Consider the following 57,671-nt stretch of genomic DNA (forward strand, 5'->3'; position numbering starts at 1 on the left):
CATTCCCTTGTAATCTTTCAATTTCACTTAAGGGAATTCTTCTGCGCCCTCCTAGTGTGCGCACGATAGCAATTTTTCCGGCTTCCGGCTCTGTCCCAATTTTGAATAGTTTGAGTTGATACTCCTAATAACTGTTTGGCTTCTTTCATATTTAATAGTTTATCCATAAATTTATTATAAAGTAATATATTTCCGGTTCCAAATAATACCTATTATTATCTAGTATTATTTATTTATATTTAAATGGCTAGCTGCTGATTACCCTGCGGAAATAACAACTTAATAATTCATAAATAATGTTAAAGAATTGTTCACAGCATATTGTGCCGTATTGCGCTAAAATGAAGACAAATAAATATGTGACGTTCTTCACAATATATGCAGGTAGAAAGGAAATTCGGTCATGTCACTATACAAACCCGATCAAATACTAGAAATATCAATTAAAAATGGAATCAAAAAGACGAGTTATCCGTTAGTAACAACCCTTCTATTAGGATTCCAAGCTGGGGCATTTATTTCATTAGGATTCCTGCTATATATACGTGTGACAGCACCTCTATCTGAAGGTATATCCGGACTTAGCGCGCTTTTAGGTGCCTCAGTCTTCCCAATCGGACTGATTCTTACGTTAATTGCAGGCGGAGAACTGCTCACTGGAAATATGATGGTGGTTCCGCTGGCAAGATATTCAAATAAAATTAAAACGAAACAGGTCCTGCAAAACTGGCTTCTTATCACGGTCAGCAATTTTCTCGGTGCCATTTTCGTTGCTTACTTCTTCGGACATATAGTTGGTTTAACAGAAACAGGCGCATACTTAGAGAGTACCATCCATATTGCTGAGCATAAGGTAGATGCTACCTTTCTACAAGCATTTGTCTCAGGTATCGGCTGTAACTGGCTTGTAGCTGCAGCTGTGTGGCTATCCTATGGAAGTGAAGATATGATTGGAAAAATTGCAGGCATTTGGTTTCCAACTATGGCATTTGTCGCGATTGGATTTCAACACGTCGTTGCCAACATGTTTGTCATTCCAGCAGCAATATTTGCTGGACAGCTTACTTGGATGGATTATCTAAATAATTTCATTCCTGTCTTCTTAGGCAATGCCGTTGGCGGAGCCCTCTTTATCGGTATGGCGTATTGGTTTGCTTACAAAAAGTATGAATACACTGTCATTGATGGGGCTAAAAAGACTGGAATCTTAGACAAAAAAATTGGATTATAAATATTTCACAGAAAGAGAGCCGTGGATATCACGGCTCTCTCTTCTTTCATTTATTCAAATAAAGGACTTACTGCTCTTTCATTATGAATCCGGTCAATAGCCTCTGCTAGTAATGGGGCTACAGACAGCATCGTAATTTTATCAATCTTCTTTTCTTCGGTCTGCTCAATCGTGTTCGTGATTACTAATTCTTGAATCGACGATGATTCAATTTTTTGAACAGCAGATTGTGAGAGAACAGCATGTGTACAGCAAGCATAAATTGCCTTTGCCCCATGCTCTACTAATGCATTCGCTGCCAATGTCTGCGTTGTTGCAGTATTAATTAAATCATCAACAATAATCGCATTTTTCCCTTCTACATTCCCAATGATCTCAAGTATTTCGGAAACATTAGGTTCAGGACGTCGTCGATCAATCAGAGCAATTGGGGTATTTAACAGTTTGGCCATTTTCCTTGCTCGCCCGACAGCACCGTTATGTGGTGCAACTACAACCACATCTTCAAGTCCCTTTTTCTCAAAATACTGAGATAGAATCGGAATTCCAATTAAATGATCCACTGGAATATCAAAAAATCCCTGTACCTGCGGTGAGTGAAAATCCATCGTCAGTATTCTGGTAGCACCTGATTTTTCAAGTAGGTTTGCAATTAATTTAGCTGTAATCGGCTCGCGGGATCTAGCTTTTCGATCCTGACGTGCATAGCTATAGTAAGGAATAACCACATTGATCATTTTCGCTGAAGCTCTTTTTAAAGCATCAATCATAATGAGCAGCTCCATGATATGGTCATTATTCGGGTGTGAAGTCGATTGAACGACATATACGTCAGAACCTCGTACACTTTCTTCTATATTCACTTGAATTTCTCCATCACTAAATTGAGTGACCGAGCTCCTCCCAACCTCACAACCTAAATGCTTAGCCATCTCCTTTGCCAAGCTCTGATTTGAATTTAGTGCAAACAATTTAATACCTTTTTTCGATTGATATGACACTTTATGTCCCCCATGCATTATTTATTTACAATTCCTTAACGACTTATTTACTTATTTTACATGAAATACAGTCATTAGAACAATATTTCATTCATGGAACCTTCGAACTTAATCTAGATTTATCAAAATATATATTGGCAAGAACAAAACTCAGAAGGCAATTGAAAGATTTGTTCTTTATACAGGTGCTGAAGCACAAACCCTAGTTGGTTTCTAAAAGATTTGTCCTTCATACAGGGTCTGAAGGACGAATCCTAGTTAGCTTCTAAAAGATTTGTCCTTCATATAGGGATTGAAGGACAAATCCTAGAGGGCTGCTGAAAGATTTGTCCATCATATTGTGTTTTTAAAATAAACCAACATTTTATCGAACAGTATCCTAAATTTTAAAAAAGCTTAGTGTAAACTCTTTTACACTAAGCTTTTTCATATGATTACATTCCAACTTCATCAGGTACATACAAGTCAAATGGAGTTGTGTTGTATGGGAGTATGGATAATCTCTCTTCTATGAGCCGGTAACCTCTGCCATATGGGTCTTGTCGGTTTTCGAGTTGTTCTTTAAGCATGTTGGCATACGGAACTTCTCCCATTTTGGTCATCATGTCTACTTCTACCCATGAGGCAAATCCCTCAAGTTCCTCGATGTGCAGCTGATCCACTTGTAAATTCTCAAATTGCCAAATATGGGTTAATTCATGCGCTAAGGTGGAAAGTGTATGGATTCTTGGTGAGCCGTTTTCAACTAAAACCCTGAGTTTGCCATCACCATCCATGCTGGCTTTACCAGTTAAACGAGAATTACCTGCTTTCGGAATAAAAGGTAAACCGCTCGTCTTGTGAATATCCGCTGCACTTAACACGGATAGCGCTATATCTTCAGGTAAGTTTACTAAATATACATCGCTAAAAAATTGACGAACTTCTCTATAAAGCGGCTCAACTCGTACTACATGATTGATAGCAGACTCATTACAAGTAAAGCACCTTTGTCTGCCATCACTAAGTTGATGGATTTGGGCCGCAGAAACCGTCCTGCCACAGAACACACATTGTGTTTCAGTGCTGGTGATTTTTACGATATCTCCATCTGCCATTCGTCCTAGATATTCTGTTCGAACTTCTCTAATTTTTTTCCTCGTTAACAACGTATCTAAAATCGCCAACGTTTCGTATAAGGCAAGTTCCGTAGGATATTGGCCGTAACCAAAATAGAGATATTCACTTTTCCCGTTACTTTCATTTACTAACCAAAATAAATAGTCATTTAAAAGATCAAAGATTTTTTCCCAATTATGATGAATGGCTTCTAAAATACCCAGATGCACAGGTGAATCTTCAATAATGTATAGCGTGATCTTCCCTTCTTCCTCAGGGTCATCATCGACTTGGAAGGAAGGTGATATCAACTGTAATTTTCTGGACTGGGAATCTGTCTGGTCAAAGAATGATTCACCCAAACGGGCACATGCCTTCACAAAATGGTGTGTATCCGGGAATAAGGATAAAAACAACTCACTCAGTAATAGCGCGAGAGTAAATTCAATTTTTGCGGAACTTTCAATTTTCCCCAGTTTTGGACTTATCTCAATACGTAAAATATGACCGTTCTTATAATGCCTTGTTATCTGTTCATCTTGATGATAAGAATGGACCTTCATCGATTTCAAGTTTAACATTTCACTGAATTCTACATAGCCGCTTGTGTTAATCCTCACATCGGCCTTCAGCGCTCCAATAATGACGTCAAACTGTTCAAAGGAAATATTTTCACTCTCAAAATTGCGTTCTTCTGACATCTGGCTTATTTTATACTCCGTAATAGGACGGTAATATTTCTGCTCAAAAATGTGTTCAAAGGTTACTTCCACGACTCCATGCTCTACATCCACTTTTTGGATTTTATAATGTTCGCCATTAAATGAATGGTATTGGCCGGGCAGGTATTGTTGATAGATGTGACCTTCAAAAATCTCAGAAAGGCATTTGTTGTTATGCTTAATCTGAATGAAACGAAACCCTTTTGGTAAAATTTTTTCCTTAACTGAATACGGGATCCTAAATCGTGTCTTCTTTACAAAATCCTTTTCGGAAGTATCAAAGGTTACTAGTTCCTCTGATTCAATCGTAAATCGGTATGCTAATTTAGGACCAAAGGCGTTAGAGAACAACTCGTGAACACCTTCGACAATCGAGCGGTAAGAATCAATTTTCGCTCTTCTTAAATAGCTCTCTACTTCCTCTTCCATGATATAAAAATGACATAATCGCTCCAACAGACAATAACCAATGCTCCAGAGTGATTGAGATAAGCGAGGCGCTAAAGGGGCAATGGTCCGATTGGAACCCATATAGAAGTCCAACTGATCTGCTAAGTAATCTCGAATTAAATAAGGCGGACTGATGATGTGAACGAAGGAAGACACTTTACCTGTTCCTTTCCACAAATTTAAACGCCCCACTAAATTGTAGTGATTATCACGAATGAGAAGAAGAGTAAAATCATCATTCGGAATCGAAAAGTTACTCTCCTGGATCTGAATCATTTTAACCATTTGGTCCAATGTTTCTAAGTCAAAACCAAGATCAAATAACGGCTTCTTCATATCCATGATTTCTTGAATACTTTCATTAACATTGGTGTTCTGTTGATTAATAAAGTGTATTGGTTCAATATTCGCCTTTAAAGCTGGCATGGATAAGACTACTTCCGCCTCTAAGTGACGATGTGAAATTTTTGGCAGGATCTTATGCTGAAACCATTTTTCACCTTCATTTTTCCAAACCATATAGTGTAAGTTTTGACTTGTGCTGGACGAAGCAACGATATCTCTAGGCTCACATTGCAGAAGTGATCGGACGGTATGTTCTAATCCTTCATACCACTCTGTTAAAATAATATATTGTGGTTTTTTTCCAATTAGCTCCCTCACATTTAGGTTAAAAGCATGAATGATGGTGGAATAGGTTGGAATCAGCTTTTCTGCCTGTAACAACAATACTCCTTCCAATGTTTTTGTTTTTTCTAACTGACGTAAGTAATGCAAAAATCGTTTCTCCTTTAAGTTAACAGGTGAAACAATTAATACATCGGAATTCGTGTTTTGTTCGAGGGCATTTAAGTAGGTGCTGACCTTCCATAACTGGTCCACCCCTGACACTTCTCTAATTCCCGTTGACACCCATTCTACCGCTTCCTCTGCAGCACCTTGGCTGTGGGTAATGATCAATATCTTCTTATTTTTGGCCAGCAAATGATACAAAGCCGGAAAGAAATACGAAGAGAAATCGTTGTAATTGACATCCTCAATCATTACATCATGTTCTTGAATGATTTCTGACATCATTGTCGTATAGCTTTCATCGATGATCATGTTCTTTTTCTTTAATCCTTCACAAATAGAGTGAATAATTAACTGATGTTCCTGGTCTGGCGAGATATTATCATAGGAGAAATGATCTTTTCGATGATGAAAATGCTCATTTTCTCTTACGATCCCAGCAGCCAGCAATCGGTCTTCCCATAATTCCTTGTATTGATGAAATAATTCTTCATAGGTTGTAAGTCTTCTAGAAACGGCATCATTACCAGCAATAAAACCTTCACTATATGGAACCTTTTGACCATTTAAAAACCAAGCAATCTCCATTAATAGAACAAAGGAGATAATCGGATAGGCAGGCAAATACTGAATCATCGAAAGTTCGTATACATTGGCAATAATAAGAAGCACCATAAGAAGTAGCGGGAAAATAGCTGCAAACTTGAAAAAGGCAGATAGATAGGTCCACTCCTTTTTTAGATAGATCTTTCCCCGGCTTTTAAAATAAACGAGCGAAACTGCACCCTGCTCCAATAGCTTCGTTTTCGATCTGTCCATAAGTTCTTGCGGATAAAAAATAGAACCAGCCTTTTTCATTAATTTCACAAAGGGTTTCAATAAGCGCGTATTTCCAAGAGTCGTATAAGGCAAACTTCCGGCAATTTTCCAACACCATTTTACACTCAAAACCGAGAACAAAATCGTTAAATTTATCAACAGTTGGATATTCGATAATAGAAAGGGCATTCTTTCCTTAAGAAATTCTTCATATATACCTGTAATCCACTCATCCAATAGAAGCCAGGATAAACAGATAAACAAAGCCGCTAGCGGAAAGACAAGTTGTTTATAGCGTTGCTCCTGGGAAAAATTGGCCGTATAGAGAAGCGTGATACTGAGACATAAAACCAGAAAACTTCCAAACACTTCAAGGTATGAGTTCATAGTTTATACACCTTATCATCTTGGACTCGAATTTGGTCAAGTTCATTAATAAAAGTTGATTGGTATTGTTCGATGGCACTGCCGAGATACACTTCAATTCTATGTCCGTTTGACCCCTGTACCCCTAGCTGCTGAAACGGAGAATAGATAGGATTCTCGATGATACTTTTTTCAAATTTAATTTCTGGTACTCTAATTTCGTGTTCAGTAGAAATCGGTCCTTTATTCATCTGCAGGATATGAAGCAACCGGTTCGTCCTCTGAACGAATTCGTCTAATTTAACTAGATGGTAGCGGTAAAGAAGATTCTCTTCCTTCTTTTTTTCTCCGAGCAAGGATAATTTATCGAGATATTTACGTAACGAAAAAAGCTTGAATAAATGGTTTAAGTAGTCATTATATTTGTGCTGAGCCTCGACTTGCATTTGATAAATGTTCTCGGTATACTCATAGGTTTGTTCTTGAAACTTCCATATGTGAAAATAGGATATTCGTTGAGTAAAAAAATACCCGCAATAAGTAACAAGAAGCGTGACAACAAAAACAATACCGTAAAAATAGGCTGGTACCTCAGCAGATTCATTTGACCACAGCAAATGCAGGAAAGGAATGAATAGGATGATAAAAGTCAGGATACTCATCATCAGGAACTGACGCTGATTTGGCAGTAACTGCAGAAGAAAATGCATTTGTTTTTTCGCATGTGTCACAAAACTTTTCCATTTAGAAATAGCTTCAGATATTCCTGGGGCTGAATGGATGACATCCCTTTGCACCACACCAATTTTTTGGAGGATGTCCTGTTTATAGTCATTGATTTCAATCGTTTCTTCCTCTTCTAGAAAGTCATTTCTCCTTTTTAATACATTCAATTTCCTTATAGCTTCTCTCGAATTTTCTAGCAGTTCATTTTCGCGGTTAAGGAGAATGGTTTCAGCTATATAAAGCTGATCCTCCCACTGATCATAGAATTGATAGGTAATTTTGGACCTCGCTGACAGTAGTTGATGAACATCTCTTCTCTTTTCAATACTTGCTGCCGAATATGGGGGAAAATCATCGTCTCGAAATCGACTAGTATGAAACTGGTTTTGGAGCAAAAATTGATCCTCTAATTGCCTTTTTGCTGTTACCAAACTCTTAAAATAATGATTAAGTAATGTTTCCAGCCTCTCATTTTCCAATGAAATCTGAATCACACTGGTACTTCCCTTATCCAACCGTTCAATTAGGTTTGGATGTTGGCTGATTGTGAGAAGATAATAGGCCAGTTCCATATAACCTTTCATTCGTTCCCGATGAGAACTTCTAACGATTTCCTGACGAATCAAACGAATATCACCGATTTCACTTTGGATACCCACATGAAACTTCAAACTGCTTGAAATCTCTCTGGAAGGAGTAAAAAACGTTAAAGAAGGGGTTAATGGCAGTGTGCGTATTTGCTTAATCTTTTTCTCAAAATCTTCCATGATGATATCGAGCTGACCCTTGTACATCCATTCATCTTTACTCATCTTCTCTCGACGCAACAACAAAAGATCTTTCTTTTTGTCTATCTTTTTCGCTAGGCAGGTCGTGACCCGCTCACATTTCAGCTCTAAAGCCTCCATGAATTCTGCACCGGGCTGGTCTAAGATAATATCTTGAAGTTGAATGGGTTCCCCCCATTCTTCATCGAGTTGATTAATTTCCTCCTCACAGAAAGCATTACCCACGATTGGCCAATCATTGCTTTTCAGCAGATAGCCATAATGGTCAAGTTCCCAATTGCGTTTTAACCCTTCCTCTATTGGTGCATAATTAGAAGTTCTCTTGATCATGTCAACTAAATGTAAAATGCTTTGAGTCGGATAGAATCCCTTGTCCTTTAAAGGGTCAAGCAGGTCTTTCCTTATTTTCGAGAGATGCGTGGTGAGTCTTAACACCCTATTTAACTCATCATCTAAGTTTAATAGAATAATCAACTGCCAATCCTTAATTCGATGACGGTCCAGATGTTCAATCATTGTTTCAACTAGCGGTAAAAAAAGAGGATTAGAGGTCGGGGCCTCTTCCTCCCAATAAAATGTTAATTCGTTGTTATTCTGCAGCTTATAAAAGAATGGCTCAACTAAATGCCAGTCCTCATATTTTTTGCCGAAATTTATAACAATTGAGTGCATCAAGTATCACTCCTTTTTAAAAGCTATACTAAAACTCGTTCTTGATTTAGAGAGTTAAGTTTATTATTAATATCATTTAACCATTTGTGGTACTCTTCTGAATCCTGTGGTGTTCTTTGTCTGACCTCGGATTCCTTCCAAAGCTGGTAAATCAAATTGGCAGCGCCCCGTTTGGCAGACTCCGTTCTCTTAACCTTTTTGAAGTATTCACAGATCTCCGTTAACAGACATTGTCGTAAACGGTCTGCTCGCTCCATTAAGGAAGGATTGGAAATAAATTCTTGGTCATACGCCAAGACCAAATCTAGGATATTCCCTATTCCAGCTTTTCTTACTTTTGAAATTTCTATGGCTCCAATAAAAAACAAGTGTTCATTGATGTTTCGGTTATTCCTGATTTGAGTTTCTTGTGTTTCTTGGAATCTTTCTAGAATTTCATCATAGATAACAGGATTATGAGGTAATGCTTCATGAAGTAAATAGGTATCTTCTTCTACCTTTTCTCCAAATTTCAATAATAATTTTGTGCCTTGATTTCCACTATATTGATAGACTCTCTTCCCGTCAGAGTTGACTAACTGGAGCCAGCCATAGATTACCCCTAATAATAAAGCACGGTCCGTACGATTGGTTTCAAGCTCAGCGCGTTCCGGATTTAAGTCTGGCATATACGCAGGGAGATGCCAATTTCTGTCCAAATGAGGCGTAATCGTTCGATTTTCATCCTCATTAAGCTTACTCACTAAACGGTGATAAGCCTCATAATAAACACCTGGGGGCTTTCCATTTTTTCCGGCAGAAAATTTGGTAAAGTCACTGACAGATAATCCATAATGGGCACGATAACAAACGATTTCATTCCGCTTAAAGGCATCATCCACAATTTGCTTTTCGTTAAATAACTCATTTTGCAGCTGCTCCGAGAGCAGGTTAAAACTTTCCGTATGGAGTCCCCAATATTTCAAACTTCGATAATCATTTGTAATCGGAACATAAGGTTGTGCTAATTCCTCTATAGCCTTCATTCTCTTATAAAGATACTCATCTGGGTCCAGCCCTAATCGACCAGCCTCAATTTTGAGTGCTTGGGTGATGGTTAAATCTAATTTATCATGGTGTTTACTCGCTAATTCCTTTCGGCAAAAGTTTAAAACATTCTCTTTAAAGAATATTTCCACCTTTGTTTCCTTATAAAACTCCTCAGCCCCTCGATTGTTTTTCCGCTCAATAAAACGGTTGTAGAGACTCTGATAAATACTCTGAGAGATACTGTCTGGCAAAAAACCATGATCAACTGACTGACGAATCCGATCCCACGTTTGCTCGAGCATTTCCTTATTTGCGAGAACATACATTTTCGTTGGATCGCTCACACCATCAAACTTTCTTGCTAATTGATTTATTTCCATCAAGAGCGTTTCTCTTGTTTCAATTAAATGATCAAAGAATCTTTGCCAATCCTCAATCATTTCCTTGATAGATTGATTAAGTGCTGAGTAGACTAGTTCTAACAACATGGAATATTTATAGCGATTAAGGGTACCTAGTTGATGAGTTGCCTTTTCCGTATACTCATCAATAAAATCTTTATATTGATTTCGAAATACACTGGAAATAAAGCTCTGTTTTAACGCTTTATCCACACGTCGAACCGCGTCATCTACGTCACCATCGCTGCGATCTAAATCATAAATATATTGATAGCGGTCAATCTGTTCTTTAAATCTGCGATTCTCCTCTTTTAATTGGGAAATCTTCTTTATAAGCTTATTGTGAATACTGTAAAGAAGATATCGCACCCCAACTGGATGTATCGGTGAATCTTTTTTTAGAATCCATGTATTCAGTTGGTACCTGTTTCCATTCCCGCCATTTGGCGCATGATAATCTGAGTCAATAATCTGATAGACAATAAAATGACTATATTCATTAATTTTTTTATGAATTTCTTTGGCATAGTCTTCTAGGGCGGATTCCATTCGATTAATTTCTTGTTTTGCTCGATCTTTTATTTTAAGTTTTCCTTCATCAAGTACACAATGATCTTCATAATCCTCTTTTAATTCCACATCATCTCTCAGCACTTTTTTGGCATACTCCTCTACCTCAGCCAAGAAAATATCGGCCTTCGAAGCGCCTTTTTTACCTTTATCCTCAATTTCATGAACCTGGAATTCAAGCTGACGGAAAAACGGGTTCGGTTTTTCTTGGTCATTCACAATCTGCTCAAAGTACTTAACATAAAGCTCTCTTATCTTTGGTTTTTCATTATTAATTCCATTTCTTAGGTCATCGTCATGCCGCTTCTTTTCATCATTAAATAACTTATCTAATCGAAGCCAAGAGTCATCTAATCCACTAACTGACCATTTTAAACCACAATAGTCAACAATCTCTTCATAAGGATAGGTTAAGGAGGCAACACCCGCACCGCAGTACCGTGCTTGACCGTTTGATTCGACCAAACTTCTTATTTGGTTATCCTCTTGTGAAAAGCTTCTTACTGAAATCGGGCTAAAGAGTTGGAGATACACAGAACGTGCAACCTGGTCCATATACTCTGAAACATTTGTTAAATGCTGTCCTTTTGTGTTTTCGTAATCAAAAAGAAAACAAAAATCATAAGGAAGATGTTTATCTGTAATCGCATGTGCGGTTCTTCCCTCTAAATCAATTTGATTTGGTCGATATTCGAGTTCAATCGTCACATTTTGTTTGTGATTACCCGAGGCGCTCAAGCTTATCGCGTTAAGTTCTTTTAAGCTGGCGTATCCATTCCCCTGGACGGCTTCCCACTCCGTTTGGTCAACCGTATTACTTCTTACTAAAATATCAGGAAGTAAAAAAACGCCGCGAATGAGTACACTTTCCGAGTTTAACTTACGCTCTAGCATTTCACGCAGATAGAGGGCGATTTGAAGAAAAATCCCTGATCCGGTACCGCCCACTAAGGAACTAATAATAATGACTCGGACATTATACGATTGGGCATGGCTGTCGACAGGGAAAATTCGTTCAATCCCATCCCACATGGCATTTAATTTCCCTTGTGACATCGCTGAACGAAAAGCAAGTCTTGATACCGCCCGAACTTGGCCGGCTCCATCTGTCATCGTTTTCCGTTTGATCTGGGGATTATTCGGAAACCATTTTAGAACCTCTTTATTCGCCTGAAGATATTCATTAACTGAATGGCTTGTGCTTGTTTGGGTAGCACTATTTCTTAGGTGCTCTAATTTTGAAATACTATTGGCATCCGTATCAAACGCATGAATAGCGACTCTTCCCCGCTGCTCGGGGGGAACACGGCCATATACCATATTGGCAATATTACTCCCTATTCCGCCTAAACCGATTAATATAGTTGGAACATTAAAGCTCATTTGGTTACCACCTCTTAAAGTACTTTTAATGGGATTTAAATATATAAACTGAATGGTCATTACTTCTCTCAATTTGAATCTCATCGTTATGATAGATTGGTATATCTGCCTTTTTACTTCTTCCCTCAAGCTTTTCATGTCTCACAATGAGGTTAGGGTCCTGGGATTCTTTCACGAGTAAAACACGGTCCTTTTTTCGATCTGCCTTAAATGTTAAATCGCCAATCGACTTTTTTTCCGCCAAATAGGGAACAAGCCATCTTTTAATCCAATTGGTATGGAAGTTTTCTGTCATCCCGCGAGCATCCCGGAGCCTCTCTCTTTTCCTGCTATGCTTGTATTCTAATGAAATCCGGTTTTTGTCAAACCTTGGTTTTATGATGATTCCAATGATATATACAAGCAGAGCCAGCCAAAGTAATGCTTTTACCGCATCCTTTCCATATTTTTTCAGTGGTGAGATATCTTCAATGGTTAATGTAAACGTCTCTTTGGCGACTTCATTAGGATACTGACCGGGAAGGGTAACATGAAGCGGCACGTCACCTGCCGATGTTCGAAAAATCGGCGATAAACCCTTAGGGTAGATAAAAATTTGATTCCCTTTTTGTTCTTTTTCAATTTTTAGCTGACTCGAGGTTTCTATTTTTAGTTTATTGAAAACCTTTTTAAGCTCTTCCGAAGTCATTTCCTCTCCATTCACCATGGGAGTAATCACAAAGGGAGCTGCTTCGTTTAACTTGTCTAACGGTGTACTCCAGGTATCAGTATTGGCCACAAGGCTCAACTTTCGCGCTGGGTTAACTTGAAGACTCGATTCCTTTACTTTTTGATAGAATCCTTTAATATTAACTTTTACGTTAACAGGAATTTCTTGCTTTTGTGGTAACGTGAAATCCCCGATGAATTTATTAACCTTAGAATCATATTTAAGGGAGAGCTTCACTCCATCCATTTCAGCTTCTACTTCAAACAAACTTTTCACATCTATATCACTTAAATCGATTTCTTCATCATTACTCTCACTTTTCAATAGAGTCGCTTCAAGCCTCATCTTACTGCCTGCAAAGAAAACTTCACGATCACTAGTCAGTTTCCCATCACCATTGTTCTTTTTAAAGTCCACTCTAAAATCAATCGCCGGTTCTGCTAAAATCTTGATCGATTTCTGTTGTTCCTCGAATAGCGGCTTATCAAAAACTATTTTGTATGTGCCTCTTTCGATAACACCGTCACCCTTCACGTTTTTGAAATGCGTGAATGTTCCTTGAATGGGTGGATGTAATTTTGCTGGGTCATCGGGGGTAATAACTTTGTATGGACCCTCCATTCCTTGTTCAAGCCGTTGGTTGTTCATATAAAATTCTTTAAAGGAAGCATTCTCTTCAGCCGACTGTTCAATGAGAGTAATTCTCCTTAACGGGAATGGAGACTCTAAGACTAATTGGTTCCCGTCCCAAACAGGATGTAAATCAAACTTCTCCTGTTCACTTGGATCTCGATTGGTCATGAGAGCTGCGACCTCATTAATCCGTTGAATGATATCTTGCTCACCATTGCTCACTAACACATTCCCAGCTGAACTTTCTGTCCATTGTCTTTTAAAATCAGCCATGATTTCTAACTCATCACTGCTCAAATAGGACTCAATGGGAATCAAGGTGCTGTGAAAACTAGCACCAGTTTGATCCATTTTCTCTTTTAGCTCTCTCAAGCTTTCAAAAAGGCCCCTCTTGTTCTCTTCAATTTGTGCAGTGGTTAGTTTTTGTTCAAGATGGTTCAGTTCATTAAAAATTCCATCCGTCAGAACGATTAGCCAGAAATCAGAGTTTTTATTGCTATCAACAGCTTTTTTCAATTCATTTATCGCTGTATGCAAAGATTCTAGTGGAGTACTTCTTTTCCCCGTCCATGCTCGAATCTGATCAATTTCGTGCTGACGGAGTCTTTCATCTAATTCAATCGGCTCCGGTACAGTTGGTGAACTCATCGAAACAACCCTTAACTGGTCCTGTTTTTCTAAGAGTGCAACAAAGCTTTGAAGAGCGTAATTCGCATATTTCCAATTATCAATAGGAACATTTCCAGACTGTTCCCACATACTGCCTGAATCATCATACACAAGAGCGACTATTTTATTTTTAGGAATATTGGAATCACTTTTCGCTTCCACCGCTGAAGCTAAAATGAAAAAGGAAAAAATAAACAGAACTTGCATGATAACAAGATGTTTATACTTACCTATCATTCTTTGAACTCCTTTCACTAACGAGCGCACACGGTAAAATAACCCCTATTGAATAATTACTCCTATCCTATTCAAAACATTTATAACGCATGACCCAATTGTAAAAGTTTAGCAAAAAACTGTACATATCATGGGATCTCTATTCAAAATCTAGTCTCACGATGAACAAAAAAAACTCCCATTCAATTGAGTGGGAGTTTAGATATTTTAACAACTGTTACGACAAGTATTTTTTGTGGTTGAATTCTTGTGTATCGTGATCACAATCCTTAACAAACGGACATAGATTGCATTCATGTACGTTGCTCGTCTTAAAGTAGTTAGAAGGGTCCTCAATGGAATATTTCATGACTTGTAAATAGTTAAGACCTTCCTGTAAATCTTCAGGGGTTGGTATGAAGACATGCCTCTTTCCGTCGAGCAGCGTAACGACTTCTACTCGCTTCGGGGTTCTTTTCAATACTTTTTCAGAAAAAACGATCGACAAATGATAGTAAAGCGTTAACATTTCTGGCGTAGCGTCGACTAAGTACTTTTTTATCACAAAGGAGGAATCAGACCACTCTGCAACATCAAAGGTTAATGATAAGTCCACTTCCAGTTCCTCGATATATGTATTTAGTTTTTCAAACAAAAATAAGGGTGGTGTTTTCTTCGATTCGGCTGTGATATTTTCCATTAGATAATCTGTTATCTTCGCGATGACCAAATAATACTGAATCCTGGATTCAAATATTCGGGGAGAAACCTTACTCCAATATTCATCAATCAACCTTAACACTTTTCCTGAATGACGGTGTTCGGCTGGAAGCTTGTAAAAGGAATACACAACTTTATTCACGACATGTTGGACGACTTGCCTCCAGTTTATCGACTTTTTTCTCTTCTCAATAAACTCAAAATAAAATTTATATGGACAGGCGATGAAGTCTTTTAAGTTCTCTTCAGTTATCGATTGTATTTGATTCATTTCCATCCCCCGCAAAAAATCTATTTGATTTGATAATAATTGATAATGATTATCAATGTCAATCGTTTTTGTAAATTCAGATACTAAATTAATTGAATTATTAAATTTTTGGCAAGAATTTGTTCGAGGCACATATATTTTTGGCAGGCTGATATCGAAGGAGGAAGTGAAAAATGATGACATCTGAGGGTATGCGCTTACGAAAAATCCAGAGGCTCGCTCATGAAATAATGGATGAGGTAAATTTGAGGGAAGTCCAAATTCCGCCTGAACTCCTAACAATGGTAATCGATAACCTATCCCGTGCTGTTGGTGACTTAACAGACCCTTCCGGAAAATACTCTTTAAGTTATTTAGAAGAAAAAGTCGGAAATGCTCATTCTCTATTAGTAAAAAGGAAATAATGAATTTACTAGTTTGCAGCAGAAATATACCTTTATTAGAGCCCACTAAACGAACCGTTGCAGTGGGTTCTTTTTTTTTAAAACTCAATGATAGCTAAAACAAAATATTACATAATAGATAAAATAGTCCTCCTGTCTTATGACAAGGGGACTATTTACGTTGTAAAATGTTGCTCTAAAGAAAGAGCAACCCGATTAATAATAACATCTTACAGAAATGTAAGTGATGTACTAATTTCCCTTATATGGTTCTGATCTGCCCAAAGGATAAAGTAATTGTATTCCGTTCCTTCTATTACTACCGATGTAGGATACTGGACAATTAATGCTGCTTGATTTCTCATTTCCGCAGGCTGGTCCTGAGACGGATAAATGAAGCAGGATGATTGATTTTGGATTTGTGTGTGTTGAATGGTTGGTTGGGTGCCATATGGGTTGAGTTGGTGGAAGGCTTCATTTTGACAAACCACTTCAATCGGGTGGTCAGAGGCTATGGCTGCAATTTGAAAGAAACCATCCTCTCCTTCGTATCTTTCATCGTTCACTCGGTTCCAATGGGATGGATATTGGAAACGAACCTTATAGGCTGAATTGGAGTATGTTTTTTTGAGAAAAGGGATTGGTAATGGTGACCATTGCAATGCGGTAATTGAGCCGCCTTCTACAAGTTGGATCGGAACAGGATGAGTTAAATCCACCGCCCAGATTTCACTGGAACTGCCTTGCTGTTTACATCCAGAAAGATAGGCAATTTTCCTGCTATCTGGTGACCAGGTCACTGGGGTCGCAAAGCAATCGGAAATCGCCCTCGTAACTTCGTTCATTCCTTGTCTTCCAGCCGTCCTAATCAGCGAGAAATATCCAATGTTTTCGAAAGCAGTTGCACTATAGGCAATACTTGAAGAATCCGGTGACCAGGTTGGGAAATAATTTTTCGCTAATGGACCTCCTTTTACTTCTACCACGTTTCCAGTCGCAAGGTTTACAATGTAAATAATGGAAATACTAGCACCTGGGGTCGTATATAAAGCATAGGTACCGTCAGCAGATAGTCGAACATCATTAAGTCGTCCACCTGTATTTCGAGTGATTTGGACTTTCCCCGTTCCATTAGTTTTGATGCGAAAAAGCTGGCTTACTCCCTTGGTATCTGCTGCCTGAAAGAGTAATTCAGTCCCGCTTGGAAACCATTGTGCGTCTGTTGCACCATTACTATTTAGGTTTCGAGCACGATGTGTGTTGACATTGTATAGCACCAACCCATTTGGTTTTGTATAAACAATCTCTTGGCTATTCGGAGACCAATCTAGAAAAACACCCAATCCATCAGAAAACTGGTCAATTCGCGCAATACTTTTATCAACTATATTAAGAATGGTGAGGATTCCACTTTTTCCAACAAAGGCGATCTTTGTGCTGTCTGGTGACCAAAATGGAGTCGAATAAGATTCTGCTAATCCATTAGTGATCTGTTCATTTACACCATTACTAGGATTATAAATCCAAATATCATAACTGCCACTTCGATTGGAGGTATAAGCAAGTAAACCTCTGTCACCAGGAGGAGCGTATGGAATGATGAGTTGCATCCCTGGTGAAATAACGATAGATGACAAGTTATTAACCTTCATAATTAACTCGAAGTTGCTTCTTCCCCCTGTTATTACGTTAAAATGGCTTGCGATTTGGAATAGTGTGTCTCCCTGCTGGACCACATAGTAAGGAACACCGGGCGGTACCTTCAACAATTGACCAGTTTGGATTACATAAGGGTGCTGAAGCTGATTTGATTGTATAATAACGGAAGCTGGAACCCCAAAGGTTTGTGAAATTTGATAAACACTATCTCCTGGTTTCACACGAATGACATCCACTCCAGGAGGGACGGAAAGCTGCTGCCCGACAAAAATCGTGTTTGGCGAGGACAGATTATTCGCTGCAATCAGCGATTCTACCGGTAACTCCCAGCGTCTCGCAATCTGATAAAGGGTATCCCCATGACGGACTGTGTAAAATAACTGCATGAACATACCTCCAATCTATTTAAGTATCATTTTATGTTTTGGTTGGCTGTATCAAAGGATGGTATGATTTGTTCTACTTGCTGAGCACCATATAATTTGGATAATCACCCTCCTGCCTATTCTATTCAACTTTGGATGTAAAGTTTCGTCTATAGAAATTTTTCAATTCCTCTAAATTAATTTGCTAGTAACAAAATAAAACCAGGAAAGATGAATTCACATCCCCCCTGATTTTTATAGTTGAATATATTTTGGACCCACGGAAAAAACGAACTATATCACAAATGTTTTTTTATTTGTGCCAGAACTTCTGATGCGAGTTCATTTGTATCTTTATAGTTTTTTGAATTAATCGGTTCCGAATAATGCACTGATACTATCGGATTGGTATGTTTCTCATTTTTCTCAGACAATTTGTATGAATCCTTGATGGAAACAGGAATCACCTTAACTCCTGATTTAATAGCAATTCTTAAACTTCCAGATTTAAAATCACCAACTTGAGGTCCCCTACTTCTCGTTCCTTCTGGGAAAATGGCCATTGGCAGACCTATTTTTAAATTTTCAATCGCTTGATTGATGGCCTTTAAGGAACTACGAGCGTTATTCCTATCGATAAACACGCAGCCACGCTCTTTCATCCAAAAACCCAATAAAGGAATCTTCTCCATTTCCTTTTTAGCCACAAACGCCATCGTTTGAGGAGCTGTTGAATATAATAGAGGAATATCCATATTACTTTGATGGTTCCCGACATATAATACTGCTTCATCTAACGGAACATTTTCTATTCCAGTTACGGTTATTTCAGCACCTGAAATTTCAACTAATTTTTTTGTGCATTTTAAAACTAACTTATTAATTAGCTCTAATTTTTCCTTGTTTTTACCGGCTTTATTTAGTCTATTAATCGTAAATGTTTTATTTGCTTTACTTAGTATATAACCCCACAAATATCCCTGAAATAATAAAGTACGCATATTTCTCCTCGTTTCACCTTAATAGTAACCAATACATTATCACCACTCTATTGTATGATAATGGTTATCTTTTTTAATTGATTTATATCAAGGTTTATTATTATTCCAACGAGAAATTTGTAGTTTAAATACCCCGGGTTTAACTTCTTTTATTAAAGGACAATCCTTTTTCAATTGGTACATTGAGAGTGGTTACCATGTTGTTAACGGCACTAAACAAAGCTTTTACAGAGGATGTCATAATATCAGCGTCAATCCCGCAGCCCCAATATTCAGTACCATCGATAGAAGTAATACCCACATAAGAAACAGCGTTTGATCGGGAACCACTTTCTAGCGCATGCTCCTTATAAACTAAATCTTTAAATTGGATGTCAAGCTGGCTTTGAAGAATGTTGCTGATGGCGTCAAGTCTCCCATTCCCGTCACCAGTAAATTCATGCACTTCGTTTTCTATACTGATTGATACAATCGTTTCGTAATGATTGCCTTGAGTAGGGCGGTAATTGATAAACGTGAGCGGAGCACTAATATTCACATATTCATGAGTGAAAATTTCATAAATTTCATCTGGCTTAATTTCCTTGTGCATTCGATCAGATTCATCTTTCACCTTATATCCAAAGTTCTCACGCATTTTTGCAGGCATATCAAGCCCATAATGCTGCTCAAGGATATAGCCAATACCCCCTTTACCAGATTGGCTGTTAATTCGGATGATATCTCCTTCATACTCTCTGCCAATATCCATTGGATCAATTAATAGATAAGGTACGGTCCAGTATTGACGTTCTTCTTCCTCACGCCATTTCATCCCCTTGGAAATTGCATCCTGATGGGAACCTGAGAATGCAGTAAAGACGAGGTCGCCGCCATATGGATGTCTTTCGTGAACTTTCATTCTTGTTAATTTTTCACACTTCTTGATAATTTCCCGGATATTTTCAAAATTAAGCTGAGGATCAACCCCATGTGAATACATGTTTAATGCAAGCGTGACGATATCTACATTACCAGTTCTTTCCCCATTTCCAAACAGTGTACCTTCGACCCTCTGCGCTCCGGCAAGCATTCCCAGCTCTGCATCAGCAACTCCGGTTCCCCTATCATTGTGTGGGTGTAAAGAAAGGATGACGTTGTCCCGGTAATTTAGATGATCTCCCATAAATTCAATTTGGCTTGCGTAAACATGTGGCATGGACATTGACACTGTAGCTGGAAGATTAATAATCACCCTGTTCTCAGCAGAAGGCTGCCAAATATCAAGTACCGAGTTACAAACCTCCAGTGCAAACTCCATTTCTGTACCCGTAAAGCTTTCTGGAGAATACTGGAACTGGAAGGTCCCTTCTGTCTCAGCTGCATATTTTTTAAGCAATCTAGCACCTGTTACGGCAATATCGATAATTTCTTCATTCGATTTTTTAAATACCTGCTCACGCTGTGCTACTGAAGTAGAATTATATAAGTGCACCACCGCTTTGTTCACACCTTTAAGTGCTTCAAAAGTCTTTTTAATAATCGCTTCTCTAGACTGTGTTAACACTTGGACCGTAACATCCTCTGGAATCAAATCCTGTTCAATCAATGTACGTAAAAACTGAAATTCTGTTTCGGAAGCAGCAGGAAAGCCCACTTCTATTTCCTTGAAACCTACTTCCAAAAGCAGCTGAAAATATTCCAATTTCTCTTCAAGACTCATAGGGACAACTAATGCTTGATTTCCATCCCGCAGATCCACACTGCACCAAGTAGGAGCCTCCGTTATGTATTCCTTCTCTGTCCATTTCAAACTTTTAACTGGGGGCATAAAATATCCTCGGGAATACTTTTCAATATTTCTCATTCAAAACAACCACCTTTTCAGATAATTTTATAAACATAAAAAAGCCTATCATCTCATAAGAGACGATAGGCTTTGCCTTCGTGGTACCACTCTTTTTGGCTCGTTTAGAAACAAACGAACCCACTTTAAGACTTAATGACGGCGGTCAACCGTTAAGACCTACATATCAGCCCTACCACTCCTGGGCGAGTTGGGGAATTTATTGACTGTCTTTCACCAGCCGACAGCTCTCTGGGCAATAAATATTCCTTATTACTCCCAATCATCGTGTTTTCATCATTTGAATTTTATTATTTTCTCTATCTTACAGTAAATTCAGATAATTTCCAAGACATATTGTTCAATTTTTGAAAATTATCGAAACCATTTTTTTAAGAACCTTTACCTATTTAAGAAAAAATTAATACTTAGTTTAGAATCCTTTTATATTTCTCTATTAGACTAGTGTTTGTAGAACAAATCATTCATTTTATAAAAGGAGTAATTTTAAATGACGCATGCACACTTAACATCACTTGTCTTGTCGCTAATTTTTCTAATCATCATTGCTGTTCTTCAAAACAAAGGTAAAAATATTAAAATATGGCATATGGTTTTGCGAGCTACCTACATTCTCGTAATCGTCACAGGTTGTATTCTCTTCTTTTCAGCTTATTCCATTCCGCTATCTTACTATTTAAAGGCAATACTCGGTATAGTAATGATTGGTCTATTCGAAATGGTGATTGTCCGGAATCAAAAGGGAAAGAAAACAGACCTAATATGGATTGCATTTTCTATCGTCTTTGTTATCCTCTTTGTTCTAGGATTTACACTCCCACAGGGATTTGATCTATTAAAATAATAAAAAGGAGTGGTTCACGGTTCTTGACACCGACGAAACACTCCTTATATTTTTATCCACAATATTAAATGCCAGTGCTTTTTTCATAAACCTTGATCTGCCCGCCACTTGGTCCATACGCAAATCCATTATGTAACCAACCATATTTTTCATAAAAATTTTCTAGATCCGTCGTCAAATAAAGCTTCTTATACCCTTTTCTAGCAGACTCGCTCAAACCGTGTTCCAAAAGCTTCGCGCCGATTTCTCGGCCCCGGTATTCTTTATCGACGAATAGGCATGCAAGCCACGGACATAAATCCTGGCGGCTATTAATATCATTTCTCAAAATAGCATACGTGCCAATAATATTTCCATTATCTACTGCGACATAGAATCTTGGAAGGTCTTCTGAAGTTTCAGCAGAATGAAGAATACAATCCTCGTAAAACTTATAATTATCTTCAGTTCCCCAAACGTTCCAAAAGACCTCAATGCCTTCCTTCAAAAATTCATTCTCCTTTTGAAGCTCAACCATTTTCATATATATATCCCCCTTGTACCTTTCTTGCATTGTGCGAGTCACGAATTATGTCATTCATTATAATGCATTTAACATGATTTTTTCTTCGGTTTTTTCCTCTTTGATCATAATGGCTCCTGCCACTCCCATCAAAGAAAACAGAACAGGAATGATAAATCCATAATGATATCCAATATTGATAGAATCTTGAGGAAAAAAATCTAGTACTTTTCCGAAAACAATCGGCAGCAAAACAGCACTTATAAATCCACCCATATTGGAGAATCCTGTCACAACCCCAACCTCTTCAATAGGAAAGGATTTCCGCACCACTGCAAATGTCAATGCACTTGCACCATTTCCAAAACCTATGAGGAAAAACAAAATGACTACTAGTATAAATGAAGGGTTCACACCTGATAGAACCAATCCTCCCCAACTTAAAAAGGTAACGATGTGAACAAAGGTATAAACTTTTTTCATTGTCCCTAGTCTGCTTGTTATCCAGCTAATTAAAGGGCCGCCAAGAATGGCTCCAAAGAGACCATACATCATTAGCTGGCTCGCTTCTGAACGGGATAAATCTAGTACATGGATTCCATACGGTACTCCCCATGAACCGATAAATCCTACATACGCCCCAACTAGCCCAAAGTGACATAGAAACGTTGCCCAAGCTTGACGTGCGGCAATCGTTCGGCGAAGAATCACCCAAACACTTTCTTTATTTTTGGCACTTTTCCTTTTCATTTCGATATCATCTTTAAAGATTCTTTTAGGTTTCAATACAAGCACTGTATATAGAAAATAAGATAATAATACTAAAATGATACCTATCGTGAGAAAAGGTGTTCTCCAACCTGCAAATGAAATCCACACAGAAAAGGGAACAGTAGCCATTAATGAGCCTAGGCTCGAAAAAAGCGAGATCACACCCAATAATTTTACAAATTCGTTGGCTTTAAACCACTGGCTCAAAATGATAACCAGATTGACAAAAATCATCGAATCTCCTATACCAACCAAAAACCGAGAGAAAATCAATATATATTCATTTGGTGAAAAATTGTAAATAATGCAGCCTATTCCAGTAAGAATCGTGCCCAAAATAAGAAATCGATTGGGACCATACCTATCCGATAATAAGCCGACCGGAATTTGAAATCCTGCATAAGCAAAAAATTGAAAACTACTCATAAGACCTATAACAGCCGCTGAAACATGAAAATCATTCATCAATTGGTCAGTAATAAGTCCTGGAGCAGTTCTTTGGCTTATTATGATAAAGTAAGCCAATAAGACGGTACTAAACACGACCCATCTATAACTGCTTTCCTGTTTGTTCATTTTAAAAATCCTCTTCCGTATGTATTTTGATGTTACTAACATTATAAACTAAAGAATATTGTACTAGTGAACATCTGCCTATACTTGAAGGTTATTTATTGATTGATAAATGAGGCTAATCGTGCCCTTGGGTCGTTAAAATAGGAAGATGAGGGAACAATACTGTGAGAACCGTTCCCTTGAACTGACAAATATCAATAATGAGGGAACGATACTGAGAGAATCGTTCCCTTAAACTGATAATAACCAATGATGAGGGAACGATGCAATTAGATTTTGTTCTGATCCACAGTGATGACCACATTTCCCTTCTTGTGTCCCTCCCCAACATATTGGTGAGCTTCAACAATTTCATCAAACGGATAGATTCGGTCTATAACGACTTTTAGCTTCCTTGACTCCACTAGTTCTTTAAGGAAGTTTAGTGCTTCTGGCGTTTCAGGTGAATTTCGACTCAATATTAATTTCTTCCTGGTTGTCAATTGAGTCCATAGCATTCTAGCACTTGGCAGCGGTTCAGTGACATTAATATAGGTACCGTCTTTTTTTAACAGTTTCATACAATCTGTAAAGGAACTCTTGTTTACGGCTTCAAAGATGACATCATACGTTTCACCGTTACTAGAAAAATCTTCTGTCGTGTAATCTATTACCTTATCAGCGCCCAGTGATTTTACCAATTCTACATTCGTCGTACTGCAAACCCCTGTAACTTCAGCTTCAAAATACTTGGCAAGCTGTATGGCATAACTTCCTACACTGCCTGAAGCACCATAGACCAGCACCTTTTGACCTTTCTGAATGTTAGCTTTTCTAAGAAAAAATAAAGCTGTACGTGCTCCAATTGGAATGGCCGCAGCTTCCTCGTACGTGATATTGGAGGGTTTAATACTTACAGGACCATCTTCCGGCAGACACTTATACTCAACATACGCACCAAACCCCGCTAGAGATGCTGCAAAAACCTCATCACCTTCCTTAAATCTTTTGACATTCTTCCCAACTGACTCGACTACTCCAGCTAACTCCATCCCCAATATCTCTTTTTTCGGTTGTTTGAACCCAAGTGATATTCGTGCCGGCAGCCAGAAAGCGGGAGGAACGGTAAAGCTCCGTGACCTAATATCTGCTACAGTTACAGTTGTCGCTTTTACTTTTACCAATATTTCATTTTCTTTGGGAATAGGTTTTTCTATCTCTTTCAGTTGAAGAACGTCTGGGGGACCATACTTTGAATAAACAATGGCTTTCATTCATCACCCTCCTACTCGGTATAGATTATTAATATCAGTATCTACTATTTATTAGAACAACAGTTTGAGAAGATTTGATAAAGAAATAAAAAAGCAAACAGTTTACAAGTTGTGAATAAAACTTGCAAACTGTCTGCTTTTTGATTAAAACGCTTATTATTTTTTGCATCTAATGAACTAACTGTAAACCAGTTCTTTTTCTGTTAGGCCGAGCGACTGCTCAGTCGATGAATGAATTTCGCTTAGTAACGCTGGATTTTTCATTAGTGATACGCCATAAGAAGGAATCATTTCTTTGATTTTCGCTTCCCACTCACTGATATGCTGCGGGAAGCATTTTTTTAGTATTTCAAGCATTACCTGCACGGCAGTAGAAGCACCCGGAGAAGCTCCTAGTAATGCTGCAATCGATCCATCGGAAGCAGTTATGACTTCAGTACCAAACTGAAGAGTTCCTTTGCCTGCTTCAGTATCTTTAATAACCTGTACACGCTGGCCCGCTACTACTAAATCCCAATCCTCACTATTAGCACTTGGGATAAATTCACGTAACTCTTCCATGCGCTGTTCTTTTGATAACATCACTTGCTGGATCAGGTATTTGGTCAAAGGCATTTCTTTTGCACCTGCAGCTAGCATCGTTAAAACATTATTCGGCTTTATGGAGGTTACTAAATCGAGCATAGAACCTTTTTTCAAGAATTTTGGCGAGAAGCCGGCAAATGGTCCAAATAACAAAGATTTCTGATTTTCGATAAATCTTGTGTCTAGATGAGGCACAGACATTGGCGGAGCGCCGACCTTTGCTTTTCCGTATACTTTTGCGTGATGCTGCTCTACAACATCAGGATTATTACATACCATAAATATTCCGCTTACAGGGAAACCGCCAATATTTTTCCCTTCAGGAATACCGGATTTTTGCAGTAAATGCAGGCTTCCTCCTCCGCCCCCGATAAAGACGAATTTTGCAGTATGGCGTTTGACAGTACCGCTAAACTGATTTTGTACTTTCAGTTCCCATAAGCCATCGCTAGTGCGTTTGATATCATTAACACTATGATTATAATTTACATCTACATTTTTACTCTCTAAATGGTTAAACAACATGCGCGTTAACGCCCCAAAGTTAACATCCGTTCCAGAGTCAATTTTTGTTGCCGCAATAGGTTCATTCCATGCACGGCCTTCCATAATTAGCGGAATCCAGTCCATCAGTTTTTCCGGATCTTCAGAAAACTCCATCCCTTGGAAAAGTGGATTTTTTGTGAGCGCTTCAAAACGTTTCTTTAAAAAACTCACATTTTGTTCCCCTAGTACCAAACTCATATGAGGCAATTGTCTGATAAATTCCTGCGGATTTTCTATCAGCCCGCTGTTTACTAGATAAGACCAAAACTGCATGGAAACCTGGAACTGTTCATTAATACGTATCGCTTTACTAATATCTACAGATCCATCAGGTTTTTCGGTGGTGTAGTTAAGCTCGCACAGTGCCGCATGCCCCGTACCCGCATTATTCCATTCGTTAGAGCTTTCCTCTCCCGCGTTTTCAAGCTTCTCAAACACTTTTATATCCCAATCTGGTACTAATTCTTTTAAGATCGTCCCCAAAGTGGCACTCATGATTCCGGCGCCAATTAATATGACGTCTGTTTTAGTTTCCCCGTTGCTCATTTTTATCAACCTTTTCACTAAAATTTGCAGAAAAAATATAAGCGTCACACCAAGGTAGGAGCGACCGAGTCACACACCTTTTCTGTCTCTATTACTACCATATACATTATTTATATATTAATTATATACTATTATATGATAATTATAAATTATTTAAAAGATTTTAAAAAGGAAGAAATCCTCAACACGTTCTAGGTACACGCAAAAACCAAAGCCTTAACCCAGCTTTTGCAATGGTTAAGGCTTTGGTCTCCCTATTATTTCTGCTGTTTTTTACCACTTTCGAGGACCTCTTCTTCTTCATCGATGATGGAAGTGGCTGTTCGTCTGAATTCGGATAATGTTTTTCCAAACGCTGACCCAATTTCAGGAAGCTTTTTAGGCCCAAAGATGATTAAAGCGATGATCAAGATGATAATTAACCCTGGGATGCCTATATTCGATAGCATATTTTCCTCCTTATAGCCTTTATGCTAAAATCCCACCTTTTTGCTTATAGGATAGAATCCCTTCAGCCGCTCGATAAGATAATGCCCCAACTGTGCCGGTAGGATTATAGCCGCTATTATGCGCGAACGCTGTAGCTCCAACAACAAAGACATTCTCAGCATCCCACATTTGCAAATAATTATTTACGGCAGATGTGGCTGGGTCTGCTCCCATAATGATACCGCCTGTGTTATGGGTCGATTGATAGGTGGTAATATCATACGGACCCAGTTCGTCCAAAGTATCAATATGGTCTGCACCCATTTCTTTCATAATTTCTACACAACGTTCAGATAAAAACTTGGCTAACTGGCGATCTTGCTCTTCAAAATCATAGGTGATCCGAACTAACGGATCGCCAAATTCATCCTTGTATGTAGGATCAAGGTCAAGAAAATGATGCTTAAATGGCATGCTTGCGCCTTGTCCGCCAACGGATAGAACACGATTGGCATATTTGACCGAATTTGCTTTAAACTCTTTACCCCATGTCGGAGTACCTCGTGGAACCTTATTATTTGAAATCGGACGAAAACCGGTTTGAGAAATGGCAATTGAGCCTCCATGAATAAAATTAAGATTGGAGTGATCAAAGTTATCGCCATTATAATCATCCAACGTCATGCCAAGTGCACCTGCGCCAGCAAAAGTATTAAATTCTTCCTTTTCAAAGAAGCCAGTCGCATTTCCTTTTTGAACTTGATAGGCGTAATTTTTCCCGATCACCCCTGCCCCTGTTGTTGGGTCATATGGACGGCCAATACCCGATTGTAACAATAACCGAACATTATTAAAAACATAACTTGTTAACACAACAATATCGGCGGGCTGTTCAATCTCTTCTCCCGTTGTCGTATCCACATACATGACTCCGGTTGCTTTGTTCCCAGTTTTCAACACGCGTCTCACATTGGAGTGCGTGCGAATTTCAAATTTCCCTGTCTTTTTGGCAACTGGAATTACGGTCACAACAGGATCCGCTTTTGCTCCATATTCACAGCCAAATCTTTCACAATAGGCACAATATTGACAGGCTGCACGCGCTACCCCATCCGGATTTGTATAAGCTTCGGAAAGATTTCCGGAAGGCCGATTATAGGGATGGAGTTTTAAGTTGGTTGCTGCCTTTCTAAATTTCTCAAGTGCTGGTGTTGTTTTCATCGGCGGTGTTGGATACGGACTGGACCTTTTCCCGGCAAGAGGGTTTTCTTCCCCTGAAATCCCCGCCATTTTTTCAAATTTATCAAAATAAGGCTCCATTTCATCATAGGTAATGCCCCAATCTTGAATGGTCATATCCTTAGGAATCTTTTTTTCACCATATCGTTCTATGGTTTTGCTGCGAATTTCAAAATCGTAAGGAAAGAAGCGGTATGTTTGCCCGTTCCAATGAACGCCCGCACCCCCTAGGCCATCACCCAATATAAAGGAACCATATTGCCGCATTGGCAGAGCCCTGAGTTTTTCATTTCCTCTGAACGTAATCGTCTCCTTCGAAAGATTCTGCATCAGGTCGTACCTTAAGGCATAACGAAGTTCATCGTGTACCATAAAATAATCCTCAGTTTTTCGTTCTTTCCCTCTTTCCAATCCGACACAATTCAAGCCTTGTTTCGTCAGTTCGGCCGCGATAATCCCGCCAGCCCATCCAACGCCAACGATAACAACATCAACTTTTGGTAATTTCTTTGCCACTTCATTCACCTCATTCATATTCGATTTCGTACAATATCCCTATGTACTATTAATGTCCTAGGTGGTCCTTTAAACTTTTTGGAGGTATCACCTTAAATTCTTTATCAATGATTTCATAGTAGGTCATTTGACTGCCTGGATAATTCCGCATTTTCCAGCCATCCATGTTTCGATTTCCGCTGTACAATGGATCACTATAGGCACCCTCTAACGTACTGCTCCTCAGCATATTAAAAAAGCCGCTTGGAGAAATCGTGGTAAGGGTAACCTTGTCCTCTGCAAAATCGGTTAAAACATCGTCTTGCTCTTCTTCACTTAGTTCTACAAAATTCTTTTTATACTTGGTTAGACTGTGATTTTGCAATTCTCGTAAACCAATATCGAATAATTCACGTCGTCTAAGCCGACCTTGATAACCTTGGACTTTCTCACCTTTGAAGAAGGGCGGTTGCATGTATTCCCTTGCATTGAAGCCCCAGTCACCGCTCAATTGATGATCGATAAAATAGGGAACACCTAAATCTTTCGCTCCTGGACCATTATCATCGGAAGGAAAAATACGCTCCGTTGCGGCTTCTACCATTCTGAATTGCTCTTGAGTAAAATACATCAATGCCTGAGTATAGTTTTCAGCCACCTGCGGGTTTTTAACATCTAGATTATTCGTTGTTTTGTCTTTAAATGGAAGTAAACTGCCTAATGCACCGCCTACAGCCAATCCGCCAACCGCAATACCAGAACTCTTGAGGAATTTTCGGCGTGACAGCGATTCTTTCTTTTCCTGTTGGTTGGAGTTATCTGCCATAAAATCCACCTCCTACATTTTAAGGATAGATTTCCCCAAAAAAATCCATTCATACATAAAAGTATGTTGGGCATAATAACGCAAAATCTATTATTTAGAGGTGGAAAATAATGAAAAAAATTTGGAAAAATGCGGCCTTTGTTTGTGCAGCCTTATTCCTTACTGCATGCTCAGGTCAACAGAATATGATGGATGAATCCGTTAAAGCAGAAGAAGGTCAGCATGAAACGCATAGTGCTCATCAAACAAGCGTCTATGATAAAAGTGTTTCAACCAGAAATATGAATGATGGCTTAATTATTCCTAGTGAAAACGGGGAAAAAAGGCAGACAACAGATGAACATGGGGGAACCTCTCATGGGGCGGGAACAGATGTATACAGCATGATTGGAAGTTCAGGTTTGAATGATGGCGGGATTTCATCTCATCTTGAATCAAGATTGGGCGGTGAAGGTATCACTGGGATTAAGGTGTTTGTTTTAGATGACACGGTCATTCTTGCAAGAGCAACCCCAGAGGTGACTTCCAATCAATATGATTCTATGCAGGAGCATGTCCTCAATGGTGTAGATGGAATGTCTAGAAAAGACCAAAACAAAAAAGATACTGCTAATATGAACAATACAGCTGCTCAAGATGTGGATGATAACCTGGATAAAGCAAAAAGTTATATGACCAAGGTCTTCAATGGTAATGTCCAAACACTAACGGTAACAAATCCGCAAGCAGTTGTCCTAATTGAAAAGATTAAAAACAATTTAAAAGCGGACTCCGTTCCATATGATACCGTTTCACAAGATATTATCACACTCGTAAAAATGACGAGGGAAAAATAAGAGGTTGGGAAAAGTGCTAAAATGACTGCGTTTTTCTAAGTTTGTATTATTAAAAAGGCTGTGTTATTATTCATTGTTGATTTTCGTGTAGGGTTGATCATTCATAGGCGGAGAATTTCCGGCTATTGTAGATAAAGGAACCTAAAGAAGCCGATATAAGCGGAAATATTCCGGTTAACTGCTTTAAATAAGACAAAATCCAATGATCTGGATACCATAAGCGGAAAAACTCCGCTTATTATGAAGGAAATAGGGGGATTTCCCAATTTAAACGGAAATTCTCCACTTATTTTCCAAACACAGTAAAATCAGCATTCAGCTTTAACACTGCCATTAAATAAAAACGAGTGTTTCACGGTTTTCTTGACTCCGATGAAACACTCGTTTAATAAACCTCATTCTTCCTTTTCCAACCCTACTCCTGACTGCTACGATAATTCAAACCCCGCTTGATAATATAGCTAATCGGTTCTTCGATAGTCGTGATGATTTTAACGTTTGGAGTGATTTGTTGAATTCTTTCTAGGACTTGTTCTTTTATATAGGCATTGTAGTGAAAAACGCCGCCTTGCAAAATTAATTCAAAATCGTCGTGCTCGGTACCAACTTTTACAATTGCTGTTTTTAGTAGGATTATCAATTCATTCACTGCATAATCTAAAATTCGTTTACTAACTGCATCACCTAATCGATAGGCTTCATCCACTACAGCGGCAAGGGCTCCAACATCGTCAACAGAATAGGAATCACTATAAGTCCAATTATATAAATCATCAATTTTATCGAAACTAAATTTATCCAATATAAGCCGAGACAAAAGCGTTTCTTCTCCACGTCCATCCTGCATTTTCAGGACAGACTGAATAGCTTGTTTTCCAATCCAATAGCCGCTTCCTTCATCACCGACTCGGTGTCCCCATCCGCCAGATCTAACAATTCGTTTGTTCCCATCATGAGCGTACACAATTGAGCCTGTTCCGGCAATTAAGAGGATGCCAGCTTTATCTTGGGTAGCTCCTAATAGGGCGGATAGGCAATCATTTTCTACTACTAAACTTCTAATCTCGATAAACAATTCATTAACTGCACTCTGTACCACACCTTCTACGACTTTTTCATCCTTTGCCGTGTCAATTCCAGCTAGTGCAAATACTGCTTTTTCGACATCTACCAAACCGCCAGCATCATGAAAGGCGGCAAGAATGGCTTCAATTAACGCCCCTTTGGCAGCTTCCACCCCTACTACCTGATAATTAGAAGCCCCTGCTTTACCTTCGCCAAGGACGTTTCCGTCTTCATTCACAAGGACAGCCAATGTTTTCGTCCCGCCTCCATCGACCGCAAGCAGTTTGATGGGGTTCTTATTCATGCGCTCCAGTCCATTTCGTAATAATCTCCTTTACCTTTCTTGCAGACGAGGTAAGGTGATCTTGTCTTTCATTTAACCAATTTGCTAACTCTTTCTGTTCCTGTAATCGAACTTTGATTGTTTTTTCCATCCTGCTTGGGCTTGGTCCGCCTTGTAGGTCACGGATTTGAACAAAGTATTCAGGGCTTAAGCATTGTAGTAATTCTTCTTCCGTTAAAACAGATTCCTTGCCTGCCACTTTTTTTGATTGCTCATTCAAAAGTTCCAGGGTTAATGATTCTAATGAAGTTTTTCCATTTTTCATTAATTCCTTCACTGTTGAACTTACAACATGGTGAGCCTGACGGAAGGATAGATGATCTTTTCTGACAATGGTATCGGCCAATTCAGTCACGTTCGCAAAGCTTTCTTTTGCTCTTTTCAGAAGGGTTTCTTTATTGACTTCCATCGTGAGTAAAACTGACGTTAATAAATCATAAATGCCGCCAAGTCTTTCAATTGCCTTCCAGATATACGGCTGCATATCATCTTCTGTGTCAACAATATCTCCAAATGGAGTATTATGGACCATGAGTAAGACTGTTTGGCAATCTCCTGCTACACTAGATAAAAGAGCTCTCATATGTTCGATCGAAACAGGATTTCTTTTTTGCGGCATTATGGAACTAATTTGTACATATGGTGCGGAAAGAAGAAATGCACCATACTCCTGTGTCCCCCATAATAAGAAGTCTTGCATGGATCTTCCTAAATTTAGTGCGGATAACTGAACAGCAGTCGCTGTCTCGGCTATATAATCCGCACCTGCAACCGCATCCCAGGCATTATCAATCATGTCCTCGAAGCCAAGGAGTTCTTTCATACGTTCCCGATTAATCGGAAACCCCGAAGTTGTTAAGGCTGCTGCTCCCATACTGCTGCGATTCACCGTTTTATAGGCTGCTTGAAGTCGATAGATATCACGTGTAAGCATATCGGTCATCGCATTTAAATAATGACTCAATGTGGTTGGCTGCGCCTGTTGAGTATGCGTATATCCAATCATCACCGTATCTTTATGCTCGTCGGTCAATTCGATAAGGCCCTCACGAAGGTTTAACGCCTTTTCTACCAATAATAAAAGTTTATTCCGTAATGTCATACGGTAAATGGCAATCCCCATATCATTTCGGCTTCTTGCTATATGAAGGTTACCAGCAATATCCCCTGCATCTTCGATTAAAGAATGCTCCACTTCAAAAAATAAATCCTCAAACTCACCAGTGTAGCTTCTTCTTTTGACATCTTCCATATCTAAGTTAGAAACTGCTTTCGCAATTTTTTCTGATTCTTCTTTTCCAACAAGCCCTTGTTCTACAAGCATGATTAAATGGGCATGATGAATTTCCACCATTGAGTCAATAAATTGTTGCTTTGCTTCATCATAGGCTGGTTCAAGTACCATGGATGTATAGGTTTTAGAAGGAAAAGTTGTCCCTTCTTTTTTTAAGACTTGCTCACGAAGTGAGATTTTCACATTGGTCCATCCCTTCTGTCTCTTATTATTCAAGCCATTTTTTGATTAAATCATTCATATTTGCTGTTGCTTTATCAACAATTTTCTTCCCTTTTTCATAGGAGATTTGTTGAATAAGCCCTGTATAACCATCCCAAGCTTTTGGAGTGCCCTCAACAAGAATGTATGGGTAGGAGGAAAGTGGCGGCACCTCTTTAAACTCTTCATCCTCAACGATTACATGTACCAAATCTGGCCGAAACGCTTTAACTGCAGACATTTCATATGGTCCTCCATGTCCTCTTCCTTTTGTACCTTCAAAGCCAATTTCTTCTGCAGCATCGATCGCAACCATTTGCCACCAGTTCACTAATAAGAAGCTTGCATCCGGATGCTTGACTGTTACATATTCCGCTACTGTTCGAGAAACACCCATATTGCCATCATGGGCATTTAATAAAATTATTTTCTTAATGCCTTGTTCAATAATACCCATCGTAATATCAATCAAGTATTCGTGAATAATGCTTGGTCGAATCGGAATGGTCCCTTTATATTTGTTGGTTTTTCCAGGACAGGCTGTATAAGGAACCGTTGGGAACACGGCACCCCCTAAGCTCGGATCAATCAAATTCGCAAAACCTTCTGCTAAAACAATATCCGTACCTAAAGGAGAATGTGGACCGTGATACTCAAAGCTCCCTAATGGAACAACAGCAAATGTTGCCTGCGCAAGCGATTGTAGGTCTCTTCCATGAACATCACATGCTTTCAATGAGATCCCCCCCCTTTTAAATGGCTGATCCTGCTTTTCCATCTGTTATTTTTTGCGAAACAAAAAGTACTATAATAATCAGAATGATTTGCAGCACACCGTATGCGCAAGCTGTTCCGAATTGGAAGGCGTACATTTTTTGGAAAATCGCAACAGATAACGGCATAGTTGAGGTACTATAAATTAAGATGGAGGCAACAAATTCCCCTATCCCTTGAACCAAAGCCAGCAAGGTTCCTGCGAGAATACCCGAGAAGGCCATTGGAACAACCACTCTTCTAAACGTGTACCACCAATTTGCACCTAAGCTTCGTGCCGCTTCCTCTATAGATTCATCCATTTGCATCAATGCTGCGGAGGTCGAACGGAAAATAAGTGGTAAATGCCGGACAAAATACGCTAATGGTAAAATCCAAAAAGTACCAATTAAGACTTGATTAAAGCTGAATACACTAGGTTCACTAAATGCAGCAATTAAGTTAACCGCTACAACGGTACCAGGAAGTGCCCATGGAACCATGATTAAAATATCCAGTAAGGCTTTTCCTTTAAACCTCGTACGTACCATGGCATAGGCAGCCGCCACACCGAACAAAATATTTCCGGCTGTTGCCACAAAACTCATCTGTAAACTGTTCCATATTGGACGCCATGTTCGCTCATCCGTAAATAAATCAATATAGTGCTGCAATGTATAAGCAGTTGGAATCACTTGAACCGTCCATTCCCCGTCTACGGAAAAAGAAATCAGGACAAGAACAAGGATTGGAAGCATTAATATAATGACTCCTATAAATGAAAGAAACATAGACATGTATTTTGCAAATTTGGATCGTAATTCGGTACGATGAACACTGATTCCCTTACTTTGATTTTGATAGTTTCGACGTCCTTGGTACCATCTCATCATAATTAAGAAGGAAATCGAAACAATCGAAAGAATAGTAGATTGTGTTGCTGCCATATCAAGACTTCCATTTGTACGAGATAAGTAGATTTGCATCGTCATCGTTCGCTCAACACCAAACATCAACGGTGCTGTGTATGACGCCATTGAAATCATAAACACAAGTAAGGAAGATGCGATTAACGCCGGAGTTAACATAGGCAGGATAACCTTTAACCAAATGCGAATTCTTCCTGACCCAAGGCTTGTTGCTGCTTCTTCCAAGGAAGGATCGAGACCTTTAATCGCTGCTGCTGCAGTTAGATAAAAGTACGTGTACATGGTGAACGTATGAACAACGATTACACCCATAACACCTTTTAATGAGAACGGTACTTTTTCGAGATCAAATAATACCTGAAATGCCCTTGGGATAATACCGCTTTCTCCATAGAGAAAGGTAAAAGATAACACACCTACAAGCGGAGGCAATGCCATCGGTACCAGAATTAGGACGGACAGCAGTTTTCTTCCTGGAAACTCGTATCGTTCCATTAAAAAAGCCATGGTGACACCAACAATAGCACAGGTAATCACACTGATGACCGAAATATATACACTTGTCCAAAGCGCTTCAAGGTTGGCAGTACTGGTTAAACCAAAAAAGCGTTGGTAATTTTCGAGAGTTCCTTCTTCTTCACCGACTACACTTTGAAGAAAGGTTTGGTAAAATGGATAAATAACATACGCTAAAAGGACTAAAAACAGTGGTGAAATTAAAACATAGACAAAATATTTTGAACGTGTCAGCCGAGACCACCAGTTATCGTGCACGGCCGTACTTTGATTTGCACTCATTCTTTCACATCCTATTCGCCAATTAAGTAGATCCCTTTTTCAGGTACGTGAAGGGTAATAGAATCACCGCGCTTAAGGATTTCATTTCCTTTATTGATAATCATGACCTTCATGATGTTAGAGCCTACTTTAACAACATAATTGATACTTACCCCGGTAAATTCCACAAATTGAACTGTGCCTGTCACCTGATTAGGACCGGTTCCCTCATACACCGTTTCAGGACGAATCGAAACTTTAATAGATTCTCCTACCTTTAGCTTTTTTCCATTTGCAGATTGTGTCATACTTCCTTGAACGAAGATGTCGTCATCCAATTTCACCTTGACGGCATCAGCTTTGACTTCAACGACTTCAGCTTCAAGGATATTTGATTCTCCAATAAAGGAAGCAACAAAATGATTTGTAGGTAGGTTATAAATTTCTTGCGGTGTGCCAATTTGTTGTACGACTCCTTCCTTCATAACCATAATTCGATCGGACATCGTCATGGCTTCTGTCTGATCGTGGGTAACATATATAGTCGTCACACCTAGTTCAACTTGAAGTCTTTTAATCTCTAATCTCGTTTCCTCACGCAATTTCGCATCTAAGTTGGACAGCGGTTCATCCAGAAGGAGAATATCTGGTTCAATGACTAAAGCACGAGCTAAGGCAACACGCTGCTGTTGACCACCTGAAAGCTCATTGATTTTACGAGTTCCATATTTTTCTAGATGAACAAGCTTTTGAGCACGTTCGACTTTTTCTTTTATAACCGCTTTTGACATTTTACGAACTTCAAGACCGAATGCAATATTTTCAAAGACAGTCATATGAGGAAAAAGGGCATAGTTTTGAAAGACCATTCCAATATTTCGTTTATTAGGTTGTAAAGTAGTGACATCCTTGTTATCAAAAAGGATCTTCCCTTTTGACGGATAATAGAATCCCGCAATCATCCGTAATGTCGTTGTTTTTCCACATCCTGACGGACCTAAAAAGGTAAAAAACTCTCCAGGTTTCACATCGATATCAACGTTTTCTACTCCAATGGCGGTTCCAAACATTTTACTAACGTGGTCAAGCCTTACACTTTTCAACACAAACACCTCGCTGTTCTTAAAAATAAGCCAAAAAGAAAAGCCTTTATTAGGGCTTATTCTTTTACAAAGTAAGAAGGTATTTTATGCCTTCCAACCTTGTAAAAGAGGGTGAAAAAACTCCTTCACCCCTTTTATGGTAATCTATTAATTTTTACCTTTAATATTTTCATCCCAATGCTGCATCCACTCTGCTTCTTTTTCAGCCATTACTTCCCAGTCAAGGTCTAATGCCTTAAAGTCAAGCTCTTGATACCAATCAGGCATTGAAGCCTTGTCTATATCTGTACGAGTAGGAATTTGGAATAAATCTTTAGCTAATGTTGTACGAGTTTCTGGATCAAACAAGAATTCATAGAATAATTTTGCGTTTTCCAGGTTTTTTGCATCTTTAACAAGACCAACAGCATCTACTAAAATTGGTGCTCCACTTTCTGGATACACGAAATCAAATGGTTGGTTGTGCTGATTTTTTTGAATAAGAATATCTTGTAGATTCCAAAGAGAAATCGAACCTTCTTGACGTGCAAGCTTTAAGTATAGGTTTGTTGGGTCTTGCGCATATTCTTTTGTATTGGCGTCAAGCTTTTTAAGCCACTCATAACCCTTTTCAGGAGTATCTGCACCTTGTGCATGAATCATCGCAGAATAGATAGTTCTCATTGTTCCAGATGCTAACACACCACGGATGATGATTTGGTCTTTCCACTTCGAATCAAGTAGGTCATCCCAATCTTGTGGAGCCTCGTCTTTCTTAAGCATGTCGGAGTTGTACATAATTACTTCTGGCAGAAGCATTTCACCATACCAACGACCTTCAGAATCCTTATGTTCTGGCAAAATACTTGCATCAAAGCTTGGCTTAAACGCTTCTAACAAATCTTCATTTGCTGCTGTCATAAATGCAGATTGAGTTCCACCCCACCAAAAGTCAGCTTGAGGATTCGCCTTTTCACCACGAACACGTTCAAGGACTTGTTGTGCTCCCATGGTTAATACATCAACCTGAACATCAGGGTATTTTTCATTGAACATTTCAACCACTTTGTCTACAATCGTTTGGTCACGAGCGGTATAAATAACAAGGTTACCACTAGGTTCAACTGTTTCTTCTTTTTTCCCATCATCATTATTTTTCACAGGTTTTTCCCCGCCTGAGGAACTGTTCGAACATGCTGAAACGAAAAGCATCAGTACAGCTAGCAAGAACACCAATAAATTTTTCTTCTTAAACATACTACTCCCCCTATAAATGAAATTTTATTTATTCTTAAAGCAGGCGAACATTACCCACTAAGAACCAAAGTAAAAACATCCATCTCATAAATTTCCTATAACACCTATTTCAAAATACTATCGTATTCTCGCAGGAACAAAGAAACAGCTCCTAAAACTCCTGCATTTTCCCATAATTGTGAACGATAGATTTCTACTGAACTAGGCAGGTATTGATGAACAATTTTTTGTAATCTTGGAAGAATGAAATCAGCGGATTTCATCACTCCTCCGTCAAGAATAATAACCTCTGGATTTAATAGAGTAGCAGCATTGATCATTCCATAGGCTAAATGTTCGATTGCGTCTTCCACAACAGAAAGAGCGGTAACATCTCCTGTTTTCGCTAACGAGAAAGCCTGCTCACCCGTCAACTCCGTTTCTGCAGCTTCTGCATATAAAGGATGACTCTTGTTTTGCTGGACAAGCTGTGTAAATTTTCTCCCAATTGCTTTTCCACCAGCAACACTTTCAAGATATCCATATCGATGGAAAATAGGTTTAAACTCATTTTTCATATCATTTTTATCTGTAACCATATATCCTAGCTCCCCTGACGCATAAGAAGATCCTCGATATAGCTGATTATGAATAATAATTCCACTGCCAATCCCTGTCCCCACGGATATAAACAGTACATTCTCTTTATTTTTAGCCCTGCCTAGCCATTGTTCTCCAAGAACGGCTACATTGACATCATTATCAACATATATAGGGAAGGAAAAGAATCGTTCAGCTTCTGTCAAAAACGGATAACGAACCCACCTTAAGCTTGGAGCTTCAACAACAACCCCTGTTTTCGTTTCTGTAATACCTGGTACTCCTACTCCCATGCCGAGAATCAAACTTTTATCCAACTGATTACTTAGAATCATCACGTGTACTTCTTTTTGAATTTGTTTAAATAACCCATTTTCTAAATGTTTCCTAGTATGAAAGCTGCTTGCACAAATAATCGTTCCCCCAAGATCAGAAATGACGGTTTTTACTTTGGTGCCACCGATATCCACCCCGATGACATAGGCAGCCTTTTCATTAAAATAAAGATGAATAGGTCTCCTGCCACCCTGTGAAGAGGATTCTCCTATGCCTCTTTCATGAACCCATTTCTCTCTTACTAATTCATCGACCAGTAGGGAAACGGTTGGCTTACTAAATAGAACCTTTTCCGCGATTTCAGCTCTAGAAATAGGTTGATGATTTTTTATACATTGCAAAACAATCTTTTTATTATTCATCCGTATTTCTGCATTAGATAGTTTCTTATTCATAAACATCACGGCCTTAATTCTTTTTGTTAGTTAGTAAGTTTAACTAATTCAACTACACTATACCTTAATTTGGAAACGTCTACAATACACAATTTCAAAAATTTTGATAATTAAGATTAATTAGGTAGAAATGGTGTAAAACCTAATAACTTAAAGCTGTATGAATAATGGTACCTAATACTTTTTAACCCCTCCCATAGGCCTATCACCAAATATTAGATAGTCATTTGGTAATATTTACAATATTCAGAAAGGTAATATAATCATAGTTGTAATTGCTTTTGTCTCATTAGTTAGTAATCCTAACTAACTAAAATACATAAATGAAAGGAGAATTGGATAGATTAATTCAGTTAATAATGAAAGGGGTTTCAAAAATTGAGAAAACTTTTCTGTTTATTAATGTCCATTCTATTACTTGCTTCCCTACTACCTCCAATTAGTCTTGCACAAGAACAAAGTGAAGCTGATGTTGAGCTTTGGAATGTTGTTAAACCTCTAGATACTACCATTACTTTCTTAAACACAGGAGCACATCCAGACGATGAACGAAGTGATTTACTTGCCTATTTATCCCGTGGATTAGGTGTTAAAACAGCTAGTTTAATTGCTAACCGTGGTGAAGGTGGTCAAAATGCCATTGGAAATGAGTTAGGGAATGCCCTTGGAATTATTCGCTCCAATGAAATGATTGAAGCAGCCAAGATAAATGGTGTTAAAGCCTATCATTTAAGTGAAACAACATCTGATGCGATCTATGATTTTGGTTTTTCAAAATCACCTGATGAAACTCTTGAAAAATGGGGAGAAGAAGTTACGTACGAACGCCTAATCAAATTTATTAGAACCTATCAACCGGATATTGTAATGCCTTCTTTCGAAAATGTTGACAGCCAACACGGACACCATCGATTGATGGCTGTTTTATCAGAAAAAGCATTTAAAGATGCTGCTGATCCAAATGTTTACCCTGAACAATTGGAAAATGGCTTAGAGCCTTGGCAAATCAAAAAATTTTATTTACCTGCTAATGCTGGAACTGCCACAACATCAATTGAAATTGGTGACTTAGATCCTATTTACGGAATGAGTTACCCACAACTTGGTGAAGCATCTAGGTATCTGCACAAGAGCCAAGGAATGGGAAATGATATTCCAGTAGCACCTAGACAATCACATCTTAAATTAATTGAATCAGCCGTACAAACAGATTCCGATGATCTTTTTGCTGGAGTTCCTTATGACTTCAACGCATGGGCAGATATTATTCCTGCTTCGAACATAAGCGAGCAGTTGGATACATTACAAGACCAATTAGAAGGCATTATTAAGCTGTATCCAAACCGTGAATCAATTTTACCTGAGTCACAAAAGGCGTTAGGGGCTGTACAAAAATTAATAGCTAGCACAAACTCAGCGAAATTGGATGCTAGTGTTAAGAATGACTTGCTCCACAAGCTCGAACTAAAAGCAGAACAACTGCAACAGGTAAGTTTCGTTTCTTCCAGCCTTGCTGTTGATATCGAAATCGGTTCCTATGTATTGACTCAAGGTGAAAAAACTCAAGTGGCTGTTAAGGTTACAAATGAAGGAAAGGAGAAAATCCAACACATCGAAGCAGCTTTACTTACTCCTGAAAATTGGAAACATGAAGGTGTAAATCAAGTAAAGCATCTGAAGCCAGGTGAATCAAAGACTGTTACCTTTAATGTCACCGTTCCTTCTGATGCAGAATATTACCAACCCTATGGCGAGGCTGTCATCAAGACGCAACTAACATTTAAGGAAAACGGTGTGAAAACAACTTCTGTCATCGATTTAGACAATACAGTGAGTGTACTTCCTGAATTAGGTGTTACACCTGACCCAGTGAATATTACTGTTAACACGGCGGATGTACAAGATGAAATTCCGGTCACCGTTAAAGTGAAAAATTACGAAAATGGTTCTAAAAACGCTACGATTTCTTTAAATCTTCCTGAAGACTGGGCTAGTCAACCAACAGCAGCAGAAGTTAACTTTTCAGAAAGATATGAAGAGAAAGAAGTATCGTTCACGTTAGTTCCACCTGCTGAAGTTGCGGATGGTAATTTCACAATCGCAGCGATTGCAGAAGCAGATAGTAAGACATTTGATACTACCGTACAAGAAATTAAATATGACCACATTAATGACTCTTACTTAATGTATCCATCTAACATAAATGGTGTGGCATTTGAGTTATTAAAACCAGATAATCTGAAGGTTGGTTATATTGACAGCGGCTTTGATACGATTGCGGATTCATTACAAAATGCTGGTTTTGATATTACGAAGATTACACCTGAAGATCTAGCAGCTAGTGATCTTTCACAATATGATACAATCGTTGCTGGAATCAGGTCAACACTGGGAAGACCAGATGTATTGCAAAATAACGCACGTTTGCTAGAATATGTGGAAAACGGCGGACATTTAGTTATGCAGTATGTTACTTCTGGGGATCCATGGAATAAAGGTGCATTCACACCTCCATATCCATTAGAAATAGGATCACCTTCCATTCGTGTCCGTGTAACAGATGAAAATGCTACGGTTACCGTTACTCAACCTGAACATGAACTCTTTAACCAGCCAAATAAGATTAACGATACTGACTGGGATGGATGGGTACAAGAAAGAGCTCTCTACTTCCCAACAGCATGGGATGCTAACTATCAAACATTTGTCTCCATGGCAGACCCTGGTGAAGCTCCATTCAACAGCGGGATTTTAATGGCTGAATACGGTGAAGGAACTTTCCTATACACCAACCTTGTATTCTACCGTCAAATCAATGCCCAAGTTCCAGGAGGATATCGAATTTTCACAAACTTAATCAGTTATGGATTAAATAACTAAGATCATTTAACGAGAGGTCTTTACCAAAACTATGTGAAAGCAATAGTATTGGTGGACCTCTTCCTTCAATAAAACTTTAAATTTAAAAAATGACGTGCGCAATTTACGTCATTTTCTTTATTCCTATCAATGGATAAAGGTGGATAATTTGATACTAAGTGTAGAGAAAAATAACTTTATTTCATTTTTTCAAGGGGGATTGGAAACATCTTTAACAAAAATAAAATCCAAATAGCAGATAATATCCAAGCAAATAGAGGTTTTTTATGATGTATGAAAAACATTGGAAACATGACGATATTAAATATTACGGACCATGTCATACTCCAGCCATTATGATGTCTTATTAAGTATAAATAATGAAGATTTATGTATTCCAATATGGAATAAAGAAACACCCAGAATGAAATCCACAATCCTTGCTTCCATCTTACATTTGGAAAACGGCCTAGAAAAAGAAATATCGTTGATGGATACCCAATAAAAATAATCATTAGGTTAATGATGGTATGATTTCGTAGGATATTTTCCAAAAACATGGTTTCTTTATATGTCCACATCCAGTGATTATAAAAGATAAAATTTTTCAAAAGGTCCCCAATCATGAAAAATAAGATGGTTGGATAATAATCACGCCAATTTCTCCAATCCCCCCATTTTAATGCTGCAAATAGGAAAAGTGCGACATATAGTAAGAGCATTCTTTACACTCCATTTTTTTAACTATAGTTTCCCCTATTTTTCCAACAAATTACCCTTCTTTTAAATTTTAGCTTGACTCTTTGTAAAAATGCCTTCTCCTTATACAATTTCCATATTCTCAAATATTTCCTTCTTATATTCACGGCTTAAGAAATGTGCATTTTTATGGAGTGGATTTTTTTTACCACCTTTTAGTATTCCTACAAAACGTAAGTCTACCTTCCCCTCCAAATTTTCTAGTAAGTCCTTTATTTCTTTCATATAAGGCTTTACTACTGGTTCAAAAACTGACTTTTCTAAATCAATATGTATTCCCTTCGCAAATGGCTCTTGGTCGGTAATAATAGTGGCCTTCTTAATATTTTTTCTTTTAATCATTCGTAAGGCATCTAGCAGTTCTAGGTATTCACAAATAGTAGTTTTAGTCGTCTTGATATTTCTAACATTTGAGTAACCCGTTACAATTGTTCCATTTCCAACTAGTACCATTCCAGTCCCCACAGTATTATTCTCAAAATTATAGGAACCATCCACGATAAAAATGGGATTAGTAGTTTTTAGATTTTGGAGAAATTCTTTATTTATCGACGTTATTAAATTTACATTGATTCTCGGTTGCGGCTTAGCAACTTCATTTTTTTTCTTATGTGTTACAATGTGACCTTTGAAATTGTTAGAAACAAGATCACCTTTTCGAAAGTAATTCAATATATCTTGGATATGGAAAAAGTCCTTGTCTCCTACTGTGACATACGGCATTCCTTTTTTACATAGTGATCTTAAGTTAACGTAGGAGATACGCAATGTCGCTAATGCTATCTCTCCAGGCACGTATTCTTTAATCGTTCTTCCCTGTTTATCACGGAATTTCCTTTCCAAACGTTCTTGTGAGGGTTTGTAGGTCTCTAACCATTTCAATACTTCTTTTTCTAGAAAACGATATTCTTGACCGATCAAATAGTGTGGCATGCCTTCCTTCAGGTATTCAGCCATTTGAGCTTTCGTAACTTTCAGAGATTTAATCATTTCATCCCTTAACAGTAAAACCGGTGTGGATGTGGAATTCTGTTTTTGTTTCGTAGTGACTATGATACTCACCCTCTATGTTTTTATGGTTTATTATTTCATCTAGATTTATTGGAATATAATAAAATTCGACAAATACTATTATTTCCCCTTCACTGTAGTCAAAACTATATTTACCTTTGGATAAACAAAATTAGGCTACCTTTTCAAAGTCTTCTGAAAAGGTAGCCTAATGAGTTATGTATCATATCTTCAGTCTAACTGTTTATCGTTTTTGACAAAAGATCGATTGCCAGCCTTCTTGTTCGTTCTCTTCAAAATAAAGAACCTTCCAATCTCCAAATTCTGCTAACAACTCATTTGACTTTAGTTTATATTGATTGGAAACTCCTTGTTCCTCTGTGTAAGGTGATTGATAGTAGGTTTCCATAAAGAAATATCCCCCATCTTTTAAAACGTTCTTTACAATTGGAAACAGTGAGCGATCTAGGTAATAGGACATTACAATAAAGTCAAAGGGGTTATTCGGCCAATTTAACGTATCCAAATCTGTTAGATCTGTTACTCGAGGCTGCACACTTAGATTATCTTTGGCAGCCTGTTCTAGGACATAATTGATCGCAACGTCTGAAATATCAATTGCTTCGACTTGATTGTTCATTCCTGCAAGAAACAAACTGTTCCCACCAAGACCACAAGCTATATCCAAGGCCGTCCCGCCTTCTTTAAAATAAGAAGCCAGCTTCTTTAATCGTGGGTTTGGTTGAGGTTCCTTTAGCTGAGTTAATCGATCCATATGTTTCAGATTCCATTTGTCTTTTGTGTTCATTTTAAGCTCCTTTTTTTATTTGTTTATTATATTAAGAATATTTTCACTGTTTTTCCAACTATATAACTTTTTACTATATTTTTCTAGTATTTAATAAAAAAAGAAAAGCAACCTTAATAGATTGCTTCAAAAGTAATTGTCTTATCTTTATTCTTCCGATTACAATATAACATCTAATTCTTAATTAACTATTCATTGTTCCATGTGTCTATTAACTTAGTTGCGTTTTTAGCTAACTCTTCCTTTGCTCCCCCAGTAATCAAGTTGCTTAAACCACTATTATCTAGATGTCTAATAAAAGTTTCCATTTGCTGAATGGCTTGCGGAATTCTTCCATTCCCATAGTGATATTCTGCATTTTTCAGGTGATTTCCCAACTGCGTTGTCAATGGTTGCTGGACATTCTCTTTGCTACCATACTCCGCTAGTAGATTTCTTAAATACGGAATATCTACAATCACTTCAGGAATTAAGACACCAGTATTCATTTTAAAATAGTCAACATCCATATTTGCAGTTGCTGGGGTGTCTGCGCCCATTTTAATCAAATTCCCATTGGATTGGACAACGGAATCTCCAGTCCAAACGTATTCACCGTCCACATATAAATCAAAGGTGGAGTTTTCGTTTACCACCACTCGATACACATGATACTCCGTTGTATCCAATCTAAATGTTTGTGTTGGGTTAGTAATCTTATTTTGAACACTTCCTGTTTCTCCATCATTCGTTAAGAAAACAGACATGAGTTGACCGTTTACTCGAACTCCAACTTCATTTCCTGTACTTTGTGCATTTACTTTCGCACGGAATTCAAATGTATAGGCCCCTTGAGGAACAAAGAAATTGTTCTTCGTTACATAACGGAAGGCAGAAGATCCTTCATTTAATGTTTCTACAATTGTTACGTACCCTTCACCTTGGGTAACTTCGCCCGTTGCATCACTTGTCCGTGAGCCTTTAGTGATTCCCCACTCCTTTGTAAAATCCCTAAAGCTTTCATCTACAATATTCCATACAAATCCTTCTCTTACTTCAAGAATTAACTTATTAGAAGCCACGGTTACATCATTAAGTGTAGCTTCTACCCACACTTCAACCGTTCCCTCAGCAAGAGTTTGCACATTCCCATCTTTTACTGTCGCAATATTTGGGTTCGAGCTAAAATAGTTAATGGTAACTTCATTTAAGTCTACTGGTTTTCCATTTTTACGAGTTGCGGTCATTTCTAAATGCGTTGAGGTACCTTTTTGCAGGGTTGTATTTTGTATATTTATATCCACCGTCTTCAACTTTTCCAACTCTTCAGGTGGAACAGACTTTGCTAAAGCAATTTTGGTACTTCCACGTTGCCCAACTTCATAATACATGTATACGGTATCGCCTTCTTGAAGAAACGAACGTGAAGCAACCCTGCCATAATCAGGATCTTCACCTGTTGCTTTATTGAATGCTCCGTGATGTATGGCTAAATCAAAATTCTCTCCGACTTCAACGATATATTGATGCCCATCACCGGCGTGGACGGTGATATAATGCCTTCCTTCCCAAGGGAAATAGTAAGCACCTGATAAATTCCCTTTATGGTCAAAGTTATCCGTTTTAATTGGCGAAATAATCGGTGTTCTTTGTGTTTCCCACTCTTTCCCATCATTGGACCAGGCTAGATAAATTCTTCTATTTCCATTGTTGTTTCCCATTAACAGCATGATATATTTATTCCCTTTTTCAGGGATGGTATATTTAAAAACTCTCGCGTATGACGTTTCACTGACATCGTCAAAATCAGCTGTTGTTACCACAGCTTTTTCATAATCAAAATGAATACCATCCTCAGAAGTAGCTAATCTAGTTGTATTATTTTCACCATGAAAATACATATAAAGTTTATTTTCTTCTTCAATCCAAATTGGGTGTGCTGATGCTACATGTGAAACAGAATAATGAGGTGGGTTATTACGGTTGATAACTGGGTTTGCTTCATATTCAATCCATGGACCTTCTGGCGAATCTGCATAAGCTAATGAAATCCCACCTGGGCTGTCATGCGGACCATAATACATATAATACTTTCCTAATGGATTCTCGAAGTAATCTGATGCTTTTATAACAGTAGGAAAATCAAATTCATTGGTTGGTTGGATTATAGTTCATACCCAAGGGATCAATCACTACCTTTTGATATTCAAATACCGGAAAGGTTGCTGGTGCGACATGGATGGAGTTTTTGAATAGAGAGATTGATTGATTTAGTTTTACGACCATTTCATTTATTTGAGATTGTTCAGCACTTTCGTTACGAAGTAAGGCTTCTGCTTCTATGATGGCTGCTTGCAATGTATCAACCGCTGATTGGAGACATTGACCAACGTTTTCCCCCACAATAGCCTCTTCCACTGATGTTTTTGCTTTTGCAATAGCTGCTTCCAAATCAGAGGTTTCAAGAATCGTTTCTTGACCCTCTGGAACTAAGATACCATTTGCCATTTTGAAATAGTCGATATTGATATCTGCACTTGCGATAGACTCGGCTCCGATTTTGATTAATTTTCCGCCCGATTCAGTACCTGCCTGACTACTCATCTGATATTGACCATTAACGTAAACATCAAAGCTATAATCGTTATTGACAACGACTCTGTATATGTTGTATTCACTGGTATCTAACGTATGTGTCTGGGTAGGATTCGCGACTCTATCTCTAATCGTTCCCGCTTCACTATCATAGGTAAGAACACTCCCACTAATTTATTGTTTAACCTTACTCCTACCTCATTTCCAGTACTAGGATTATTCACTTTTGCCTTAAACTCAAAGGTAAAAGCACCTTCAGGAATGGCAAAGTCATTTTTAATAAGAAAATGCCAGGCAAAGTTCGAAGCTTCTAGACTTTCTTTTATGGTTACAATTCCATCTCCCTGGACGATATTGCCTGTGTCAGCATTTGTACTTGAGCCCTTGGATATACTCCAGCCGCTTTTGTAATCTGCAAATCCCTCATCCACAATATCCCATGTTTCTGGTACCGCTTCAGCAAGTGTAATCGTCTGAGTTGAAGCACTTAATAGCAATACAAAAATTAAAAGACACCTCATCACAGGTAATGCTTTGAGATTTTTCAATCACATAACCTCCATTTTTGATAGACTAGTAAAGCTTTTTAAATAGTAGAAGGCAGAATTACTTCTGCCTTCTACTATTTACATTATTTAAGTTCCAACTCAGGTTCCAGCTCTGCCTCAAAAATTCTTGGCCATGGCAGGTTTACATGAACACTTTCTAATGCTGAGATTGTTTTGTAAAATTCTTTATTTCCTCTTGAACCCATGTACACTTCTTTTTCATCAAAATATTGGTACCACTTTTCGGTTTCGGCTGTTAATCTTTCTTTTACAAAGCTGTTAACTAAATCGTATTTATTGCCTAAGTCCCACTCACTTGCACCAATTTGTCCGATATAGCCTCTCGCCGCCGGATGGACAACATTTTTATAACCTTGATCTTTTGCAAAACGATGGAGTAAAAATTCATAATGAATCAAGATCAGAAGATATTACAGAGTTCGTCTTTAGTGACTGGTCTTGCGGAAAGGGTAGATTTAACAAAAATTCTAGCCTATAGCGGCTGGAATACAGCTGGAAATGCACTCGGCATTACCGTGGGTCATGCAGCAGCTCGTGCAGCGTTTTTAGCGCAAGAGGCAGGATTTGGTGTGCCTTTATATGAACAGGCGGCTGAACGTTCCACTCTGAGATGGCGTGTTTAATAGAAGATGAATATCTGCCTCTTCTTCGTTATCAACAAGCCTTCCTCCAGCAGAAACGATATGCTTTTGTACATTGTAATCGAAGGTTGTATCTTCAAAAGGAGCAATCCAGTCCTTGCCATGAACGCCTCCATATTCAACAAAGAATGCTGGAGATGTTTTATATAGTTGGTTGACAAATCGTGATACCAATACCACTCCCACTTCATCGGCACCTAGGAAGACAGCAACTTGATCTTCGACATCTAATTGATTCACCTTTTCAAGAAGGAGTTCTCTTTCCGCACGATGAAGTCCGTGAGGAGCTGCGTCATCTTGTGCAAGGATTAAATGGTCGATATAACCTTCATCAACCCAGTCAATCATCAAGTTATTAACAGTGTGGTTTCTGGCTCTGGCTTTCTTGTAATCTTCTAAAACAGCTGCAGGGATAATCGACTCTAATTCCGCTAGTCTTTCTTTCCCTGGCAACCCTAGATTTACTACCTTGTCATATAAAATGGCCCACTCGCTAATTTGTGAATAATATTTTAAGTATTCATCACTTATCGCAGTGACGGCTAATCTTTAAATCGTATCAAAAATGTATACAGGTTTTTCAGGATACAATTTTTTCAATTCTTTAATTACCTGGATATCCTTGGTTGCTTCTTCCAGTGATTTGACTCCTATACGTGAGGCTACTAAACCGCCATAGGCCAGCATACTGGTTGAAATAACAAACCCATCAGCTTGATCACCATTCTCTACTTGCCATTTACTAATTTCATCTCCGTTTCCTGGCTGCGTAAATTTACCTGTCATTTCTTTTGGCGGTGGAATCACTTCTATACCTGCAGAAGCACCCACCTTCTGTGGAAAGTAAACATTGGCTGGTCTATCATCTAAGGGAACTAGTAAGAGTGTTGATTGTTCTTGTTTAATTTCTTCGGCTGAAATCATCGCGACAGAACTAAATAATAGTAGTACTGCAAGACTTACGGTAAAGAGTTTTCTCCAACGTTTCATGTGTTTCCTCCTTAAAAATATACTTAGATCACTACGCCATTCTCTATTAAAATGGATTGCAGCTTGTTAATATCTAAATCTTTTGGTGCCACGTTATCTATAATAGAACGTGCGGCGGCTGTTCCTGCTGCTTGCCCTGTTGCCATGGCGCTAGGCGTGAGTCTTGTTGTAGCTAAGGCCTCATGAGTGGTTGAAATACATCTTCCTGCTACTAATAGGTTTTCAATACCTTTTGGAACGAGACAGCGGTAGGGAATGCCATAGCATCCGTCTCCCTCGATGTCATTTGCTTGAACGCCTTTGCCGGTAGGGTCATGGATATCAACGGGATAGCCACTGAGTGCGATTGTATCATCGAATTTTTTTCCGGAGATAACATCCTCAATCGTGAGTGCATACTGCCCATCAATCCTTCTTGTTTCACGAATACCAATTTGCGATCCAACAGCTGAGATCGAAGCCTTTGCAAAACCAGGAATTGTCTGCTGCAAAAATTTGGCCATCATCAATACTTGCTTCCTGCCTTCTTTTTCTGCTTTTGTTAAGTCAAAAACATTCGTTCCATCAAGTCCTTGAACTCGGGTGCAATTGACGAGAACCTCATCTTCTTCAGGACCGGCAAAAAAGAGAACTTGATCCCGATTAATCGGTACTCCTGATTCCTTCCATTCCTTATAAAATCCCTGTACGCCTGTGATTGGGATTTCATCCAATTCAGCAATTGGTGTTTTTTTATAAAAATTACTTGGATTTGCCTTCATGGCTTCCTTTACTTTCGAAAGGTCTACGCCTCTCATCCGAAACTTCATCGTCATGGGCTGTGTTTTACTATCCCCTTCACGCCCTTTTAAACAAGGAGCACCTGATAAGTAAGCAAGATCTGCATCCCCTGTTGTATCAACAAATTGCTTCGCAGCAACTCGTATCGGACCAGATTTTGTTGTTAGATTAAGAGAAGTAATTTTATTTCCTTCTACCTCAACCTTATCTACAAAACTATGAACAAGGACTTCTACCCCTGCTTCATCTAGCATTTCTAATGCTAACAGTTTATATTTTTCAGGATGGTACGGGGTAAGTGTATTCGTAAACCCTACGGTATCGCGCAAATGACCAGGTGATCCATCTCTATCCATTAACCTCTGAACGATTTCCTGTGCAATGCCCTTGATAACTTGTTTTCCTGATTCTGTGTGGAAGGTCATCCATGGATAGACAAGTGCTACTGTTGACATTCCGCCTAAAAAACCATACCTTTCAATCAGAAGTGTTTTTGCTCCTGTTCTACCTGATGCAATCGCCGCATTGATCCCGGCAGGACCTCCTCCTGCTACGACGACATCATACTCTAGTTCTCTATTCAAAATAGTCACATCCTTTTTTGTATTTGAAACAGAACATTACTTGCCGCCAGTCATGGCTACCCCTTCAATAAATTGCTTTTGGGCAAAGAAGAAGACAATTAACAATGGAACGGTCGCCATCACCGATGCGCTCATAAGGAGCTCCCATTTGGTACCCACCTCATCGGTAAATAACGCCAATGCAAGAGGTAAGGTCATAAGTTCTTTTGAGTTAATATAAATTAGCGGTTCATAAAACTCATTCCAGCTTGTTAAAAAGGTGAAAATCGTGAGTGTTGCAACAGCTGGTTTTGCTAAAGGAAGCATGATATTCCAATAAATTCGGAAATATGAGCAGCCATCTAATTTCGCAGCCTCTTCTAGCTCCTTTGGTACTAATAAGAAAAATTGTCTCATTACAAATACGCCAAATACTCCCGCCGGACCTAAAATCGGAATCGCAATTAACGGAACATGAGTATTGATTAACCCTAAATCTCTCATGAATAAAAATAACGGGATGGTGATAACCTCAACCGGGATCATCATGGTGCTTAACAAACATAGAAAAAGAAAGCTGCTTCCCTTAAATTTTAGCTTTGCAAAGGCATAACCCGCTAACGATCCCAAAAAGATGGTTCCTGCTGTTACTAAAATCGCAATATATAAGCTATTAAAATAAAAAAGATGAAAGGGCGTGGATTCTAACACCTGTAAATAGTTTTCCCATTTAAAAGGGTTAGGAATTAACTGAAAAATAAATATTTTCGTTGAATCCTTGAAGGAAGTATTGATCATCCATAAAAATGGGACAATCATGATTAGAGATATAAGTGATAGCACTCCGTAAAATAATACTTTAGTAAAGATTCCGTTTTTCTTTTTATTCTTCATGAAAAACCCACCTTTTTCTTGCACTCCATTGAATGATGGTAAAAAATAAAATAATTACAAATAAAACAAGTGCTATCGCCGATGCATAACCAAAATCAAATAGTTTAAATGCATTTTCCCAAATATAGTAAACTAATACTTTGGTATGATTTCCAGGACCACCGTTTGTCATCACATAGATTTGCCCAAACACCTTCATGGAACCGATTACAGTTAAAATCAAGGTTAAAAACACAGTAGGTGTAATCATCGGTAATGTCACATGCCAAAATTGTTTTGCCTTATTGGCACCATCTAAATATGAAGCTTCATAGAGATTTTTATCTACTTGCTGAAGGGCTGCTAAGAATAAGACCATATTTAAACCAACATTTTTCAAGGCACTAACGACAATAACGGCTCCCATTGCTAGGTCGGGATCATAGAGCCATGCGGGTCCGTCAATTCCAATCGCAGCAAGGACTTGGTTAATGAAACCTTCCTCTGTACCAAACATATATTTCCAGATAATCGACCATACAACAATAGAAGTCATGACTGGAATAAATATCGCTGTTCGAAATAAGCCGATTCCAGGCAAATTTCTCTGTAGGAGCAAAGCCAATAAAAGGGCAATTAGGATATTAATTGGCACCAGTCCTGCTGCGAAAATGAGGGTGTTTTTCAATACCACCCAAAAATTCGAATCATTTACTAAGCGCTGATAGTTTTCCGTCCCAATGAAATTTGGATCACCGAGAAGCTGCCAATCAGTTAAACTCATATATATGGAATATACCAGCGGAAAAAACATAATCAACAGAAAGCCAATCACCATTGGACTAACAAATAAATAGCCATAAAACGATTCACTTCCGATGAATTTCTTTCGCCTTTTAAACCCCTTCGTGGGCAGGCGTTTTGCTGTTTGAACATTTGAATCCAACTCTCCCTACCCCCTTTACAATGAATCGATTGCATTTCTAAATGATCTAATCGCCGTTTGAATAGTTTCTTCGGTATGACCAATCACAATAGCCCCGAGCATAACTGCTTTTACCCCTGCCTTAGCTAGTATTGGAATATCAGAAGGCACTAGCTTTCTTTGCGAAGGAACAAGAACAGGTATATCAACATTCTGGACAAGTGTATTATAGGCAAGTACATCCTTAAAGGTCAGTGGTGTTCCATACTCTTCTCCTGGAATAATCGATGCTTCTAAAGCAGAAACACCAAGGTGTTTTACATTGCCGATGGCATTTAAATCATACTCACTCGAAATCGCAAATGTTTTCTCAATTTTGTCTAGCACAAGCATCCAGCTTGGTTTATCATGAGCATAAATCGAATAAAAATTGAATCCTAGGGCGATTAGCTGCTCCATTTCACCTTGACTTATATCTCCAAATGACCCACCCGGAACGATTCCAAGTGGTCCAGAAAATTCATCCCTAATACTACGAAATATTTCATCATAGGATTCCACTGAATTAAACACATTTCCTGATGCCCGATGATTGACATTCACATGCAACTTAACTGCATCTACCCCTGCATGAATGGCAGCCTTTGCTAAATCGAATCGATTTTCTGGTAAACTCACAATTAATGTCATTTTATTATCTGTAAGCATTTGTTTTAATGCTGCTGTCATCGTCTTTCACCCCTATAAAAGGTATGCGGTTAAGCCTATTCAGGTTTAACCGCATCTTTTTGATTACTTCATGATTGGATTGATTTTTTCTTCCATACCTTTTAAGATGTCTTCAGGTTTTTTCAATTGACCAAATAATTCATCGAATCCGAATTGAATCGCTGTATCAATTTTTTGCCATTCCACATGACCTGCTTGTAAGCGGGCATTATCCATTTCATCAATAACCGCACGTTTAATACTTTCTGCCGGTGGGTTATTTGGCTGATTGACAAATGCCTCAGAACTTAACACTGATTCACGTGGTGGAACAAAGAATGTAGATGTTTGCGTGATTCCCTCTTGGCTTGTAAAGAATTTAAGAAGTTCTTTTGCTTCTTCCGGGTGTTTTGAATCTTTAAACAATCCATATCCTGCTTGACCAAGCATTGGAAATCTTCCTTCTGTTCCTTCTGGAAGTGGGGCAATGTCCCACTCAAAATCTTTTACATTACGGGCGGCTGATACATAGCTATAAACATCGAAGAACATCCCAATTTTTCCGGAATCAAAGCTTATTTGTTCACCTGCTTTTGGATGGGATGAATCTTTAAACATCATGCGATCGAGCATATTTAATGTTTCAACACCTTGTGGGCTATTCCAAGTAAATTTGCTTTGGTCTTTATTAAACAAGTCCCCGCCATTAGCCCAAGTATGGGATAGTAAGGCAATCCACGTATTCCAATCACGGAAGAAGTTCGCACCATAGACACCATTAGATGAGATGGCCTTTGCTGACTTTTCAAACTGCTCCCAATTCCATGTTCCCGCTGCTACATGTTCATTTGGTGTTTTTTCACCAGCATTTACAAACAAGTTCTTGTTATAGAACATAACCATTGGCGGAGTGGAGAATGGGATGCCGTATAATTTACTATCCTGCTCGAATAAATCGAGTGTGGATGGGAAAAAGTCATCCATGTTATAGTCCTTATCCTCTTTAAAGGTAGACACATCGGCTAACAGTCCATTTTCCATAAATTGAGGTGCCATCCGCTCTGCAACCCAACCTACATCCGGCAGCTCTCTACCAGCTGCTAAAACAGTAATTTTTTGCTGATAATCTGGAAATGGTACGCTTTCCATCTTCACCTTGATATTCGGATGTGTTTCGTTAAATTTTGCGATTAATTTGTTGTACACTTCTTGATGTGCTTCATTTCCCCACATCATAAAGGTCAACTCAACTTCCTCATCCTCTTTTGAGCCATTTTCCTTCGAACCCGTTTCAGTGTTGTTACTACACGCAACTGTAAACGCTACCAATAAAAGCGTTAAAAAAATGAGTCCTATCTTTCTCTTCATTTGTCATACCTCCCTTTGTCTTACATTTTAAAGATAAATCCCTACAAAAAATATCCCTTCAAAAAGAGATATAGTTCGTTAATCATAGATTTTTAAAATATTTATGAAAAATTCCGAAATTGAACAGGTGTGGTCCCAACCTCCTGCTTAAAGACAGTCATAAAATGCTTGGGGCTTTTGTAACCTGAAAGCTGTGCCACCTCATATACCTTTAAACTAGTCCCTTTTAATAATTGCTTCGCCCGTTTTAACCGTTCTTCCGTTATATACTCCGTAAAGGTTTGATTAAGCTCCGATTTAAATAATTGTCCTACATATTGTGGATTCAAACTGACATGGTCTGCAATGTGTTTTAAGGTAATTTCATGACTTAGGTTGTCATTTATGTACTGCAGGACTTTATGAAATTGTTTAGAGGTTTCTAATTTCTCTTCAACATCATCCTTTAATAGTTTTGATAAAGTCTCTGATAACTCGACTCTATTAATGGGTTTTAATAGATAATCAGTAATACGGTAACGCATAGCAGTCCGTGCATATTCAAAATCGCTATGCCCGCTTAATATTAAAATAGGTACATCTTCCGAAACCTGCCTTACCTTTGAAATAAAAGCAAGTCCACCCATGCCGCTCATTCGAATATCGGTAATAATCAAATGAGGTATTCTTTGGTGAAAAAGGTTCAGCCCTTCCTCACCACTTTTTGCTTCCGAAACTTGAAAGCCGCCAATCACTTGCTCAAGTAATATTCTTAGCCCTTGTCTAATAATGGCTTCATCCTCAACCACTAATATTTCTTTCACGAACCTCTTCCCCCATTCTTTGAATTGGCATTGTCAGCGTCACTGAAAACCCATGCAATTTACTGCCATCAATGAGAATTCCAAATTGTTTTCCATATAGTAGCTGTAAACGTTCATGGACATTTGATAAAGCAATCCCATTATGTTTATCAGAAGCTATTGTATGTTGATTCTCTATTAATTTCTTAAGTTTTGTTAATTCTAATTCCGTAATACCCTTTCCATTATCGCTAATGGTTATTTTTAAAAACTGTCTCTCTCTATATGCCTTAATAAAAATGTGCCCGCCTTGTTGAAAATTCCCATGAACAATGGCATTCTCAACAAATGGTTGCAATACGAGTTTTGGCAGTAATACTTTATTTAGAATTGGGTCAATGTCTTCACTATACTGGAGATTTTCACCCATCCTCACCTTTTGAATCGCCACATATGAACGAATAAAGGATAACTCATCATCTAAAGTTATAATTTTGGATGAATTATCGATGGTATACCTCATTAGTTTTCCTAGTGAGGAGACCATATCAGATACCTCTAGATTTCCCTTTGTAATGGCGAGCATATTGATAGATTCTAAAGTGTTATAGAGAAAATGCGGGTTCATTTGACTTTGTAATGCTCTAATTTCAGCCTCCTTTTCTCGCAAACTGGTTTTGTAAACCTCCGAGACAAGGCGATCAATTTCATTAATCATATGATTAAATCCTTTTCCTAGTTCACCAATCTCATCATTGGAATTGATCGTTACCCTTTGTGCAAAGTTCCCTTTTTCGACCTTGCCCATCGCTTTCCTTAAAGTGTGAATCGATCCAACCAGTGGCTTAGAGAGCCAAAATCCTAATAAGAAAGAGATTAGTATTCCTCCAATGACAACTAAAATGATTACTTGCCGAAGATGATTCACTTCACTAAATACACTAGAACGTGGCGTAAGCATAATCGTTTTCACACCTGAGTAGCTTGACTGATGATAGACCATCATATATTCCGTTCCATTAATCGGTATGTTTGTGTAGTTATTAACCTTGATGTTTTTCAGCTCTGTTAGAAAGGAGGATTCAATTAGTTTATCCTCCTTATTTGGGTAAATGAACTGGTTGTTCTTATCCAGGATAAAAATATCACTTTTCGCATTTGAATTACTGACGATTTCATTGATTAATTCTTGCTTTAAATCAATTTTAATAATACCTAGTGATTCATGGCTGGATGGGTCGCGAATGAGTCTTGCCACAGAAAACACGGAAGTGTCTTTATTTAAATAATAATTTGGTTTATGTAAAGGCAGCAGGACCCACTTCCCGTCTGCCTGCTTAATCTCTTTTATCCAGTCATTATCGGTTTCGAAAACTTTTAGCAAGACGGTATTCGAATCTAAATTACTAAAGATTGTACCGTCATTTGCCATGATATGTATGCCTCTAATTTCATTCCGCATATGGATGAGACTTGAAATATATCTCCACATTGGGACTCTTTCAGCTGCGGGAGGAAAAGATGTCCTATCGCTAGGTGTTTGATGTGATTTCAATATATCCAATACCTCTTGGTCATAAAATGGTGACAAGGAAATAATCTGCATTTCCTTTAAATAACGATTTAAATGCTGGTTAATTTGATTAGCCAATTGAATCTGATATTCTTCTGTTTTGTTCTGACTCGATTTCGCAAATTGATAATAGGTAATACTTCCTAGAATCGAAGCAGTAAGCAGAATTAGAAGAGAGAAAACCAAAATTAATTTAACCCGGTATGGGAGGGAAAACAGATAATTTTTAATGGCTTTATTTATTTTCCTCATATTCATGAATTTCCCCTTATTAAATGTCTTAACTATAGCTTTCTACTTTTACTTTCAGAAATCCTTTTCTGAATTTTGGAATAAATTTAGCTTAAATTAATGAATACCTATTCACTTTGTGTTAAAATTTGACAAAGGGATGGCATGAGGAGGTTTAAATTTATGTTATTAAAGAAGACTTTTAACCACGAGACGATACAGGGTGTTCAAGCAGCAAACGGGACGGTCGCATTTCAAGGGGTAAAATTAAATGTTCATTGTTTTGTAGTAGATGGGGTTCTCATTGATACGGGTTCCGCATCATTGGAAAAGGAGTTTAAACCATTTTTTAAGCAACAAGATATCGATCAAGTGGTCATCACACATTTTCATGAAGATCATACTGGGTGTGCAGCTTTTTTACAAAAAGAGTTGCAGCTGCCAATTTATATGAATGATATAAAGCTGGATTATTGTAAAAAGAAACCCGATTATCCATTGTATCGAAAGATTTTCTGGGGAAAGCGCAGACCTTTTCTGGCTATAAGCATTGGCAAAACTTTTTCATCCCGCAATGCAATATGGGACGTGATAGATACACCTGGTCATGCTATAGATCATTTAGCCTTTTTAAATCGTGAAACAGGCCAACTATTTACTGGGGATTTGTATGTCCAG

At 38.3% G+C, this 57,671-nt stretch carries 44 protein-coding genes, 1 pseudogene and 1 other annotated feature (1 of these 46 running past the window's edge); of the genes and pseudogenes, 7 read left to right on the plus strand and 38 right to left on the minus strand.

Going from position 1 to position 57,671, the window contains the following annotated elements; genetic code table 11:
- Positions 1–403 precede the first annotated feature (403 nt).
- The gene (locus tag MLOOGBEN_RS18520) at positions 404–1,231 is read left to right on the plus strand and encodes a formate/nitrite transporter family protein (protein ID WP_179159764.1); all 828 of its coding nucleotides are present in this window, start codon (positions 404–406) and stop codon (positions 1,229–1,231) included.
- A 50-nt stretch (positions 1,232–1,281) separates the two neighbouring features.
- On the opposite strand, the gene MLOOGBEN_RS18525 is transcribed toward MLOOGBEN_RS18520, so the two are convergent.
- From MLOOGBEN_RS18525 to MLOOGBEN_RS18550, 6 genes are all read right to left on the minus strand, one after another.
- The gene (locus MLOOGBEN_RS18525) at positions 1,282–2,250 is read right to left on the minus strand and encodes a ribose-phosphate diphosphokinase (protein ID WP_179159765.1); all 969 of its coding nucleotides are present in this window, start codon (positions 2,248–2,250) and stop codon (positions 1,282–1,284) included.
- A gap of 416 nt (positions 2,251–2,666) precedes the next feature.
- Positions 2,667–6,500 (minus strand): hypothetical protein, encoded by a 3,834-nt coding sequence (locus tag MLOOGBEN_RS18530; RefSeq protein ID WP_179159766.1) that lies wholly within the window; start codon positions 6,498–6,500, stop codon positions 2,667–2,669.
- Positions 6,497–8,665, minus strand: a complete 2,169-nt coding sequence (locus MLOOGBEN_RS18535) for a hypothetical protein (RefSeq protein ID WP_179159767.1) — start codon at positions 8,663–8,665, stop codon at positions 6,497–6,499. The genes MLOOGBEN_RS18530 and MLOOGBEN_RS18535 overlap by 4 nt, the downstream gene beginning before the upstream one ends.
- A 23-nt stretch (positions 8,666–8,688) precedes the next feature.
- Positions 8,689–12,048, minus strand: a complete 3,360-nt coding sequence (locus MLOOGBEN_RS18540; protein ID WP_179159768.1) for a tubulin-like doman-containing protein — start codon at positions 12,046–12,048, stop codon at positions 8,689–8,691.
- Positions 12,049–12,073: 25 nt separating this feature from the next.
- Positions 12,074–14,296, minus strand: coding sequence for a vWA domain-containing protein (locus tag MLOOGBEN_RS18545; protein WP_179159769.1), 2,223 nt, complete (start codon positions 14,294–14,296; stop codon positions 12,074–12,076).
- A 217-nt stretch (positions 14,297–14,513) separates the two neighbouring features.
- Complete coding sequence (locus tag MLOOGBEN_RS18550; RefSeq protein WP_256989173.1) at positions 14,514–15,266, minus strand: hypothetical protein; 753 nt, start codon at positions 15,264–15,266, stop codon at positions 14,514–14,516.
- Between the two features lie 176 nt (positions 15,267–15,442).
- Between MLOOGBEN_RS18550 and MLOOGBEN_RS18555 the strand changes: the two genes are divergently transcribed.
- Entirely contained in the window at positions 15,443–15,670 is a 228-nt protein-coding gene (locus tag MLOOGBEN_RS18555) for a hypothetical protein (RefSeq protein ID WP_179159952.1), read from the plus strand.
- Between the two features lie 209 nt (positions 15,671–15,879).
- Here the strand turns inward: MLOOGBEN_RS18555 and MLOOGBEN_RS18560 are convergent, their stop codons facing one another.
- From MLOOGBEN_RS18560 to MLOOGBEN_RS18570, 3 genes are all read right to left on the minus strand, one after another.
- Positions 15,880–17,694 (minus strand): LysM peptidoglycan-binding domain-containing protein, encoded by a 1,815-nt coding sequence (locus tag MLOOGBEN_RS18560; RefSeq protein WP_179159771.1) that lies wholly within the window; start codon positions 17,692–17,694, stop codon positions 15,880–15,882.
- Between the two features lie 278 nt (positions 17,695–17,972).
- Positions 17,973–18,674, minus strand: coding sequence for a lysophospholipid acyltransferase family protein (locus MLOOGBEN_RS18565; protein ID WP_179159772.1), 702 nt, complete (start codon positions 18,672–18,674; stop codon positions 17,973–17,975).
- A 139-nt stretch (positions 18,675–18,813) separates the two neighbouring features.
- On the minus strand, positions 18,814–20,520 hold the full coding sequence (locus MLOOGBEN_RS18570) for a 2-isopropylmalate synthase (protein WP_179159773.1): 1,707 nt from the start codon (positions 20,518–20,520) through the stop codon (positions 18,814–18,816).
- Positions 20,521–20,575: 55 nt separating this feature from the next.
- Positions 20,576–20,795 (minus strand) — a binding site (T-box leader).
- A gap of 215 nt (positions 20,796–21,010) precedes the next feature.
- On the opposite strand from MLOOGBEN_RS18570, the gene MLOOGBEN_RS18575 reads away from it, so the two are divergent.
- Positions 21,011–21,364, plus strand: a complete 354-nt coding sequence (locus tag MLOOGBEN_RS18575) for a DUF1516 family protein (RefSeq protein WP_179159774.1) — start codon at positions 21,011–21,013, stop codon at positions 21,362–21,364.
- Positions 21,365–21,428: 64 nt separating this feature from the next.
- Here MLOOGBEN_RS18575 and MLOOGBEN_RS18580 read toward each other — a convergent pair whose 3' ends face one another.
- From MLOOGBEN_RS18580 to MLOOGBEN_RS18610, 7 genes are all read right to left on the minus strand, one after another.
- On the minus strand, positions 21,429–21,887 hold the full coding sequence (locus tag MLOOGBEN_RS18580; RefSeq protein WP_179159775.1) for a GNAT family N-acetyltransferase: 459 nt from the start codon (positions 21,885–21,887) through the stop codon (positions 21,429–21,431).
- A gap of 57 nt (positions 21,888–21,944) precedes the next feature.
- On the minus strand, positions 21,945–23,213 hold the full coding sequence (locus MLOOGBEN_RS18585) for an MFS transporter (RefSeq protein WP_179159776.1): 1,269 nt from the start codon (positions 23,211–23,213) through the stop codon (positions 21,945–21,947).
- Between the two features lie 269 nt (positions 23,214–23,482).
- The gene (locus MLOOGBEN_RS18590; protein ID WP_179159777.1) at positions 23,483–24,466 is read right to left on the minus strand and encodes an NAD(P)-dependent alcohol dehydrogenase; all 984 of its coding nucleotides are present in this window, start codon (positions 24,464–24,466) and stop codon (positions 23,483–23,485) included.
- Between the two features lie 177 nt (positions 24,467–24,643).
- Positions 24,644–26,167 carry a malate:quinone oxidoreductase gene (locus tag MLOOGBEN_RS18595; RefSeq protein ID WP_368737809.1) on the minus strand — a complete coding sequence of 508 codons (1,524 nt, stop codon included), beginning with the start codon at positions 26,165–26,167 and terminating at the stop codon, positions 24,644–24,646.
- A 233-nt stretch (positions 26,168–26,400) separates the two neighbouring features.
- Positions 26,401–26,592, minus strand: a complete 192-nt coding sequence (gene tatA / locus MLOOGBEN_RS18600) for a twin-arginine translocase TatA/TatE family subunit (RefSeq protein WP_179159779.1) — start codon at positions 26,590–26,592, stop codon at positions 26,401–26,403.
- A 19-nt stretch (positions 26,593–26,611) separates the two neighbouring features.
- Positions 26,612–28,327, minus strand: a complete 1,716-nt coding sequence (locus tag MLOOGBEN_RS18605; protein WP_179159780.1) for a GMC family oxidoreductase — start codon at positions 28,325–28,327, stop codon at positions 26,612–26,614.
- A gap of 49 nt (positions 28,328–28,376) precedes the next feature.
- Entirely contained in the window at positions 28,377–29,132 is a 756-nt protein-coding gene (locus tag MLOOGBEN_RS18610; protein WP_179159781.1) for a gluconate 2-dehydrogenase subunit 3 family protein, read from the minus strand.
- A 110-nt stretch (positions 29,133–29,242) separates the two neighbouring features.
- Between MLOOGBEN_RS18610 and MLOOGBEN_RS18615 the strand changes: the two genes are divergently transcribed.
- Positions 29,243–29,968 (plus strand): hypothetical protein, encoded by a 726-nt coding sequence (locus MLOOGBEN_RS18615; RefSeq protein ID WP_179159782.1) that lies wholly within the window; start codon positions 29,243–29,245, stop codon positions 29,966–29,968.
- Between the two features lie 415 nt (positions 29,969–30,383).
- On the opposite strand, the gene MLOOGBEN_RS18620 is transcribed toward MLOOGBEN_RS18615, so the two are convergent.
- From MLOOGBEN_RS18620 to MLOOGBEN_RS18650, 7 genes are all read right to left on the minus strand, one after another.
- Positions 30,384–31,337 carry an N-acetylglucosamine kinase gene (locus MLOOGBEN_RS18620; protein WP_179159783.1) on the minus strand — a complete coding sequence of 318 codons (954 nt, stop codon included), beginning with the start codon at positions 31,335–31,337 and terminating at the stop codon, positions 30,384–30,386.
- Positions 31,330–32,853, minus strand: a complete 1,524-nt coding sequence (gene argH / locus MLOOGBEN_RS18625; protein ID WP_179159784.1) for an argininosuccinate lyase — start codon at positions 32,851–32,853, stop codon at positions 31,330–31,332. Before argH ends, MLOOGBEN_RS18620 begins: the two co-directional genes overlap by 8 nt.
- Before the next feature lie 25 nt (positions 32,854–32,878).
- On the minus strand, positions 32,879–33,607 hold the full coding sequence (locus MLOOGBEN_RS18630) for a creatininase family protein (protein ID WP_179159785.1): 729 nt from the start codon (positions 33,605–33,607) through the stop codon (positions 32,879–32,881).
- Between the two features lie 16 nt (positions 33,608–33,623).
- Positions 33,624–35,351 carry an ABC transporter permease gene (locus tag MLOOGBEN_RS18635; RefSeq protein WP_179159786.1) on the minus strand — a complete coding sequence of 576 codons (1,728 nt, stop codon included), beginning with the start codon at positions 35,349–35,351 and terminating at the stop codon, positions 33,624–33,626.
- Between the two features lie 11 nt (positions 35,352–35,362).
- The gene (locus tag MLOOGBEN_RS18640) at positions 35,363–36,433 is read right to left on the minus strand and encodes an ABC transporter ATP-binding protein (RefSeq protein ID WP_095246779.1); all 1,071 of its coding nucleotides are present in this window, start codon (positions 36,431–36,433) and stop codon (positions 35,363–35,365) included.
- 147 nt (positions 36,434–36,580) lie between these two features.
- On the minus strand, positions 36,581–37,669 hold the full coding sequence (locus MLOOGBEN_RS18645) for an extracellular solute-binding protein (RefSeq protein WP_179159787.1): 1,089 nt from the start codon (positions 37,667–37,669) through the stop codon (positions 36,581–36,583).
- A 104-nt stretch (positions 37,670–37,773) separates the two neighbouring features.
- Positions 37,774–38,979: an ROK family transcriptional regulator gene (locus tag MLOOGBEN_RS18650; RefSeq protein ID WP_179159788.1), complete on the minus strand. Its 1,206-nt coding sequence runs from the start codon at positions 38,977–38,979 to the stop codon at positions 37,774–37,776.
- A 378-nt stretch (positions 38,980–39,357) separates the two neighbouring features.
- Here MLOOGBEN_RS18650 and MLOOGBEN_RS18655 point away from each other — a divergent pair, with 378 nt between their 5' ends.
- On the plus strand, positions 39,358–41,859 hold the full coding sequence (locus tag MLOOGBEN_RS18655) for a PIG-L family deacetylase (RefSeq protein WP_179159789.1): 2,502 nt from the start codon (positions 39,358–39,360) through the stop codon (positions 41,857–41,859).
- A gap of 176 nt (positions 41,860–42,035) precedes the next feature.
- Here the strand turns inward: MLOOGBEN_RS18655 and MLOOGBEN_RS18660 are convergent, their stop codons facing one another.
- From MLOOGBEN_RS18660 to MLOOGBEN_RS18690, 7 genes are all read right to left on the minus strand, one after another.
- On the minus strand, positions 42,036–42,560 hold the full coding sequence (locus MLOOGBEN_RS18660) for a CBO0543 family protein (RefSeq protein WP_179159790.1): 525 nt from the start codon (positions 42,558–42,560) through the stop codon (positions 42,036–42,038).
- 100 nt (positions 42,561–42,660) lie between these two features.
- Entirely contained in the window at positions 42,661–43,554 is an 894-nt protein-coding gene (locus tag MLOOGBEN_RS18665; RefSeq protein WP_218781253.1) for a ribonuclease H family protein, read from the minus strand.
- 298 nt (positions 43,555–43,852) lie between these two features.
- Positions 43,853–44,416, minus strand: coding sequence for a class I SAM-dependent methyltransferase (locus tag MLOOGBEN_RS18670; protein WP_179159792.1), 564 nt, complete (start codon positions 44,414–44,416; stop codon positions 43,853–43,855).
- A gap of 188 nt (positions 44,417–44,604) precedes the next feature.
- Positions 44,605–46,479, minus strand: coding sequence for an FIMAH domain-containing protein (locus MLOOGBEN_RS18675; RefSeq protein ID WP_179159793.1), 1,875 nt, complete (start codon positions 46,477–46,479; stop codon positions 44,605–44,607).
- Between the two features lie 64 nt (positions 46,480–46,543).
- A complete protein-coding gene (locus tag MLOOGBEN_RS18680; protein ID WP_179159794.1) occupies positions 46,544–46,999 on the minus strand; it encodes a hypothetical protein in 456 nt (151 codons plus the stop codon).
- A gap of 80 nt (positions 47,000–47,079) precedes the next feature.
- On the minus strand, positions 47,080–47,538 hold the full coding sequence (locus tag MLOOGBEN_RS18685; RefSeq protein WP_179159795.1) for a hypothetical protein: 459 nt from the start codon (positions 47,536–47,538) through the stop codon (positions 47,080–47,082).
- A gap of 83 nt (positions 47,539–47,621) precedes the next feature.
- Positions 47,622–47,957: a DUF4127 family protein gene (locus tag MLOOGBEN_RS18690; protein WP_179159796.1), complete on the minus strand. Its 336-nt coding sequence runs from the start codon at positions 47,955–47,957 to the stop codon at positions 47,622–47,624.
- Between MLOOGBEN_RS18690 and MLOOGBEN_RS18695 the strand changes: the two genes are divergently transcribed.
- Positions 47,949–48,182, plus strand: coding sequence for a DUF4127 family protein (locus MLOOGBEN_RS18695; protein ID WP_179159797.1), 234 nt, complete (start codon positions 47,949–47,951; stop codon positions 48,180–48,182). The two genes, MLOOGBEN_RS18690 and MLOOGBEN_RS18695, sit on opposite strands and share 9 nt — an antisense overlap.
- Here the strand turns inward: MLOOGBEN_RS18695 and MLOOGBEN_RS29365 are convergent.
- The 8 genes and pseudogenes from MLOOGBEN_RS29365 to MLOOGBEN_RS18740 all read right to left on the minus strand — a co-directional run bounded on the left by MLOOGBEN_RS29365 (position 48,135) and on the right by MLOOGBEN_RS18740 (position 57,020).
- A pseudogene (locus MLOOGBEN_RS29365) lies at positions 48,135–49,190 on the minus strand (DUF4127 family protein). The gene MLOOGBEN_RS18695 and the pseudogene MLOOGBEN_RS29365 overlap by 48 nt on opposite strands.
- A gap of 23 nt (positions 49,191–49,213) precedes the next feature.
- The gene (locus MLOOGBEN_RS18710; RefSeq protein ID WP_179159799.1) at positions 49,214–50,554 is read right to left on the minus strand and encodes an FAD-dependent oxidoreductase; all 1,341 of its coding nucleotides are present in this window, start codon (positions 50,552–50,554) and stop codon (positions 49,214–49,216) included.
- 36 nt (positions 50,555–50,590) lie between these two features.
- A complete protein-coding gene (locus tag MLOOGBEN_RS18715) occupies positions 50,591–51,427 on the minus strand; it encodes a carbohydrate ABC transporter permease (RefSeq protein ID WP_179159800.1) in 837 nt (278 codons plus the stop codon).
- Positions 51,417–52,352, minus strand: a complete 936-nt coding sequence (locus tag MLOOGBEN_RS18720) for a carbohydrate ABC transporter permease (RefSeq protein ID WP_483296397.1) — start codon at positions 52,350–52,352, stop codon at positions 51,417–51,419. Before MLOOGBEN_RS18720 ends, MLOOGBEN_RS18715 begins: the two co-directional genes overlap by 11 nt.
- Before the next feature lie 15 nt (positions 52,353–52,367).
- Positions 52,368–53,060 (minus strand): hypothetical protein, encoded by a 693-nt coding sequence (locus tag MLOOGBEN_RS18725; protein ID WP_179159801.1) that lies wholly within the window; start codon positions 53,058–53,060, stop codon positions 52,368–52,370.
- Between the two features lie 63 nt (positions 53,061–53,123).
- Positions 53,124–54,407: an ABC transporter substrate-binding protein gene (locus MLOOGBEN_RS18730; protein ID WP_179159802.1), complete on the minus strand. Its 1,284-nt coding sequence runs from the start codon at positions 54,405–54,407 to the stop codon at positions 53,124–53,126.
- Between the two features lie 101 nt (positions 54,408–54,508).
- Positions 54,509–55,210: a response regulator transcription factor gene (locus tag MLOOGBEN_RS29745; RefSeq protein WP_179159803.1), complete on the minus strand. Its 702-nt coding sequence runs from the start codon at positions 55,208–55,210 to the stop codon at positions 54,509–54,511.
- Positions 55,188–57,020: a sensor histidine kinase gene (locus tag MLOOGBEN_RS18740; protein ID WP_179159804.1), complete on the minus strand. Its 1,833-nt coding sequence runs from the start codon at positions 57,018–57,020 to the stop codon at positions 55,188–55,190. Before MLOOGBEN_RS18740 ends, MLOOGBEN_RS29745 begins: the two co-directional genes overlap by 23 nt.
- Before the next feature lie 156 nt (positions 57,021–57,176).
- Here MLOOGBEN_RS18740 and MLOOGBEN_RS18745 point away from each other — a divergent pair, with 156 nt between their 5' ends.
- Positions 57,177–57,671, plus strand: partial view of an MBL fold metallo-hydrolase gene (locus MLOOGBEN_RS18745; protein WP_179159805.1) — the 5' portion only. It continues 336 nt past the right edge of the window; 495 of the gene's 831 nt are visible here — the first part of the coding sequence; it begins with the start codon at positions 57,177–57,179; the stop codon falls past the right edge of the window.

The organism is Bacillus sp. EB106-08-02-XG196 (genome assembly GCF_013396335.1).
In the GTDB taxonomy this organism is placed as follows: domain Bacteria; phylum Bacillota; class Bacilli; order Bacillales; family Cytobacillaceae; genus Neobacillus.

Coding starts and splice junctions, on each gene's coding strand:
- MLOOGBEN_RS18520 (WP_179159764.1), top strand. CDS start 404: ATGTCACTATACAAACCCGATCAAATACTAGAAATATCAATTAAAAAT.
- MLOOGBEN_RS18525 (WP_179159765.1), bottom strand. CDS start 2,250: ATGCATGGGGGACATAAAGTGTCATATCAATCGAAAAAAGGTATTAAA.
- MLOOGBEN_RS18530 (WP_179159766.1), bottom strand. CDS start 6,500: ATGAACTCATACCTTGAAGTGTTTGGAAGTTTTCTGGTTTTATGTCTC.
- MLOOGBEN_RS18535 (WP_179159767.1), bottom strand. CDS start 8,665: ATGCACTCAATTGTTATAAATTTCGGCAAAAAATATGAGGACTGGCAT.
- MLOOGBEN_RS18540 (WP_179159768.1), bottom strand. CDS start 12,048: ATGAGCTTTAATGTTCCAACTATATTAATCGGTTTAGGCGGAATAGGG.
- MLOOGBEN_RS18545 (WP_179159769.1), bottom strand. CDS start 14,296: ATGATAGGTAAGTATAAACATCTTGTTATCATGCAAGTTCTGTTTATT.
- MLOOGBEN_RS18550 (WP_256989173.1), bottom strand. CDS start 15,266: ATGAATCAAATACAATCGATAACTGAAGAGAACTTAAAAGACTTCATC.
- MLOOGBEN_RS18555 (WP_179159952.1), top strand. CDS start 15,443: ATGACATCTGAGGGTATGCGCTTACGAAAAATCCAGAGGCTCGCTCAT.
- MLOOGBEN_RS18560 (WP_179159771.1), bottom strand. CDS start 17,694: ATGCAGTTATTTTACACAGTCCGTCATGGGGATACCCTTTATCAGATT.
- MLOOGBEN_RS18565 (WP_179159772.1), bottom strand. CDS start 18,674: ATGCGTACTTTATTATTTCAGGGATATTTGTGGGGTTATATACTAAGT.
- MLOOGBEN_RS18570 (WP_179159773.1), bottom strand. CDS start 20,520: ATGAGAAATATTGAAAAGTATTCCCGAGGATATTTTATGCCCCCAGTT.
- MLOOGBEN_RS18575 (WP_179159774.1), top strand. CDS start 21,011: ATGACGCATGCACACTTAACATCACTTGTCTTGTCGCTAATTTTTCTA.
- MLOOGBEN_RS18580 (WP_179159775.1), bottom strand. CDS start 21,887: ATGAAAATGGTTGAGCTTCAAAAGGAGAATGAATTTTTGAAGGAAGGC.
- MLOOGBEN_RS18585 (WP_179159776.1), bottom strand. CDS start 23,213: ATGAACAAACAGGAAAGCAGTTATAGATGGGTCGTGTTTAGTACCGTC.
- MLOOGBEN_RS18590 (WP_179159777.1), bottom strand. CDS start 24,466: ATGAAAGCCATTGTTTATTCAAAGTATGGTCCCCCAGACGTTCTTCAA.
- tatA (WP_179159779.1), bottom strand. CDS start 26,592: ATGCTATCGAATATAGGCATCCCAGGGTTAATTATCATCTTGATCATC.
- MLOOGBEN_RS18610 (WP_179159781.1), bottom strand. CDS start 29,132: ATGGCAGATAACTCCAACCAACAGGAAAAGAAAGAATCGCTGTCACGC.
- MLOOGBEN_RS18615 (WP_179159782.1), top strand. CDS start 29,243: ATGAAAAAAATTTGGAAAAATGCGGCCTTTGTTTGTGCAGCCTTATTC.
- MLOOGBEN_RS18620 (WP_179159783.1), bottom strand. CDS start 31,337: ATGAATAAGAACCCCATCAAACTGCTTGCGGTCGATGGAGGCGGGACG.
- MLOOGBEN_RS18635 (WP_179159786.1), bottom strand. CDS start 35,351: ATGAGTGCAAATCAAAGTACGGCCGTGCACGATAACTGGTGGTCTCGG.
- MLOOGBEN_RS18645 (WP_179159787.1), bottom strand. CDS start 37,669: ATGTTTAAGAAGAAAAATTTATTGGTGTTCTTGCTAGCTGTACTGATG.
- MLOOGBEN_RS18650 (WP_179159788.1), bottom strand. CDS start 38,979: ATGAATAAGAAACTATCTAATGCAGAAATACGGATGAATAATAAAAAG.
- MLOOGBEN_RS18660 (WP_179159790.1), bottom strand. CDS start 42,560: ATGCTCTTACTATATGTCGCACTTTTCCTATTTGCAGCATTAAAATGG.
- MLOOGBEN_RS18665 (WP_218781253.1), bottom strand. CDS start 43,554: ATGGCTGAATACCTGAAGGAAGGCATGCCACACTATTTGATCGGTCAA.
- MLOOGBEN_RS18670 (WP_179159792.1), bottom strand. CDS start 44,416: ATGAACACAAAAGACAAATGGAATCTGAAACATATGGATCGATTAACT.
- MLOOGBEN_RS18675 (WP_179159793.1), bottom strand. CDS start 46,479: ATGTATTATGGTCCGCATGACAGCCCAGGTGGGATTTCATTAGCTTAT.
- MLOOGBEN_RS18680 (WP_179159794.1), bottom strand. CDS start 46,999: ATGAGTAGTCAGGCAGGTACTGAATCGGGCGGAAAATTAATCAAAATC.
- MLOOGBEN_RS18695 (WP_179159797.1), top strand. CDS start 47,949: ATGAATCAAGATCAGAAGATATTACAGAGTTCGTCTTTAGTGACTGGT.
- MLOOGBEN_RS18715 (WP_179159800.1), bottom strand. CDS start 51,427: ATGAAGAATAAAAAGAAAAACGGAATCTTTACTAAAGTATTATTTTAC.
- MLOOGBEN_RS18725 (WP_179159801.1), bottom strand. CDS start 53,060: ATGACAGCAGCATTAAAACAAATGCTTACAGATAATAAAATGACATTA.
- MLOOGBEN_RS18730 (WP_179159802.1), bottom strand. CDS start 54,407: ATGAAGAGAAAGATAGGACTCATTTTTTTAACGCTTTTATTGGTAGCG.
- MLOOGBEN_RS18740 (WP_179159804.1), bottom strand. CDS start 57,020: ATGAATATGAGGAAAATAAATAAAGCCATTAAAAATTATCTGTTTTCC.